The sequence below is a fragment of the Paracoccaceae bacterium genome (genome assembly GCA_012103375.1).
Lineage (GTDB): Bacteria > Pseudomonadota > Alphaproteobacteria > Rhodobacterales > Rhodobacteraceae > WLWX01.
Genome location: WLWX01000001.1, coordinates 897,518 through 954,669, shown reverse-complemented (window position 1 = coordinate 954,669; position 57,152 = coordinate 897,518). Strand labels below are relative to the sequence as shown.

Annotated in this window: 54 protein-coding genes, 1 tRNA gene and 4 pseudogenes (2 of these 59 running past the window's edge); 23 read left to right on the top strand and 36 right to left on the bottom strand. The window is 61.4% G+C overall.

Translation table 11 applies throughout. The features are described from left to right. Positions 1–116, top strand: partial view of an integrase gene (locus GKR99_05020; protein ID NKB26942.1) — the 3' portion only. Its footprint begins 22 nt before the window's first position; 116 of the gene's 138 nt are visible here — the last part of the coding sequence; its start codon lies off the left edge, out of view; it ends in the stop codon at positions 114–116. A 142-nt stretch (positions 117–258) separates the two neighbouring features. Here the strand turns inward: GKR99_05020 and GKR99_05015 are convergent, their stop codons facing one another. The 7 genes from GKR99_05015 to sdhC all read right to left on the bottom strand — a co-directional run bounded on the left by GKR99_05015 (position 259) and on the right by sdhC (position 9,629). Beyond that, the gene (locus GKR99_05015) at positions 259–2,580 is read right to left on the bottom strand and encodes a mechanosensitive ion channel (protein NKB26941.1); all 2,322 of its coding nucleotides are present in this window, start codon (positions 2,578–2,580) and stop codon (positions 259–261) included. 276 nt (positions 2,581–2,856) lie between these two features. Then, a complete protein-coding gene (locus GKR99_05010) occupies positions 2,857–4,242 on the bottom strand; it encodes an IS1182 family transposase (GenBank protein ID NKB26940.1) in 1,386 nt (461 codons plus the stop codon). Between the two features lie 374 nt (positions 4,243–4,616). Beyond that, positions 4,617–6,002 (bottom strand): IS1182 family transposase, encoded by a 1,386-nt coding sequence (locus GKR99_05005; protein NKB26939.1) that lies wholly within the window; start codon positions 6,000–6,002, stop codon positions 4,617–4,619. A 403-nt stretch (positions 6,003–6,405) separates the two neighbouring features. Next, positions 6,406–6,681 carry a hypothetical protein gene (locus tag GKR99_05000; GenBank protein ID NKB26938.1) on the bottom strand — a complete coding sequence of 92 codons (276 nt, stop codon included), beginning with the start codon at positions 6,679–6,681 and terminating at the stop codon, positions 6,406–6,408. Positions 6,682–7,048: 367 nt separating this feature from the next. Next, positions 7,049–8,854, bottom strand: a complete 1,806-nt coding sequence (locus GKR99_04995) for a succinate dehydrogenase flavoprotein subunit (protein ID NKB26937.1) — start codon at positions 8,852–8,854, stop codon at positions 7,049–7,051. 9 nt (positions 8,855–8,863) lie between these two features. Further along, positions 8,864–9,235, bottom strand: coding sequence for a succinate dehydrogenase, hydrophobic membrane anchor protein (gene sdhD / locus GKR99_04990; GenBank protein ID NKB26936.1), 372 nt, complete (start codon positions 9,233–9,235; stop codon positions 8,864–8,866). A 10-nt stretch (positions 9,236–9,245) separates the two neighbouring features. Beyond that, complete coding sequence (gene sdhC, locus GKR99_04985; GenBank protein ID NKB26935.1) at positions 9,246–9,629, bottom strand: succinate dehydrogenase, cytochrome b556 subunit; 384 nt, start codon at positions 9,627–9,629, stop codon at positions 9,246–9,248. Between the two features lie 150 nt (positions 9,630–9,779). Here sdhC and GKR99_04980 point away from each other — a divergent pair, with 150 nt between their 5' ends. The 3 genes from GKR99_04980 (at position 9,780) to GKR99_04970 (ending at position 12,689) form a co-directional block, all read left to right on the top strand. After that, positions 9,780–10,322 (top strand): sigma-70 family RNA polymerase sigma factor, encoded by a 543-nt coding sequence (locus GKR99_04980; protein ID NKB26934.1) that lies wholly within the window; start codon positions 9,780–9,782, stop codon positions 10,320–10,322. A gap of 67 nt (positions 10,323–10,389) precedes the next feature. Then, positions 10,390–12,462 carry a DUF3520 domain-containing protein gene (locus tag GKR99_04975; GenBank protein ID NKB26933.1) on the top strand — a complete coding sequence of 691 codons (2,073 nt, stop codon included), beginning with the start codon at positions 10,390–10,392 and terminating at the stop codon, positions 12,460–12,462. 44 nt (positions 12,463–12,506) lie between these two features. Continuing rightward, complete coding sequence (locus GKR99_04970) at positions 12,507–12,689, top strand: hypothetical protein (protein ID NKB26932.1); 183 nt, start codon at positions 12,507–12,509, stop codon at positions 12,687–12,689. Between the two features lie 113 nt (positions 12,690–12,802). Here GKR99_04970 and GKR99_04965 read toward each other — a convergent pair whose 3' ends face one another. The 4 genes from GKR99_04965 to GKR99_04950 all read right to left on the bottom strand — a co-directional run bounded on the left by GKR99_04965 (position 12,803) and on the right by GKR99_04950 (position 16,874). Then, positions 12,803–13,273 (bottom strand): Hsp20 family protein, encoded by a 471-nt coding sequence (locus tag GKR99_04965; protein NKB26931.1) that lies wholly within the window; start codon positions 13,271–13,273, stop codon positions 12,803–12,805. 185 nt (positions 13,274–13,458) lie between these two features. Further along, on the bottom strand, positions 13,459–14,292 hold the full coding sequence (locus GKR99_04960) for a trypsin-like serine protease (protein NKB26930.1): 834 nt from the start codon (positions 14,290–14,292) through the stop codon (positions 13,459–13,461). A gap of 186 nt (positions 14,293–14,478) precedes the next feature. Further along, the gene (glcF, locus tag GKR99_04955) at positions 14,479–15,762 is read right to left on the bottom strand and encodes a glycolate oxidase subunit GlcF (protein ID NKB26929.1); all 1,284 of its coding nucleotides are present in this window, start codon (positions 15,760–15,762) and stop codon (positions 14,479–14,481) included. Then, a complete protein-coding gene (locus GKR99_04950) occupies positions 15,759–16,874 on the bottom strand; it encodes an FAD-binding protein (protein NKB26928.1) in 1,116 nt (371 codons plus the stop codon). Before GKR99_04950 ends, glcF begins: the two co-directional genes overlap by 4 nt. Positions 16,875–17,044: 170 nt before the next feature. On the opposite strand from GKR99_04950, the pseudogene GKR99_04945 reads away from it, so the two are divergent. Then, a pseudogene (locus GKR99_04945) lies at positions 17,045–18,003 on the top strand (IS630 family transposase). A gap of 217 nt (positions 18,004–18,220) precedes the next feature. Here the strand turns inward: GKR99_04945 and GKR99_04940 are convergent. Next, on the bottom strand, positions 18,221–18,664 hold the full coding sequence (locus GKR99_04940; protein ID NKB26927.1) for a hypothetical protein: 444 nt from the start codon (positions 18,662–18,664) through the stop codon (positions 18,221–18,223). A gap of 123 nt (positions 18,665–18,787) precedes the next feature. After that, positions 18,788–20,224, bottom strand: a complete 1,437-nt coding sequence (locus GKR99_04935; GenBank protein NKB26926.1) for an FAD-binding protein — start codon at positions 20,222–20,224, stop codon at positions 18,788–18,790. Positions 20,225–20,327: 103 nt separating this feature from the next. On the opposite strand from GKR99_04935, the gene GKR99_04930 reads away from it, so the two are divergent. Then, positions 20,328–20,684: a hypothetical protein gene (locus GKR99_04930; GenBank protein NKB26925.1), complete on the top strand. Its 357-nt coding sequence runs from the start codon at positions 20,328–20,330 to the stop codon at positions 20,682–20,684. A 160-nt stretch (positions 20,685–20,844) separates the two neighbouring features. Here the strand turns inward: GKR99_04930 and GKR99_04925 are convergent, their stop codons facing one another. The 4 genes from GKR99_04925 to GKR99_04910 form a co-directional block, all read right to left on the bottom strand. After that, positions 20,845–22,899: a hypothetical protein gene (locus GKR99_04925; protein ID NKB26924.1), complete on the bottom strand. Its 2,055-nt coding sequence runs from the start codon at positions 22,897–22,899 to the stop codon at positions 20,845–20,847. Next, entirely contained in the window at positions 22,896–25,667 is a 2,772-nt protein-coding gene (locus tag GKR99_04920; protein ID NKB26923.1) for a DUF4159 domain-containing protein, read from the bottom strand. Before GKR99_04920 ends, GKR99_04925 begins: the two co-directional genes overlap by 4 nt. 31 nt (positions 25,668–25,698) lie before the next feature. Next, a complete protein-coding gene (locus GKR99_04915; protein ID NKB26922.1) occupies positions 25,699–26,574 on the bottom strand; it encodes a DUF58 domain-containing protein in 876 nt (291 codons plus the stop codon). A 118-nt stretch (positions 26,575–26,692) separates the two neighbouring features. Beyond that, a complete protein-coding gene (locus tag GKR99_04910; GenBank protein ID NKB26921.1) occupies positions 26,693–27,712 on the bottom strand; it encodes an AAA domain-containing protein in 1,020 nt (339 codons plus the stop codon). 91 nt (positions 27,713–27,803) lie between these two features. Here GKR99_04910 and GKR99_04905 point away from each other — a divergent pair, with 91 nt between their 5' ends. Beyond that, entirely contained in the window at positions 27,804–28,379 is a 576-nt protein-coding gene (locus GKR99_04905; protein ID NKB26920.1) for a DUF1285 domain-containing protein, read from the top strand. A 106-nt stretch (positions 28,380–28,485) separates the two neighbouring features. On the opposite strand, the gene GKR99_04900 is transcribed toward GKR99_04905, so the two are convergent. The 5 genes from GKR99_04900 to GKR99_04880 form a co-directional block, all read right to left on the bottom strand. Beyond that, positions 28,486–29,871: an IS1182 family transposase gene (locus tag GKR99_04900; GenBank protein ID NKB26919.1), complete on the bottom strand. Its 1,386-nt coding sequence runs from the start codon at positions 29,869–29,871 to the stop codon at positions 28,486–28,488. 229 nt (positions 29,872–30,100) lie between these two features. Beyond that, positions 30,101–30,177: transfer RNA gene (locus tag GKR99_04895), tRNA-Arg, on the bottom strand. A 60-nt stretch (positions 30,178–30,237) separates the two neighbouring features. Next, entirely contained in the window at positions 30,238–31,638 is a 1,401-nt protein-coding gene (locus GKR99_04890) for a sensor histidine kinase (GenBank protein NKB26918.1), read from the bottom strand. Positions 31,639–31,656: 18 nt separating this feature from the next. Next, positions 31,657–33,078: a dihydrolipoamide dehydrogenase gene (locus GKR99_04885; protein NKB26917.1), complete on the bottom strand. Its 1,422-nt coding sequence runs from the start codon at positions 33,076–33,078 to the stop codon at positions 31,657–31,659. 2 nt (positions 33,079–33,080) lie between these two features. Next, entirely contained in the window at positions 33,081–33,815 is a 735-nt protein-coding gene (locus tag GKR99_04880; GenBank protein ID NKB26916.1) for a TVP38/TMEM64 family protein, read from the bottom strand. A 308-nt stretch (positions 33,816–34,123) separates the two neighbouring features. On the opposite strand from GKR99_04880, the gene rpmH reads away from it, so the two are divergent. The 5 genes from rpmH to ttcA are packed head-to-tail and all read left to right on the top strand — an operon-like array spanning position 34,124 to position 36,218. Then, positions 34,124–34,258: a 50S ribosomal protein L34 gene (gene rpmH / locus GKR99_04875; GenBank protein NKB26915.1), complete on the top strand. Its 135-nt coding sequence runs from the start codon at positions 34,124–34,126 to the stop codon at positions 34,256–34,258. Between the two features lie 18 nt (positions 34,259–34,276). Further along, on the top strand, positions 34,277–34,672 hold the full coding sequence (gene rnpA / locus GKR99_04870; protein ID NKB26914.1) for a ribonuclease P protein component: 396 nt from the start codon (positions 34,277–34,279) through the stop codon (positions 34,670–34,672). Beyond that, entirely contained in the window at positions 34,669–34,890 is a 222-nt protein-coding gene (gene yidD, locus GKR99_04865) for a membrane protein insertion efficiency factor YidD (GenBank protein ID NKB26913.1), read from the top strand. The genes rnpA and yidD overlap by 4 nt, the downstream gene beginning before the upstream one ends. 18 nt (positions 34,891–34,908) lie before the next feature. Next, a complete protein-coding gene (locus GKR99_04860) occupies positions 34,909–35,328 on the top strand; it encodes a GNAT family N-acetyltransferase (GenBank protein NKB26912.1) in 420 nt (139 codons plus the stop codon). A gap of 38 nt (positions 35,329–35,366) precedes the next feature. After that, on the top strand, positions 35,367–36,218 hold the full coding sequence (ttcA, locus tag GKR99_04855) for a tRNA 2-thiocytidine(32) synthetase TtcA (GenBank protein NKB26911.1): 852 nt from the start codon (positions 35,367–35,369) through the stop codon (positions 36,216–36,218). A 67-nt stretch (positions 36,219–36,285) separates the two neighbouring features. On the opposite strand, the gene GKR99_04850 is transcribed toward ttcA, so the two are convergent. Then, positions 36,286–37,240, bottom strand: a protein-coding gene (locus tag GKR99_04850) for an IS630 family transposase (protein NKB26910.1) whose coding sequence is annotated in 2 segments (ribosomal slippage) — positions 36,286–36,888 and positions 36,890–37,240 — 954 coding nt in all. Because the reading frame shifts where the segments join, the coding sequence is not laid out codon by codon here. A 131-nt stretch (positions 37,241–37,371) separates the two neighbouring features. On the opposite strand from GKR99_04850, the gene GKR99_04845 reads away from it, so the two are divergent. The 8 genes from GKR99_04845 to GKR99_04810 all read left to right on the top strand — a co-directional run bounded on the left by GKR99_04845 (position 37,372) and on the right by GKR99_04810 (position 45,224). Then, positions 37,372–39,000 carry an EAL domain-containing protein gene (locus tag GKR99_04845; protein ID NKB26909.1) on the top strand — a complete coding sequence of 543 codons (1,629 nt, stop codon included), beginning with the start codon at positions 37,372–37,374 and terminating at the stop codon, positions 38,998–39,000. A gap of 60 nt (positions 39,001–39,060) precedes the next feature. Then, on the top strand, positions 39,061–40,866 hold the full coding sequence (gene yidC / locus GKR99_04840) for a membrane protein insertase YidC (protein NKB26908.1): 1,806 nt from the start codon (positions 39,061–39,063) through the stop codon (positions 40,864–40,866). Next, entirely contained in the window at positions 40,863–41,606 is a 744-nt protein-coding gene (locus tag GKR99_04835; protein NKB26907.1) for an MOSC domain-containing protein, read from the top strand. Before yidC ends, GKR99_04835 begins: the two co-directional genes overlap by 4 nt. Continuing rightward, on the top strand, positions 41,603–42,253 hold the full coding sequence (locus GKR99_04830; protein ID NKB26906.1) for a YihA family ribosome biogenesis GTP-binding protein: 651 nt from the start codon (positions 41,603–41,605) through the stop codon (positions 42,251–42,253). The genes GKR99_04835 and GKR99_04830 overlap by 4 nt, the downstream gene beginning before the upstream one ends. 116 nt (positions 42,254–42,369) lie before the next feature. Continuing rightward, on the top strand, positions 42,370–43,236 hold the full coding sequence (gene argB, locus GKR99_04825; protein NKB26905.1) for an acetylglutamate kinase: 867 nt from the start codon (positions 42,370–42,372) through the stop codon (positions 43,234–43,236). Between the two features lie 49 nt (positions 43,237–43,285). Beyond that, the gene (locus GKR99_04820; protein ID NKB26904.1) at positions 43,286–44,077 is read left to right on the top strand and encodes a sterol desaturase family protein; all 792 of its coding nucleotides are present in this window, start codon (positions 43,286–43,288) and stop codon (positions 44,075–44,077) included. After that, positions 44,074–44,724 (top strand): ferredoxin, encoded by a 651-nt coding sequence (locus GKR99_04815; protein ID NKB26903.1) that lies wholly within the window; start codon positions 44,074–44,076, stop codon positions 44,722–44,724. The genes GKR99_04820 and GKR99_04815 overlap by 4 nt, the downstream gene beginning before the upstream one ends. Continuing rightward, positions 44,721–45,224: a histidine phosphatase family protein gene (locus GKR99_04810; protein ID NKB26902.1), complete on the top strand. Its 504-nt coding sequence runs from the start codon at positions 44,721–44,723 to the stop codon at positions 45,222–45,224. The genes GKR99_04815 and GKR99_04810 overlap by 4 nt, the downstream gene beginning before the upstream one ends. A gap of 63 nt (positions 45,225–45,287) precedes the next feature. Here the strand turns inward: GKR99_04810 and GKR99_04805 are convergent, their stop codons facing one another. The 3 genes and pseudogenes from GKR99_04805 to GKR99_04795 all read right to left on the bottom strand — a co-directional run bounded on the left by GKR99_04805 (position 45,288) and on the right by GKR99_04795 (position 47,929). After that, complete coding sequence (locus GKR99_04805; protein ID NKB26901.1) at positions 45,288–46,079, bottom strand: ATP-binding cassette domain-containing protein; 792 nt, start codon at positions 46,077–46,079, stop codon at positions 45,288–45,290. A gap of 16 nt (positions 46,080–46,095) precedes the next feature. Further along, positions 46,096–47,412: pseudogene (locus tag GKR99_04800) on the bottom strand (ABC transporter permease subunit). Between the two features lies 1 nt (position 47,413). Next, a pseudogene (locus GKR99_04795) lies at positions 47,414–47,929 on the bottom strand (ABC transporter permease subunit). A 75-nt stretch (positions 47,930–48,004) separates the two neighbouring features. Between GKR99_04795 and GKR99_04790 the strand changes: the two are divergent. Together GKR99_04790 and GKR99_04785 are read left to right on the top strand one after the other, a co-directional pair. Next, the gene (locus GKR99_04790) at positions 48,005–48,292 is read left to right on the top strand and encodes a transposase (protein NKB26900.1); all 288 of its coding nucleotides are present in this window, start codon (positions 48,005–48,007) and stop codon (positions 48,290–48,292) included. Further along, positions 48,238–49,134 carry an IS3 family transposase gene (locus GKR99_04785; protein NKB26899.1) on the top strand — a complete coding sequence of 299 codons (897 nt, stop codon included), beginning with the start codon at positions 48,238–48,240 and terminating at the stop codon, positions 49,132–49,134. The genes GKR99_04790 and GKR99_04785 overlap by 55 nt, the downstream gene beginning before the upstream one ends. A gap of 2 nt (positions 49,135–49,136) precedes the next feature. Here the strand turns inward: GKR99_04785 and GKR99_04780 are convergent. The 9 genes and pseudogenes from GKR99_04780 to GKR99_04740 all read right to left on the bottom strand — a co-directional run bounded on the left by GKR99_04780 (position 49,137) and on the right by GKR99_04740 (position 56,385). After that, positions 49,137–49,304 (bottom strand): annotated as a pseudogene (locus GKR99_04780) (amino acid ABC transporter permease). 402 nt (positions 49,305–49,706) lie between these two features. Beyond that, positions 49,707–50,726, bottom strand: coding sequence for a transporter substrate-binding domain-containing protein (locus GKR99_04775; GenBank protein ID NKB26898.1), 1,020 nt, complete (start codon positions 50,724–50,726; stop codon positions 49,707–49,709). A gap of 194 nt (positions 50,727–50,920) precedes the next feature. Further along, the gene (locus tag GKR99_04770) at positions 50,921–51,634 is read right to left on the bottom strand and encodes an ATPase (protein ID NKB26897.1); all 714 of its coding nucleotides are present in this window, start codon (positions 51,632–51,634) and stop codon (positions 50,921–50,923) included. After that, positions 51,631–52,287, bottom strand: coding sequence for an HAD-IA family hydrolase (locus GKR99_04765; GenBank protein NKB26896.1), 657 nt, complete (start codon positions 52,285–52,287; stop codon positions 51,631–51,633). The genes GKR99_04770 and GKR99_04765 overlap by 4 nt, the downstream gene beginning before the upstream one ends. Further along, a complete protein-coding gene (locus GKR99_04760) occupies positions 52,275–53,318 on the bottom strand; it encodes an RluA family pseudouridine synthase (GenBank protein ID NKB26895.1) in 1,044 nt (347 codons plus the stop codon). The genes GKR99_04765 and GKR99_04760 overlap by 13 nt, the downstream gene beginning before the upstream one ends. Then, on the bottom strand, positions 53,315–53,689 hold the full coding sequence (gene crcB, locus GKR99_04755; protein ID NKB26894.1) for a fluoride efflux transporter CrcB: 375 nt from the start codon (positions 53,687–53,689) through the stop codon (positions 53,315–53,317). Before crcB ends, GKR99_04760 begins: the two co-directional genes overlap by 4 nt. A gap of 31 nt (positions 53,690–53,720) precedes the next feature. Further along, positions 53,721–55,031 (bottom strand): AAA family ATPase, encoded by a 1,311-nt coding sequence (locus GKR99_04750; GenBank protein NKB26893.1) that lies wholly within the window; start codon positions 55,029–55,031, stop codon positions 53,721–53,723. Between the two features lie 91 nt (positions 55,032–55,122). Next, on the bottom strand, positions 55,123–55,710 hold the full coding sequence (locus GKR99_04745; GenBank protein ID NKB26892.1) for an N-acyl-L-homoserine lactone synthetase: 588 nt from the start codon (positions 55,708–55,710) through the stop codon (positions 55,123–55,125). A gap of 63 nt (positions 55,711–55,773) precedes the next feature. Beyond that, positions 55,774–56,385 (bottom strand): LuxR family transcriptional regulator, encoded by a 612-nt coding sequence (locus GKR99_04740; protein NKB26891.1) that lies wholly within the window; start codon positions 56,383–56,385, stop codon positions 55,774–55,776. A gap of 273 nt (positions 56,386–56,658) precedes the next feature. Between GKR99_04740 and GKR99_04735 the strand changes: the two genes are divergently transcribed. Continuing rightward, positions 56,659–56,841, top strand: coding sequence for a hypothetical protein (locus GKR99_04735; protein NKB26890.1), 183 nt, complete (start codon positions 56,659–56,661; stop codon positions 56,839–56,841). A gap of 75 nt (positions 56,842–56,916) precedes the next feature. Here GKR99_04735 and rplQ read toward each other — a convergent pair whose 3' ends face one another. Beyond that, on the bottom strand, positions 56,917–57,152 hold the 3' portion of the coding sequence (gene rplQ, locus GKR99_04730; GenBank protein ID NKB26889.1) for a 50S ribosomal protein L17. It continues 184 nt past the right edge of the window; only the last 236 of its 420 coding nucleotides appear in the window; its start codon lies off the right edge, out of view — the gene reads right to left on this strand; its stop codon occupies positions 56,917–56,919.

Below are 57,152 nucleotides of genomic sequence, written 5' to 3'. Positions count from 1 at the left end.
CTAATCTACGCGCGATTCAACTCCTGCTTGGGCATACAAAGATGGACGGCACTGTTCGCAATCTTGGCGTCGAACTGGAGGACGCGCTTGCTATTGCAGAAGCGATTGAAACCTAGAAACCGGGCCGTTCGCGAGGGCGGCCCAAACTTGCCGTTCGATCGCCGCTCAGATTGTCAATTTGGCTTCCCGAAACCGGGCATAAATTCACCGCGCTGCATTCTCATCGGCCTATGGAAATTTTCACATTCCTCTTTGCACTCATGTAGACCGCGATGCCGATTGCTCGCATTCTTTCCCGTCATTCTCTTCAGAAAGGAGCCTTATTGTGCGTGTTGGATAGGCAAATTCCACGTTCAGTTCACGTGCTAGATCTACGATATCGCCAATAAGCCGATGCCTGGCCGCGATATAATCATCGAACTCTGCAAGGTTGAAGTACCCCCATAGCTCTACGTTCAATGCCGATTCGCCAAAGGATCGCAACCCGACATAACCTGTCGTGTCGTCAGCGGCGGGTTGGTCAAGATACACCTTACGCAGTCGGGCCTTGAAAGCATCGAGCCGGTGACGGGATGTGTCGTAATGCAAGCTGATTTCGAGGCGGATCTTGCGCTTGCGTCGCTGCCCCCAATTCACGATCGACTTGTCTGTGAGCTGAGAATTCGGAATCACCAAAAGGGAATCGTCAAATGTTCGCATGCGCGTAGATCGCAGGCCGACATGCTCAACCGTGGCCATCCGGCTTTCGGTTTCGATCAGATCACCGCGATGAAAGGGCCGGTCACTCATCAGGATTGCGCCGCCGATCAGGTTGCTGACGGTATCGCGCGCCGCAAAAGCGAGTGCGATGCCGCCAACACCGAGGCCCGCAATGACGCCTTCGTATGGGATGCCAGTGATGTCCGCGATGGCGATGATCCCAGCAGCCACGGTGCCGATCTTCAACACGCCGGAAATTAACGAAACGGCGATTTCGTCCACAAAGCCGCTAGTACGCCCTGCGCGTCGCTGGAAATACCCTTCGGCCAGATCGATAGCGATATAAAAAATCCAGATAAGGGCCACTACAGTTGTCGCTACCAGCGCAAGTGTGGCCGCAGAGAGTATGGTCTCGGCTAAGCCCGACCATGTGAATACCAGAACTGGAAAACCAACTCCAACCAAAAGACCGAAGGGTTTTCCAACCCGCCTGGCAGCACCGATGCGCAAACCGCGTTCGGCACTTTGCAGGCTTCGGCTTAACAAGATGGACATCCCCTTTCCCATCAACCAGCCTAGGATCGCACTCAAGACGACGGACGCCGGAATGATTAGCCATTGCCAGAATTCCAGCGAACCATAGCGTACGAGGAGCGACGGGGCCCTTGTTCGGATCCGTTCACGCATTTCAAAAAAACTGGTGATGGGCTCGAATGCGGATATTCCAGCTGCCACCGGCAGACCCTGCATCTGGGCGTAGAGCTGGGGCGCGTTACGCAGGGTATCAGACGAGAATTTCCATTTTGCCTGCCCACCCTCGAGGTCTGTTACCTGCTCGATTACAATTGATCCTGCGGGATGACGATAGAAAACGTATGAACCTGCTCGGTTGGGATTGTTGGAAATCTCTTGCCAAGTCACATAGCCTGCCCGGTCGATAACCTGCTTGAGGTAGTCTGCAAGTAAAGGTGCCTCGAAGCTAAGAAGCCTCGGTGGCACAAATGACAAATCAAGCGCTTGCAAAGCGCGTTCACGTCCTCCGGTTCTCCATGTGCGCATGCCCATCAGGAAATCGCGCATGGCAGCACGCGGGCTGTTGGCTGTTGCCTCTCTTAGCTGCGAAAGTGTGTAAAAGCCAAACGACGAGATCATTTTGTTCAAATCCCCGCGCAAGTCTGACGCGGACGGGACGACAACAAACCACACATTCCCGACCCTGCGGAAGCGTATGGTATATTCGATGTTTGCCCCAGCCGGACCGATGGAGAAGTTTGCCGTTTCACCATCGACGTGCCCAGGGGCATCATAGATACGGAAGGTCGAAACATCGAGTATCGTCCACAACAAGCGCCGACGCCTCCGTTCGTCACGCACCCCAGAGGTCCCGCCACTATACAACAACAACGCTTCGGTTGCGTTAACTGCTGAAATATCGCCGTCGTAAACCGCTGCGTTCGCCAAAAAGACCAGCGATCGAAAGGCCGCGCGTGGCGTGTCGCGGGTGGCCAAATTCCCACTGGAGCCGACGGTGCCAGTCACCCTTTTGCCATTCCAGTACTCGCCATCAACAAATCTACCAGTAAAACTCTGCCCGTCCTGCGACAGGGCAAAGATAGTCGGTCCCTCGATGCCGTCCTGAAACCACGAACCATGGAGGATCCTGCCTTCGGTCCGCCCCTCTATTCGGCCTTCTCCTGGCTCATAAGTGCCAGTGACACGATCCCCATCTTGTTGCAGTTGCATCTGGGCTTCGCCGTCGCGCCAGTAGGTGTCCCAGTTGCCAGACCAGTCGCCCGCATCCTGAGCCCAAACGTGGCTAGAAAAAACTGCAAATAAGAACGTGCAAAGTATTCTGGCACGGATCACGGGCCACTTCCTCATGAGGATCACTGGAAGCAAGAATAAAGTGATCCGGGATTAAGTCCACGGCTTACCCGGTCCAGCGAAAATGACCTCTCGAGAGGGCCAGTTCTCTAGATCCTTCGAAGGGCGCAAAGCCGCGAGGCCATTCTCATCACAAAGAATGTCCGCTTCGTGGCCTCGTTAAAAAGATGTTGCAAGCGCAGCGAAGGTCTCCTTCCCGCCGATTCTGTGGAAAAACAACGTGTTGCGGGCGCAGAAAGTAGCGATTTGAACATAGCGCGAGCGCCTTTCTGATCAGGCTTTGCGCGTTTGCTGCGGTGCAGGAAAGATCTTTGCCAGTTTGCGAAGGTTTTGGGCAGTGGCGGCGAGCAGGAATTCGTCATTTGCGCCGCATGGTCCACGTAATCGGAGCCGTCCCAGGCCGAGAATGCGCTTGAGGTGGGCAAAGAGCATTTCGACCTTCTTCCGGAGCTTCACCGAGATCTTGTATTGCGGCGTTTTGGCGATTGCGCGGGCGATGTCGCGAGCGTCCTCATGTTCCTCGCGGGTGATCTTACGGGCGTCGGCATTCGGGCAGCACTTCGGCTTGGAAGGACAGGATTGGCAGGTGTGCTTCAGCGCTTGGTACTTGGCCACGCCCTTGCCGGTTGGGCCGCGATTGGGGTCGGAGTAGTTTCGGCGGAACTGCTTCAGAGCCTCGCCTTCCGGGCAGATGTATTGATTGTTCTCGGCATCCCATTCGAAGTCAGCTCGGGACCAGGTGCCATCGGTGCGCCCGGCTTTGTCGAAGACCGGGATGTGCGGTGCGATCTTTTCACCCACCAGCCATCCGAGCATGGGTCCCGATCCGTAGGCGGTGTCGGCGATCAGCCGTTCGGGATGAAGATCGAAGCGCTCTTTGGCCCGCTTCAGCATCGTCTTGGTTGACCCCACCTCGGCTTGACGGATCGACCGTGTCGCTTCCACGTCGACGATGACACCATGATCGGTATCGATGAGATAGTTGTCGGAGTAGGCAAAAAATGCGGGACCCTTACGCGCCGCCGTCCACTGGCTGGCTGGGTCGGAATAGGACGTGAACTTTGGCTCGACCGGTGTCGCTGCTCCGAATGCGGCCTCATCCAGAGTGTCGAGATACTCGCGGACCGCGCGGGGTGCAGCGTCTGCATCGATCCGCGCAATGTCCCATTCTTCCTTTGGCGCAGAGTACTGCTTGTTGGCATCCGCCTCGATCAAGCTGGCATCGACGGCCAGGCGCTGACCGCTGACGAGACCTTCGGCGATGCATCGCGCGACCGTGGTCTCGAAGAGATGGCGCAGCAGCTCACTCTCGCGGAACCGACCATGCCGGTTCTTTGAAAAGGTCGAGTGATCCGGCACCCGATCGGCCAGGTCGAGCCGACAAAACCACCTGTACGCGAGGTTCAAGTGTACCTCTTCACAGAGCCGCCGCTCGGACCGGATGCCGAAGCAGTAACCGACGATCAGCATCCGGATCAGCAGTTCAGGATCGATCGAAGGACGACCGGTGTGGCTGTAGAAATCGGCAAGATGGGCGCGGATGCTGCTCAGATCGACGAAACGATCAATCGATCGCAGCAGGTGATCTTGCGGGACATGGTCTTCCAGCGAGAACTCATAGAACAGCGCCGCCTGTGCTTCCTGCCTCGGTCCCATCATGGCTGATCCTCCCGCTTGTTGAGAGGATTGAATCAGCGCCATAGCCCTCGATCAAGCAGGAGTTTTTCAACAAAATTGCCGATGTGCTTGAAAAAAAACTCGAAAATCAGGAGCGTCGCGGTTTCTTGACGAAAACTTGAAGCGAATAGTCGGAAAGCTTTGACCACGAGAAGCGCATGGCTGCGCGTGAGCGCATGTAGGCGATTTGGGCCGACCCCCGCGCCAAAAATTTAGGATCGGGCTGCATGGAAAGAAAAATCATCGTTCAGGCCCTAAAACGGAGTTTTTCAACACAATCGGCCGATTCTGTGGAAAAACAACGTGTTGCGGGCGCAGAAAGTAGCGATTTGAACATAGCGCGAGCGCCTTTCTGATCAGGCTTTGCGCGTTTGCTGCGGTGCAGGAAAGATCTTTGCCAGTTTGCGAAGGTTTTGGGCAGTGGCGGCGAGCAGGAATTCGTCATTTGCGCCGCATGGTCCACGTAATCGGAGCCGTCCCAGGCCGAGAATGCGCTTGAGGTGGGCAAAGAGCATTTCGACCTTCTTCCGGAGCTTCACCGAGATCTTGTATTGCGGCGTTTTGGCGATTGCGCGGGCGATGTCGCGAGCGTCCTCATGTTCCTCACGGGTGATCTTACGGGCGTCGGCATTCGGGCAGCACTTCGGCTTGGAAGGACAGGATTGGCAGGTGTGCTTCAGCGCTTGGTACTTGGCCACGCCCTTGCCGGTTGGGCCGCGATTGGGGTCGGAGTAGTTTCGGCGGAACTGCTTCAGAGCCTCGCCTTCCGGGCAGATGTATTGATTGTTCTCGGCATCCCATTCGAAGTCAGCTCGGGACCAGGTGCCATCGGTGCGCCCGGCTTTGTCGAAGACCGGGATGTGCGGTGCGATCTTTTCACCCACCAGCCATCCGAGCATGGGTCCCGATCCGTAGGCGGTGTCGGCGATCAGCCGTTCGGGATGAAGATCGAAGCGCTCTTTGGCCCGCTTCAGCATCGTCTTGGTTGACCCCACCTCGGCTTGACGGATCGACCGTGTCGCTTCCACGTCGACGATGACACCATGATCGGTATCGATGAGATAGTTGTCGGAGTAGGCAAAAAATGCGGGACCCTTACGCGCCGCCGTCCACTGGCTGGCTGGGTCGGAATAGGACGTGAACTTTGGCTCGACCGGTGTCGCTGCTCCGAATGCGGCCTCATCCAGAGTGTCGAGATACTCGCGGACCGCGCGGGGTGCAGCGTCTGCATCGATCCGCGCAATGTCCCATTCTTCCTTTGGCGCAGAGTACTGCTTGTTGGCATCCGCCTCGATCAAGCTGGCATCGACGGCCAGGCGCTGACCGCTGACGAGACCTTCGGCGATGCATCGCGCGACCGTGGTCTCGAAGAGATGGCGCAGCAGCTCACTCTCGCGGAACCGACCATGCCGGTTCTTTGAAAAGGTCGAGTGATCCGGCACCCGATCGGCCAGGTCGAGCCGACAAAACCACCTGTACGCGAGGTTCAAGTGTACCTCTTCACAGAGCCGCCGCTCGGACCGGATGCCGAAGCAGTAACCGACGATCAGCATCCGGATCAGCAGTTCAGGATCGATCGAAGGACGACCGGTGTGGCTGTAGAAATCGGCAAGATGGGCGCGGATGCTGCTCAGATCGACGAAACGATCAATCGATCGCAGCAGGTGATCTTGCGGGACATGGTCTTCCAGCGAGAACTCATAGAACAGCGCCGCCTGTGCTTCCTGCCTCGGTCCCATCATGGCTGATCCTCCCGCTTGTTGAGAGGATTGAATCAGCGCCATAGCCCTCGATCAAGCAGGAGTTTTTCAACAAAATTGGCCTACCACGTCATGTTTCAGCACAAAATTTGGATCAATAGCGACGGATTTTGCCTGGCTCAGCATCAGGCTACGCCCGGTTTGACTACCTATTTCCAGATACCAATTGGGCTGTATCGATCGGTGCATGTCTGCCAGAAAATCAATATAATGACGGCCCCAAGCACGACGCAGACCTCTTTTTAGTGATGCCGCCACTCGGTCCAACTCCACTGGTTCCCGGGGTCAGAGCGAGACCCGACAATGAACTGAAGACCATAGTATGAAGGCCCCTGCAAGAAAAAGGGGGCATAACGACCAACCGGTTGAGCTGCAACGCTCACCACTAAAGCACCAGCGGTCGGATCGGGCCCTGCCCGGTTTTGTCAAATACACAGTTTTCATAAACCAGTTGCGGATCACGCCCTAAAATGAAGTCCGAAGTAATGCCGATTTCCACACCAGTGTGGAAGCCCCTGTTGCCGCCGCCAATCTCGATCTTGCCTGTCGGGCCGGTTGCCGCGCGCGCACGCTCGGTGCATTGCTTGGCGGCCAATTCAGGTGACACCGGCCCACAAGCGGTAAGCGACGCAAACAGCAAAATGCCGGTAAGACCCGACAGCCGCGCGACCGCAGTTTGTGATGCCCCGGTCTGGGATACAAGGTGTCTTGCGTGACGCATTTCAACTCCTCCTTGGATGCGGGGCCGGCTTAAGAAGCAGGTTGCGATCCACCATTACACCAGTTTCCATGGACCGCCCAGAAGATCAGTTTGCCAGTTCTTGGCAATTCAGCCGTATGTCTGGCCGGGTGGAGGTCGAAATCGCAACCCATGACGGACATCCGGGCAGGCAGGTGGCGGCTTCTGATCTTGCGCCGAAGGCGCGGAACTGGCCCTGCCCAAGTATCAATAACCCGCAAGCGCATCGAGAATTTTCGGCGACGCGGCGATCTCTGCTTCGTTGGCAGATCGTCCGAACCGACCCCTGTCAATACACCCGCGCTTTAGGAGCGATTTTCTTCATGTCTATACCACCGTCGCGCTCATCGGTCAGCGGGTCCAGATGCACCGGGCGATAGGTCAGAGCCACGTTGCTGCCGTCGACGGTTGCCAGCGTGTGTTTGCGCCAGTTGTCATCGTCACGGTCCGGATAATCTTCATGCGCGTGGGCGCCGCGGCTTTCCTTCCTGGCTTCGGCGCTGACCACGGTGGCCAGTGCACTGGGCAGCAGGTTGGTCAGTTCCAGCGTTTCCATCAGGTCGCTGTTCCAGACCAGGCTGCGGTCGGTGACATGCAGGTCGTCTTCGCGACCCGCGATATCGGTCATCGCTTTGACGCCTTCGGCCAGCGTCTTGTCGGTGCGGAACACCGCCGCATCCGCCTGCATCGCGGCCTGCATTTCATCACGCAGGTTCGCCGTCGGCACTGCGCCGCCGGCATTGCGCAGCGCGTCGAACCGCGACAGTCCGGCGTCTATGCTTGCCTTGTTCGGCGTCGGTACGGCGCTGGCGGCGTCCACAACCTCACCCGCCTTGATTGCCGCCGCGCGGCCAAAGACCACCAGGTCGATCAGGCTGTTCGAGCCGAGGCGATTTGCCCCGTGCACGCTTGCACAACCAGCCTCACCCACGGCCATCAGGCCCGGCGCAATGGCATCCGGGTCACCCTCGGTCGGGTTCAGAACCTCGCCCCAGTAGTTCGTCGGGATGCCACCCATATTATAGTGCACGGTCGGAATGACCGGGATCGGTTGCTTTGTCAGATCCACGCCCGCGAAAATCCGCGCGCTTTCGCTGATCCCCGGCAGGCGTAGCGCCAGGGTTTCCGGCGGCAGATGCGACAGATTCAGATGGATGTGATCCTTTTTGTCGCCGATGCCGCGCCCTTCGCGGATTTCCATCGTCATGCAACGGCTGACCACATCCCGACTGGCCAGATCCTTGTAGGTCGGGGCATAGCGTTCCATGAACCGCTCACCTTCCGAGTTCGTCAGATATCCGCCCTCGCCCCGCGCGCCTTCGGTGATCAGTACCCCGGCGCCATAAATCCCGGTTGGGTGGAACTGCACGAATTCCATATCCTGAAGCGGCAGCCCAGCGCGCGCGACCATGCCGCCACCATCGCCAGTGCAACTGTGGGCCGAGGTCGCGCTGAAATAGGCACGACCATAGCCGCCGGTTGCCAGAACCGTCATTTTGGCGGCAAAGACATGCAGCGTGCCGTCGTCCAGCTTCCAGCACAGCACACCCTGGCAGACGCCGTCATCGGACATGATCAGGTCGATGGCGAAATATTCGACGAAGAATTCCGCCTTCTGCTTCAGGCTTTGACCATAAAGCGTATGCAGAATCGCGTGCCCTGTCCGATCCGCAGCCGCACAGGTTCGCTGCACCGGGGGGCCTTCGCCGAATTCGGTCGTGTGACCGCCGAAGGGGCGCTGATAGATGTTGCCCTCTTCAGTGCGCGAAAACGGGACGCCGTAGTGTTCCAGCTCGTAAACCGCCTTGGGCGCCTCACGCGCCAGATACTCCATCGCGTCAGTATCGCCCAACCAGTCTGACCCTTTGACGGTGTCATACATGTGCCACTGCCAATGGTCCGGCCCCATATTCGACAGGCTGGCCGCAATGCCGCCCTGCGCGGCGACGGTGTGGCTGCGCGTCGGGAAGACCTTGGTTACGCATGCGGTGCGCAGCCCCTGTTCGGCCATGCCCAGTGTTGCGCGCAAACCGGCGCCACCGGCCCCCACAACCACCACGTCATATTCGTGGGTTTCATAGTCGTATTCCGCCATACCGGTCCCCTAAAGCGCCAGCCGGATCAGGGCATAAACCCCGGCCGCCATCGCTGCGTAACTGATGAAAGTGACGGCCAGGATCGCGATGTGCTTGGCCAACCCATGCACGTAATCTTCGATCAGCACCTGCGCGCCACCCTTGAAGTGATGAAACCCGACGATCAGCGTTAGCCCGGCGATCAGTGCGGGAACGGGGCGCGCGTAGTAGGCGACGACAGCCTCATACGGCTGGCCGAGCACTGCGCCGAAGGTGAAGAGGAACAGCGGGATCAGGATCAGAAGCGCCACGGAACTGACCGTCATCGACCAGAAATGCGCCGTGCCGGTCCTGGCCGATCCCAACCCCTCGGCCCGTTTTCTATCCGTCAGAAATGCCATTCCAGCCCCCTTACAGCACGATGATCGTCAAAAGCGTCAGGACCAGCGACCCGCCGATCATGACATAGCCCATCGCATAGGCGCTTTTCAGGTCCAGCCCGCGCCCGGTGTCCCAGATCAGATGCCTGAGCCCCCCCAGCAAATGATACCAGATCGCCCAAAGCGACAGCACCATGACCAGATCGCCGAACCAGGACCGCATGAACCCGTCCGCCACCGCGAAGGCCCCCGGCCCCGTCGCCGCTGCCAACAGCCACCAGACGATCATCAGCGCCGCCACCAGCAGCGCGTTCCCGGTCAGCCGCACGAATATCGACGTCATCGAGGTCATCTGCGGGCGATAGATCGCCAGATGCGGGCTGAGCGGGCGATTGCCCCGGTTCACGTCGGCCATGGGTGGCTCCCTGAATTGCGCCACTTAAGGTAATAGCCCTTTTCACGGCGGTGTCACGGGGGTGGCGGCGCTAACATCGCCGCTGCGAAGTTTTTTCGCCGCCGCCCCAAGGATTGACGCGCCGCGCGCGTCGAACCAAACGTGATGCGCATGACAGTGAGCGATGAAGGCCTGGCCCGTGCGGCGGCTGGCGGAGACAGGGCGGCGTTTGCCAGCCTGCTTGACCGCCACTATGACCGCCTGTTCGCCTTCGCCTTCCGCAGCCTGGGCAACCGGGCCGAGGCTGAGGATCTGACGCAGGACATCTGCCTGGCCCTGCCGCGCAAGCTGGGCGGGTTTCGCGGCGAGTCGCGATTTACCACCTGGCTCTACCGCGTCGCAGTCAACGCCGCCCATGACCGCCGCCGCCGCGCCGCGACCCACGCCAAGGCCGCCAGCGGCTGGGGAGAAGTGGAACTGGCCCGCCGGGCCGAGGCGGAGGAGGCCGCCGAGGCGCAGGACTGGCTGGCCACGGCCATGGCCAGTTTGCCCGACGATCTGCGCGACACGCTGGCGCTGACGATGGACGACGGGCTCACCCACGCCGAGGCGGCAGACGCGCTTGGCATCTCCGAGGGCACCGTCAGCTGGCGGCTGTCTGAAGTGCGAAAACACCTGCGCGCCTTGCGCGAAACCGAAGAGGCTGGCCCATGACCCTGCCTGTCTTCTTTTCACAAATACTCAAATCCAAACCGCGCCCCATGCGCGAAGGATGCCGAACATGACCGACGACCTCGACGATCTGAAACGCGCGCTTGCCGCCGCCACACCGCCGCCCGACCCGGCTCGGCGCGGCGAAATCCTGCGCGCCGCACAGGAAAATTTCGACGCCGCCCAAGGATCGCGCCCACAGCCGCGTCCCATGTCCGATCGCCCATGGTGGGCGAGCATCGGACAAGGAGCGTCAACCATGCTGAACACCCTCACCTCTCGCGGTGGCCTCGCCGCCACCACGGCGCTGGTCGCTGTTGGATTTCTGATCGTGACCCCGCAGACACGGGATTTGCTGACGCCGGGCGGTGGCGGGGACATCGTGCTGCGCGACCAACCTCTTGCAGTGCCCACGGACACCGCGACCCTCGAACGCCGCGATCTGCGTACGGAAACGGTTCTGGCCGATGCTGTCGAGATGGAAGAAGCAGCCCCCGAACCTGTGCTGGAAACCATTGCGTTTGACGATGCCGACCTTGCGGCTGCCGCACCGGCAAGGCCGACCGTCAGCGTCAAGCAAGCCCCGAATACAATTATTGCCGGGCGCAGCCGTGTGGCGAATGAAGCTGCGGAATCACTGGCTTTACCGCAGGCCATGGACGGGTCCGTTGCAGGCTATGCCGCGGACAATGCGACTGGACTGGTCATTGAAAAGGACGTAATTGCCCTGCAGCCCGAAACGGACACCGAGGTTTTCGCCAACGAGGCGGCGAACCCGGTGAAATCGGTCACCACCGAACCTGTCTCGACCTTCTCGGTCGATGTGGACACGGCCAGCTGGTCTGTGGTGCGGTCATCCCTGACATCTGGCCGCCTGCCCCCGGCAGAGGCCGTGCGGATAGAGGAGATGGTGAACTATTTCCCTTACGATTACGCAGCCCCGGACGGCGGCGCGGCCCCGTTTCAGCCAACCGTTTCGGTCAGCGCAACGCCGTGGAACCCCGACACCCAGCTGATGCGCATCGGCCTGCAAGGCGAACTCCCCGCACTGGCGGATCGCCCGCCGCTGAACCTGGTGTTCCTGATCGACACCTCCGGGTCGATGCAGGACGCCGACAAGCTGCCGCTGTTGAAGCAGAGCTTTCGCCTGATGCTGGCCGAGTTGCGCCCCGAAGATCAGGTCGCCATCGTCACCTATGCCGGGTCCGCCGGGCAGGTGCTGGCCCCGACCGCTGCGGGGGATCGCAGCACCATTCTGACCGCGCTGGATCGACTTGAGGCAGGCGGGTCGACCGCCGGACAGGCTGGGTTGCAGCAGGCCTATCAGGTGGCTGAAGCCATGGCCGAGGATGGCGAGGTGTCGCGCATCATTCTGGCGACGGACGGTGATTTCAATGTCGGGCTGAATGATCCGGAAGCGCTGAAAACCTTCATCGCCGACAAGCGTGACTCCGGCACCTACCTGTCCGTCCTCGGCTTCGGGCGCGGCAATCTGGATGACGCGACGATGCAGGCGCTGGCGCAGAACGGCAACGGGCAGGCCACCTATATCGGCACGCTGTCCGAGGCGCGAAAAGTGCTGGTCGACCAGCTGACCGGGGCGCTGTTCCCGATTGCAGGCGACGTGAAGGTGCAGGTCGAATTCAACCCAGCAACTGTCGCCGAATACCGGCTGATCGGGTACGAAACCCGCGCGCTCAGGCGTGAGGATTTCAACAACGATGCCGTGGACGCGGGTGAGATTGGAGCCGGTCATCAGGTCACCGCGCTTTACGAGGTGACGCCGGTTGGCAGCCCCGCGATCCTGAACGATCCGCTGCGCTATGGCTCCACCGAGGTCACCACGACCGGATCAGACAGCGAGCTGGCGTTCTTGCGCCTGCGCTGGAAAGAACCGGGTGCGGCGACCAGTCGGTTGATTGAAGCGCCGATCCCGGTTGGCACCCAGGCGCCCGACACCGACATGGTCTTTGCCGCCGCGATTGCGGGGTTCGGCCAGTTGCTGCGCGGGTCAGATTACATCGGCGACTGGTCCTATGCGGATGCCATCGCCCTGGCGACCGAGGGGCGCGGCGCGGACGACTTCGGCTACCGGGCCGAGGCGATCACGCTGATGCGGCTGGCCGAGAGTCTGACCCGTTAGGCCAGACAGCATATTCGCCGAGTACCCCTATGAAGGCGTGTTCGGTGAAAGACCTTCGCTGCAATAGAAAAAGGCGCGCCCCTTTCGGGACGCGCCTCGTTTCAGCTGATTGTGTTGAAAAACTCCGAAATCAGAGCGTCGCGGATTTCTTGCGAAAACCTATGAAGCGAAATAGTCGGAAAGCTTTGACCACGAGACAGCGCATGGCTGCGCGTGAGCGCATGTAGGCGATTTGGGCCGACCCCCGCGCCAAAAATTTAGGATCGGGCTGCATGGAAAGAAAAATCATCGTTCAGGCCCTAAAACGGAGTTTTTCAACACAATCAGCTCAAAAGCGGCCTCAGGCGGCTTTTTTCTTCTTCTCGACAACCTTCGCCTCGACCGTCTTGCCTTTGGCAATCTGGATCGTGCGCGGCTTCAGCGCCTCGGGCACTTCGCGCACCAGGTCGATGTTCAGCATGCCGTTAACATAAGACGCGCCGGACACCTTGACGTGGTCGGCCAGGTGGAAGCGGCGTTCAAACGCGCGGGTGGCGATGCCACGGTGCAGAAAGTTGCGCCCCGCGTCATCTTCGGCCCGTTTGGCCGACACGATCAGGTTGCTTTCGCGCACTTCCACGTTCAGGTCGTCTTCGCCAAAGCCAGCGGCAGCGATCGAGATACGCCAGCCATCCTCGGCGGTTTTTTCAATGTTGTAGGGGGGATAGGTCTGCCCGCCACTTGGTTCGGTCAGCACCCGGTCCATCAGGTCGGCCATCTGGTCGAAACCAACGGTGGCACGGTACAGGGGTGTCAGGTCAAAACTACGCATATCAGGTCATCCTTTGCATAAGCGATAACGATGTCAGCCCTCCGATTATCGGACGGGCAGGTGAAGCGCCGAACCCTGTTAAGGCATCCGACATCAGCGATATGGGCATTCCCACGACCCCGTTCAAGGGGCGTGGGGGAGGGTGATTTATTGCGTAATATCAGCGATCTAGCGTTGATCAACGATCACGGGCGCAAAAATTTCGCACCGGTATTGCGTTGTTCGCCGACCGACAACCGGCGCACTTTGGGAAGCGATCCTGCCGTCGTGGTGCCCGGACCGGGCTGTGCGGCAAGCAAAGTCCGCATCTCGGCCAGTGGTTTTTGCAGCGACGTACCCAGCGACACGGTCTTGCCCTTCAGATCCGCCTTGGCCGAGATCACCGAAACGATCCGCGCGACCCCCTGATCCATCACAAAGACCGGCGCCCCCGAGGTTCCGAAATTGGCATCACACGACAGAACCAGCGCCCCGGACTGACGGGCCAGCACATGGCAAAGCTGTTGCAGGCTTGGGTTATCGGCGCGATCCACAGCATAAGACACCACCGCAACCTCGGCCCCTTTGCGCGGACGCTTTGCAATATCAAACGGCGTGACCGAGACATTTTCGACCGGATGATCCAGTTCCAGCAAGGCCAGATCGTTGGCGACGCGATGCACCTTGTCAGGCCCGCCATAGTCGAAATCGGGATGCACGACGCTGCTGCGCACACCGCGATAGGCCGATGCCCGCCCGCTGCGCCAACCAGCGCGAAACTGAACCTCGTCATTGGCGACCCGCGCCAGGGTCTTGGGATTGAACAGGCAATGCCCCGCCGTCAGCACCAGATTGGGCGCAATCAGCGCACCGGTGCAGAAACTGCGCCCGGCCACGTCGATGCGGCCGACGGCCTCCCAGCCTTTCGAATCATTCCCGGTGACCAGTTTGGAAAGCGCGGTCGGGTCATTTGCCAACGCCGGAGCGCCCAAAAACAGGGCGGACGTCAAAGTCAGAAGGAAAGCGCGCATCATGATCAGCCCCGATTGTTCACGCATTCGAAACTATTTCAATCCGGCGGCAAGGATTTGACAGGATTGTGGCAGGGCTGAGGTTTTGCAGTCCCAGTGCTCAGTTCGCGCGTTGGAGCGGCTGTTGAGTGGGGGCCAGCCCCCACGCCCCCGGAGTATTTGTGAAAAGAAGACAGGCAATGATGACGTCTCGGCCTATGGCTGACTCACCAGTGCCGCTGGCTTGGGGCCTCCTGTCGCCCAATCCAGCAATTCGACGGTATGGACCACGGGCAAGCCCGTCCCGCCGCCGATCTGCATCATGCAACCGATGTTTCCCGCAGCGATCACTTCGGGCGCTGTTGCTTCCAGCGTCTGCACTTTTCGCGTCTTTAACTGGCCCGAGATCTCGGGCTGCATCAGATTATAGGTTCCGGCTGAGCCGCAGCAGAGGTGACTGTCGGCAGGCTCTACCACCTCGAACCCTGCTGTGCGCAGAAGGTCTTTGGGCAGGGTCTTGATTTGCTGGCCATGTTGCAGCGAACAGGCCGCGTGATAGGCGACGCGCAGGCCATTGCCCGGCCCGTCAGGCAGGCCCAGCTTTGCCACTACCTCGGTCACGTCCATCGCTATGTCCGAGGACCATTTGGCCGCCTCAGCCTCGGGCGTGTTGCGGAACATGTGGCCGTAGTCTTTGACCGTCGTGCCACAGCCCGAGGTGTTGATGACGATGGCATCCAGCGCACCCTCGCCCCACCAGGCGGCGATGTTGGCGCGGGCGAACCGGTGACTTTCATCGACCCGGCCCATGTGGTGCACCAGCGCGCCGCAACACCCCTGCCCGCGCGCGACGATGACCTCGGCCCCCAACCGCGTCAGCAGGCGGATCGTGGCGTCGTTGATATCGGTGTTAAGCGCCTTCTGTGCGCAACCTGTCATCAGCGCGACGCGCATCTTGCGGTCCCCGACTGCCGGGAAGGTCTGCGGATCGTCGTTGCGCGACACTGGCGGTACGGTTTTCGGCGCCATCGCCACCATTGCACGAAGCCGCGCGTCAGGCAGCCAGCGGCGAAACGGGCGCGCCATTTTCGCCCCCAGCAGGGCCATCCGGAACCGGCGGGGATAGGGCAAAACGCGGGCCAACAGCCCACGCAGCAAGCGCTCGCCCATCGGGCGGCGATAGGTCGCCTCGATATGCGCGCGGGCGTGATCGACCAGATGCATGTAGTGCACGCCTGACGGGCAGGTCGTCATGCAGGCCAGACAGCTGAGGCAGCGGTCGATATGCTTGACGGTTTTCTCATCCGCCGGGCGACCGGCCTCCAGCATATCTTTGATCAGATAGATGCGCCCGCGTGGGCTGTCCAATTCATCCCCCAGCACCTGATAGGTCGGGCAGGTCGCGGTGCAGAATCCGCAATGGACACAGGCCCGCAGAATATCGTTGCTGCGCGCGATGTCGGGGTCGGCAAGCTGGGCGTCGCTGAATTCTGTCTTCATCCCATCACCCCCGGATTCAGGATGCCGCGCGGGTCGAATTTCGCGCGAAGCCCGGCGGAAATCGCGGCCAGGGGGGCGGGCTCTGGCTGGAACATACCAAGCCGCGCGCGCGTTGCCGCATCGGCGCGCAGCAGCGTCGCATGTCCACAGATACCGCCAAGCATGGTGCGCACATCCGAACCCGGCGCAACACCCACCCAGATCAGCCCGCCACCCCAGTCGAGCAGTGTCTTGCTGGCCGGAACCCGGCGCACAACCTCGGGTGCGTCGCTTGGTTTGACGCTGATCCGCCAGACATCCTCGGACCCATCCACAAACAATGCGGCATCGCGAACATCGGCCCAGATCGCCGGGTCCGGGTCGGTATCGATCTGCGCCCCCTGCCCCAGAAAGGCGGCCAGCTTGTTGGCACGTTCTGTAACTGAGGCAGCCGACCCTTCAACCCGGATCAGCGTTTCGGGCATCGCCCCCGGCAGATGCGCCGCCCCAGTGACGGCCCACGGGGACCCCAGCGCCTGGGACATCGTGGTAACGGCCCCGCCAACGCCCTGCCCGGCGATCCGCACAACGGCGGTGGCAGCAGCACCCGACAGAACCTTCAACGCAACCTCGCTCAGCACACCCAGCGTGCCATGGCTGCCGCACATCAGCTTGACCAGATCATAGCCGGTGACATTCTTCATCACCCGGCCACCGTTCTTGATCACTGTCCCGGCCCCATCAACAAACCGCACCCCCAGCAGATGATCGCGACACGCGCCGGTCTGAATCCGGCGCGGGCCCGAAGCGTTGGTGGCCACCACGCCGCCGATTGTTGCGTCACCGCTGCCACCCTCGGCCACCCCGGGCTGCAATCGCCGCATGTCGGGTGGTTCAAAAGCAAGCTGCTGACCATGCTCGGCCAGCGCCGCCTGTACCTCGGCCAGCGGCGTTCCGGCACCCGCCACCAGCGTCAGCGCGCCGGGTTCATAAAGGCGAATGCCGCTCAGCCCGCAGCTCGACAAATGCGCCCCGTTCCCGGAAGGCGCACGGGTCCCGCCGCCGACAATCGTCAGCGGACCGGGCGCATCACGCACAGCCTGAGACAGCTCGGCTTCTGTTTCAGGTCTCATACAGCGCAACTTTGTCTTGGGAATTATCCAGGGGCGTCCAAGCGACACCCTGCCGGAATTCCTACGTCAACGGGCACAGCCGCACAATAAAGCGTTTCGGCTTGAACCTGAATCGCGAGGGATTCCCTTGAGACCTGATCTGTGATTCATCCTGTTTGGGAGGATGGATCATGTCAGCACCTTTGCCATCTGCGCTTCGGATACGGTTTCAGAGATACATTGAAGAAGGGTTGAGCGGGCGCGCGGCGGCGTTGCGGTTGAAGCTGTCGCCTGCCACAGGCGCGCGGTGGGCGCGTCAGGTGAGGATGAAGGGTCATGCGGAACCTGCCCGGCAGGGACCGCCGCGCGGCAAGGGAAAGCTGGCTCCGCATCGGGAATTCTTTGAGGAGTTGATCGCACAAGACCCTGACATCACGCTCTTTGAGTTGCGTAATGCGCTGGCCGATGCAGAGGGTGTGCGGGTGCATCACTCCTCCATCGCCAACCTTCTGTCCCGGCTCGGCTTCACGTACAAAAAAAGTCGCTGGTCGCAACCGAGCGCCGCCGCGCCAAGGTAAGGCAGCAACGGGCCGACTGGTTCAGATACCGCTCGCCAGCCATTGCGACCTTTCCTGAGCGCGTTGTCTTTATTGACGAAACCGCAGTGAAGACAAACCTCACGCGCCTACGCGGCAGAGCCAAGCGCGGTAAGCGCCTGACGATGGATGCGCTCTTCGGAAGCTGGGGAACCCAAACCTTGATCGCGGGCCTGACCCAAGGCGCGCTGATCGCACCTTGGGTCATCAAGGGAGCGATAGATGGCCCCGCCTTCGCGGCCTACATCCGCGAAGTGCTGGTCCCCGAGATCAACCCCGGCACTGTCGTCATTCTCGACAACCTGGCAACCCACCGGAATAAGGAGGCGACGCAGGCTTTACGCAATCACGGCTGCTGGTTCCTTTACCTGCCACCGTACTCGCCCGACCTGAATCCCATCGAGCAGGCCTTCTCTAAACTGAAAGCCCATTTGCGACGGATCGGGGCCAGGTCCTTTACCCAGGTCTTCGAAGCAATCGGAGCAATCTGCGATCTCTACGACCCAGTAGAATGCTGGAACTACTTTAAGGCCGCCGGATATGTCTCAGGTTAATGTCGAAACGCTTTAGGTCGGCGCCCAGGCCCAATGCGCACTATGGCTGTTGCAATGACTTCCGCCTGACGCAGGCTTTTTTGGGTTGCCGTCGCATGCGCGCAACATGGTTTTACCTGCGTTGCCCCAGCGTTTTGCTCAATACGACTGGATACGCGCAGTTTGCGATGTCGGTTCGTCTGACTTGTTCATTGCTCGCCGATCGCATTTTGAACGCTTATTTCGTAATGATTCTCGCGTGGCATTTTACAGATTCAGGAATTCCGAGCTCGGTAATTGGTATCACTCTGTGCTCGATTGCCCATCCAGGCGGCAGGATCTGTTTCGTGGTGTACTGGCCAGATTTACCAATTTCCGGAACGCGCCATTTATACGTTGTCCCTCTGGGCATTAAATGACGGCCAGTGGTTGATATTGAAATATGATTGCTACGGTTATCGTATTGAGGGGAACCCCGGACCTCGCATTTCAAAGCGAAGGGTACGACAATGGGCCTTACGGGTTTCGGCGACTGGACGACGGCGCGGCCTTCGTTATTGCTGGTTTTGCCGATCGATGGGCCCGTGTTGGCCGCTTCGGCGGTGGTGGTGCCGAACGCCGAGAAAATCATTGTCGCAGCGAAAGCTGCGCCGGTGAGAGATTTGATGGAAAGTGCAGCCATTATTCTGTCCCCCTTTGGTTTCGTCGACCGACCGACCATTCGGTGCGATCTGCCTGTTTGTCGGCGGAGGGAGCGAATGGGTTCAAACAAGGTCGGGCGCGAAACGCGGCGGAGTGGTGTTCGTCAGGTCGCCTCGCGGTGCCCACGGCTGATCGTCAACGGAAACACCTTGGCCGGGTTCAACAACCACGCGGGATCGAACACGTCTTTCACGGCCATCTGCGCCTCAAGATCGTCGTCGGAGTACTGCACCCGCATCAGTTCCCGCTTTTCGATCCCGACGCCGTGCTCTCCGGTCAGGCAGCCGCCCACCTCAACGCAAAGTTTCAGGATCTCAGCGCCCAGCGCTTCACAGATCTGCAAATCGCCGTCCTTGTTGGCGTCAAACAGGATCAGCGGATGCATGTTCCCATCGCCCGCATGGAAAACATTGGCGACGTCGAGGCCGTATTCTTCCGACATCTCGCCGATCCGCCGCAACACCTGTGGCAGCGCGCTGACCGGGATTGTCCCGTCCAGACACATGTAATCATTGATCTGCCCCATCGCCCCGAACGCCGCCTTGCGCCCCAGCCAGATGCGTGCGCTTTCCTCGGGCGAGCGGCTTTCGCGCAATTCGACCGGGTCATGCTGTCGGGCGATCCCGGTGATGACGCCTAGTTGCTCGGCAATCTCGGCCTCAGACCCCTCAACCTCGACGATCAGCATCGCCGCACAATCGGGATAGCCTGCGCCCGAGAATTCGTCGGTCGCGCGGATGCAGGGGCGGTCCATAAACTCGATTGCGACGGGCAGGACGCCCGCCTTGATGATGTCAGAGACACAAGCCCCGGCAACCTCGTCACTGTCAAAACCGATCAGCACAGGGCGGGCACCTTCGGGTTTTGCGAGGATGCGCAGCGTCGCCTCGGTCACCACGCCCAACTGTCCTTCGCTGCCGCAGATCACGCCCAGCAGATCCAGCCCCGGCGCGTCCAGATGCGCGCCGCCAACCTCGACCACGGTGCCGTCCATCAGAACCATCGTCACACCAAGCAGGTTGTTTGTGGTGACGCCGTATTTCAGGCAATGCGCGCCACCCAAATTCATCGCGATGTTGCCCGCAATCGCGCAGACCAGTTGCGAGGACGGATCGGGGGCATAGAAGAAACCCTGATCCTCGACCGCGCCCGACACGCTGAGGTTGGTGCGCCCCGACTGCACCCGGATCACGCGGTTGTCATAGTCGGTTTCCAGCACCGCATTCAGCCGGGCGACGCCCAGAATCACACTGTCAGCCGTCGGCAGCGCCCCACCGGCCAGCGAGGTGCCCGACCCGCGCGGCACCACCGGCACGCCCATCTGGTGACAGATCTTCAACGCGGCGGACACCTGCGCCGTCGACGCAGGCAGCACCACCGCCAGCGGCGGGCATTTATAGGCGACCAGCCCGTCGCACTCATAAGCGCGGGTCTGCATCGGATCGTGAATCACCGCCCCTTCGGGAAGAACCGCCTGCAAGCGGGCCACAACGTCGGCCTTTCGCGCGATGATCGCGGCATCCGGGGCAGGCATATCCATCGGCGTGAAACCTTGTTTCTAGCGGGTCGCAAAACCCTAGCCCCACGGGACTGTGACAACAAGCGGGGGCGACGCGGACGCCCGGATCGGGCAGACTGAGGGGATGAAACAGTTGATATCCGCCACCGCCGCGATTTTCGTGTCTGCAACCGCCCTTGCTGATCCTGCCGTCATCGAAGGCGCAACTGCGATGAAATCCGGGGATAGCTGGTCGATCTCGGTCACGCTGTCCCATGGCGATACCGGCTGGGAAGACTACGCCGATGGCTGGCGCGTTCTGGGCCCGGACGGGGCCGAGCTTGGCCAGCGCGTATTGGCGCATCCGCATGTGAATGAACAGCCCTTCACGCGCAGCCAGTCGGGCATCGTGATTCCGGCGGACCTGGATCATGTGATGATCGAAGCGCGCACCCTGACCGAAGGCTGGGGCGGCACGCAGTTTCGGCTGGAGTTGCGGTAGAACGTCCTCCGCTTGATCTGCAACGGTGTCTGACGGCGAGCGCCGGTCTTTAGAAGCGTATACGCCTTTGGCGTGACGGGCCATCGCATGCCCGTCTTAAAGATTATTTCGCCAGAAGCCGCAGCATTCCCAAAGCAGCATTGCGCAATGCGCCCGCCCCCTATTTGCGGCCCTCACGCAGCCATGCGCCGATCATCAGCAGTGCGGCCAGTGCCAGGAACAGCCAGGCAGACACCAAAGGGATCACTCGCACGTCCAGCGTCCGGTATGCGCCGCGCGGTGTGACGCCGATCCAGCCGCGTCCGACCGCCGGGCGGCCCGGGCGAACCGTGCGCACATCAGGCGCGCCCGCTTCCAGAATCAATGCCCCGCCCCCGGCCGCGGCCAGAACGGGTTCAAGGCGATCCGCGCGCGCAATCGTCTGTTCGAACTCTCGCGGGGCGGCGGGGCCAAGGGCGATCACGGCCTCAACATCGCCTTCCTGCAACCGAAACAGTCCGATTTGCGGTGCCTCCCAAACCGCCGTCCAGGTGCCGGGGCCGGATTGTTCCAGCGTCACCGACGCGGTCGCGCCGTCCGGGCCGGTCACTTCTACTGGACCAACGTCATCGCCAAGCGTCCGGCGGGTGATTGTCATCGTCTGGCCTTCGGCGGCAACGGCCAGCGTCTCCTCTTCAAGCTCCGGCTCTTTCATCATCCAATGCGCGAGGCGGCGCAACAGCTCCAGCTGAGGTCCGCCCCCCTCATACCCGCGCGACCAGAGCCATGCGTGATCCGAGGCCATAAGCGCCACGCGCCCCTCACCCACGCGGTCCAGCAGCAGAAGCGGGCGGTCGTCGATGCCGCGCATCACGACCTGCCCGCCGCGTGCGTTGATATCGATCTGGCGGAACCAGCGTCCCCAGGTCGGATCATCGCCACCGCCGTCCAGCCCTTCGGTCACCGGGTGACGCTGGCCAAGATCGGACAGGCGCGGCAGAAAGCCTTCTTCCAGAACCCGGCCTGTCGGCTCTGCCGGAAAGACATCCCCCAATGGCGATCGCCAAATCGATTCGGCCCCCGCAAAATCCGGCCCCGCCGCGATCAAAACCGCACCGCCTTCTTCAACGTAATTGCGCACATTGTCGAGGTAGAGCTGCGGCAGGATCCCGCGCCGCTTGTAGCGGTCGAAAATGATCAGATCGAATTCGTCGATCTTGTCGAGGAACAGCTCTCGCGTTGGAAAGGCGATCAGCGACAGCTCGTCCACCGGCACGCCGTCCTGTTTTTCCGGCGGGCGCAGAATGGTGAAATGCACAAGATCGACCGAGCTGTCGGATTTCAGCAGATTGCGCCAGGTCCGCTCACCCGGATGCGGCTGGCCGCTGACCAGCAGCACCCGCAGACGGTCGCGCACGCCGTTGATCTGGACGACGGCGGAATTGTTTCGGTCGGTCAACTCGCCCTCGGCCTCGGGCACCGTAAACTGGATCACGTTCAGACCGCCGTGGGGCAGCGTCACCGGCAGTTCCAGATTGCGCCCCACCGGCACGACAAAGCGTTCCGGGTCACCACCATCGACCGAGATCAGCAACTCGGCCTCTGTGCCCAACCCATCCGGCACCGCGCCCTGATCGTCGATCCGAAGCGTCAGCGTCACCGGTTCGCCCAATATCGCGAAGGCGGGCGCGTTCGAGACCTGCAGGCGCCGGTCCCAATCTGTTGCGCGCCCCGTCAGTAAAAGATGCAGTGGCGCGGGCATTGTGGGCGCCGCCCCGATATCATGGAGTTGCCCATCGCTGAGCAGGATCGCCCCGGCCAGCCGGGCGCGCGGTTCTTCGGCCATCGCCTCGGCCAGTCGGCTCATCAGCAGTGTGCCGCCATCTCCTTCGGCATCGCCCAGTTGGACGATCCGCAACTCGGTATTGTCCAGGCGCGCAATCTCGGCCTCGATCCGCGCGACGGCATCTGCGACCTGATCCGGGCGGTCCGCGATGGCCTGACTGGCGGTTTCATCGACGACAAGGATGACGATATCGCTTAACGCCTCGCGATCTTCGCGCTGCCAAGACGGGTTCGCCAAAGCGGCCAGCAGGACCAGCCCGGCCAGCCCGCGCAGCCACCATCCCGGCAACCCGCGCCCGATCGCAAGCAGCACCATCGCGCCAACCAGCAGCGCTGCCGCCCAGACCATCGGCCAGGCCAGCAAGGGCGCGAAGATCACCGAATTGCTCATTGTCCCAACCGATCCAGCAGGGCCGGCACATGGACCTGATCGCTTTTGTAATTGCCGGTCAGCACATGCATCAGCAGATTGACCCCGAAACGATACGCAACCTCGCGCTGGCGTTCACCGGCAAAACCACGACCCACCGGAAACATCGCCGATCCATTGGCGCTGACGGCCCAGGCGGCGGCCCAGTCATTGCCGCCGATCACAACGGGTGTGACATTGTCGTTGAGGTTGCGAAACGGCATCCCCTCAACCTGTTCAGCGTCCGGCGGGGCGGCTTCGACCCAGACATCGCGGCTGGCGTGACGGCCAGGGAAATCCTGCAACAGATAGAAGGTGCGGGTCAGAACGTGGTCTGCTGGAATCGGCTCCAACGGTGGAATATCAAGCGGACGCGCCAGTGCCTGAAGTTTGCGCCCATTGGCCGACGCCGCACCGAATCCGGCGACATCCGCATCGCGCGTATCAAACAGGATCATCCCGCCCGAACGGAGGTAGGCGTTCAGCTTGCCATAAGCCTCGGCACTTGGTGTCGGCTGGTCGGGGCTGATTGGCCAGTAGAGGAAGGGAAAAAACGCAATCTCGTCAGTTTCCAGGTTCACGCCAATCGGTTCAGCCGGTTCAATAGACGTGCGCCGCCAAAGAACATCGGACAACCCCTGCATTCCGGCGCGGCCGGTGTCGTCCAACCGGGTGTCCCCGGTCAGGACATGGGCCAGGACGACGTCGCCGGTCGCACTCAGCGCGAAGTCTTCCGCGCCCGATTGCGCCTGCCCGTCATCGGCCATGCCAAGGGCCAGAACGCCCGCCAAAAGCATCGCGGCGGCGCGCCCGGCGCGGGGCCGCGTCAGCCGACCCGCCAACCATAGTGAGGCGATGACGTCCAGCGCCAGCAGTGCCAGCGCCGCGGCCAGCAACGCGCCTTTCAGCGGCGTTTCGCGCAGCACCTCAAGCCCTTCGACGACGATCCGCGCGGGCCAACTGGTTGTGGCCAACGCAGTCTCGGCGCCGATCACGTTCAGGGCGATCCTGCGGTCATCCCCGGCGTATAGCCCCGGTGGCAAATCCGGCCCCGGCTGCCCTTCGGCCAGAATTTCGCCCGCGACCCCGCTTAGGTTTCCGGCGTCCAGCACCTCTCCGAATCCGTCAAGCACGCTGTCGGCAACCCAGGTCGTCCCGGCCAGATCATTGGCACTCGGGACGTTGGGGCGGGTCGAGACGGCCAGGCGTTCCAGCATCGCCACGAACAGCCCCGACAGTGGCAGCGTCGACCATTCCGCATTGGCGGTGACATGGAACAGCACCACCTGCCCCCGCCCGATCCGTTTGCGTGTCACAAGCGGTGTTCCGTCCGCCAGCGAGGCGATCACCCGGTCCGCCAGCGTTGGGTCTGGCTGCGCCATCACCTGGGCCGAGACGGTGACATCACCGGGCAAGGGAAGCCCGAAGAAAGGTGAGCCTTCGGCAAACGTTCGTAACGCCTTGGGTTCACCCCAGGACATCGCCCCCCCGACAGTACGCCCGCCCGAACGCAGGCGCACCGGCATCAGCGCATCCTCCTCGGCCCGGCTGATATCGGACGCGGCGACGCGCGGCCCGGCAAAGCGCAGCAGCATGCCGCCCTGATCGACCCAGTCGACCAGTGGATCGGGATCCGCAACCGTGGCCACATCGGCCAGCACGATCACATCCGGGTTGGCGAGCAGGATTTCCTCCATCATGCCGTCAATCAGATCGGCGGTCGGGATCAAGGCCTGTTCCAGGTAGTGTGTGGGCGAGAGCAGCTCCAACCCCTCACGATCCTGCCGCCCGGCGATCAGCGCGACTTCGCGGCGGCGCAGGGCGTCATCCGTCAGGCTGATCGCCCCGGCCGAGCGGACGCCGGACAGTTCAAACCGGGTGATCCGGTTGCGCAGTTCGGGGGGCAGCGACAGGGCAACCTCAGCCTCGGTCGCGCCCTCTTCAAAGGCCAATGTCGCCTGTGCCAATGCGCGTTCCGTGCCACCGGGGTCGCGGCCATGGGCGGTCACGGTCACCTCGCTGGCCGGGCCGGGGGCGGCGCGGGTGGCCGCGGTCACGACGAGGCCATCTTCAAACCGCGCCGGGCGCAGACCCAGCAGTGGGCGCGGGCTTTCGAAAACGGTCACTGGGCCGCGATCTTCCAGCGAGGATAGCAGATCGTCGCGCCAGTCAGCATCCAGCCCGTCGGATATCCACAGGGTTTCAAACCGTGTTTCGCCCCAACCGTCCGCCCAATCGGTCAGCGTTTCGCCATCCGGCGCCCAAGGCTGCGGGCGCAGCCCGGCCAGACGTGTTCCCCAGACATCCGCGCCCTGAAAATTCAGCGCGCCCGTCGGCGGATCGCTGAGCAGCGCAATCGCCACTGTGCGGCCATCGCGCGCCGCCTCGGCCAGCGCCGCCTCGATCCGGTCGACGCGGCGCGGCCAGTCGCGAGCATCCGCCCAACTGCCATCGGCAAGGATCAGCAGCGGTCCGTCGCCCGGCACGCGATCCTGCGGGTTCAGAACCGGACCGGCAAATCCGATGATCACAGGGGCAACCGCCAGCATCCGCAACAACAGCAACCACCAGGGCGTCTTGTCAGCCTCGTTATCCTCATCCTGCAAGCCCAGCAGCAGGGCAACACCGGGGAAGCGCCGCCGGATTGGTGCGGGCGGCACGGCGCGCAGCAAAAGCCAAAGGATCGGCAGGACGATCAGGCCCAGCAACAGCCAGGGCGCGGTGAAGCCGAGGGTGCCGAGCGTCAGCATGACAAGCCATCGAATATCAGGAGCGATCCAATCATGCCCTGCGCTCCGTCGCGTGGAACAGCCACAGCAACGCCGCGTTCGCGCTGCTGTCTGTCAGGTGGCAATGATACTGCCAGCCCGTCGCACGGGCCAGATCGCGCAGCGCTGCCTTACGCGCCGCAAGCCGGTCCAGATAGCGACTGCGCAGGTCGCCCGCCTTTTGCGTTTCGTGGCTGAGGCTGCCACCGACGCTTTCGAAGATCGTGCGACCATCAAACGGAAACGCTTCCTCAACCGGGTCCAGCACCTGTACCAGCGCGCCGTGCACGCCGCGATCCGCCGCGCGGGTCAGGGCCGCTTCGACCGGGGCCAGGTCGCCCATGAAATCCGACAGGAACACCGCGCGGCTGTGGGGCAGCATGCCGCGCACATTCGGCGCGCCATAATCGGCGGCGTCCTCGTCTTCGGCCAGCGCGGTCGCGACGCGCAATAACTGTACCTCGCCACTGCGCGGCGGCGTGTTCATCGCGGTCAGGCCGATTCGTTCCCCCCCGCGCACCAGCAGCACAGCCAATGCCAGCGCCAGAAGCCGCGCCCGATCCGCCTTTTCCGGCAGGTCATTGTCCGAGGCGAACCGCATCGAGGCGGACCCATCGACCCAGAACAGCACGGACTGCGCCGCCTGCCATTCCTTTTCGCGCACGAAATGCGCGTCCGACCGGGCCGAGCGTCGCCAGTCGATGCTGCGCGCCTCATCCCCCGGCTGGGCCGGGCGGAATTGCCAAAATTCGTCGCCCATGCCTGCGCGCCGCCGTCCGTGTTCGCCCAACAACAGGCCCGATGCCAGATGTTCCGCCGCCGCCAGCAGCGGAGGCAGAGGCCCGGCCAGCGCCTCGGCCCGGCTGCGCAGGTCGGCGACAGCGCTCATCCCAGAGCCTTCCGTCCGGTCGCTGGTTTGGTACAATAAGTATTTGCAAAAAGAAGACAGAGGGGCGCAAGACTTTGCCCTGTCTCTTTTTCACAAATACTCATTTCCGACGCCTGCCTCACGCGGCCACCTCGACCTTGGTGGCGCGTTCAGTCACCTCACCGATAACATGGGACAATTCCTGACCGCGCGCACGCGCCGCGAAGGTCAGGGCCATCCGGTGGGACAGGACCGGCGCGGCCATTGCGGCCACGTCATCGGCAGAGGGCACCAGCCGCCCGTCCAGCAAGGCGCGGGCGCGCACGGTCAGCATCAGCGCCTGCGCAGCGCGGGGCCCCGGGCCCCAGCCGACGCCGTCGCGCACAACCTCGGGCGCGTCGGGTTCTTCGGGGCGGCAAGCGCGCACCAGGTCGAGGATGGTTTCCACCACCGCCTCACCCACCGGCATCCGGCGCACCAGAGTCTGCGCGGCCATCAGGGATGCGGTGTCGAAGACCTGGTCTGACTGCGCCTCATCCGTGCCGGTGGTGGCCATCAGGATGTCACGTTCCGCGTCGCGCGCAGGGTACGGCACGTCGATCTGAACGAGGAAGCGGTCCAACTGCGCCTCAGGCAGCGGATAGGTGCCTTCCTGTTCGATCGGGTTCTGGGTGGCCAGCACATGAAACGGCGCGGGCAGCGGGTGCGGCTGACCGGCGATGGTCACGCTGCGTTCCTGCATCGCCTGCAACAGGGCGGACTGGGTGCGGGGGCTGGCGCGGTTAATCTCATCCGCCATCAGAAGCTGGCAGAACACCGGGCCCTCGATGAAGCGGAACGCCCGGCTGCCGTCGTCGCCGGTTTCCAGAACTTCCGACCCAAGAATATCCGCCGGCATCAGATCCGGCGTGAACTGCACCCGCGCCCCGTTAAGGCCCATGACCGTGCTGAGCGTTTCCACCAGCCGCGTCTTGCCCAGGCCCGGCAGGCCGATCAGCAGCCCGTGACCGCCGCACAACAAGGTCGACAACACCAGATCAACCACCCGGTCCTGCCCGATGAACCGCCGCGCGACCGAAGCACGGGCCGCCGCCAGCTTGTCACCAAGCGCTTCGATTTCCTGGACCAGTTCGGCAGTGTTTTCGGGGCTCTCGACCATGACATCTCTCCGCGGGTGACTATACTTGGTTGGGCGACATTAGACTGGAACTTAAGGCGCTGCACAAATGGCAAAAGAAAAAGGCGGTGAAATGGCATCACAAAAGGGTGTAACGCCAAGCGCAGAGGGGTTGGCCGACGCTGCCAGGGCCGCCGGAACGCGCGGATTACCGCCAGTGCATCTGTGGAACCCTGATTTTTGCGGCGACCTGGACATGCGAATTGCGCGTGACGGGACGTGGTTCTACCTCGGTACGCCGATCGGGCGGGCGGAACTGGTGCGGCTGTTCTCGACCATCCTGAAGTTGGAGGGCGGCAAATATTACCTGGTCACTCCGGTCGAAAAGGTCGGAATCACCGTCGACGACGCACCCTTCGTGGCGGTGGATTTTGAACGGCGTGGCGACGATCTGGTATTCGAAACCAATGTCGGGGATTACGCGGTCGCCGGGCCGGAGAACCCGATCCGCGTGGTGCGTGACCCAGAAACGGGAGAGCCTGCCCCCTACGTCCACATCCGCGCCGGGCTGGAGGCGCTGATTGATCGCAAGAGCTTCTATCGGCTGGTCGAGATTGGAGAGCATGCAGACCATGAAGGCGCGCGCTGGTTCGGGTTGCGGTCCAGCGGGGCGTTCTTTCCCGTGATACCGTCGGACGAATTGGTTTGAGGCGACGGGTGGCGCCAATCGGAAGCTTTTGGCCGATTCTGTGGAAAAACAACGTGTTGCGGGCGCAGAAAGTAGCGATTTGAACATAGCGCGAGCGCCTTTCTGATCAGGCTTTGCGCGTTTGCTGCGGTGCAGGAAAGATCTTTGCCAGTTTGCGAAGGTTTTGGGCAGTGGCGGCGAGCAGGAATTCGTCATTTGCGCCGCATGGTCCACGTAATCGGAGCCGTCCCAGGCCGAGAATGCGCTTGAGGTGGGCAAAGAGCATTTCGACCTTCTTCCGGAGCTTCACCGAGATCTTGTATTGCGGCGTTTTGGCGATTGCGCGGGCGATGTCGCGAGCGTCCTCATGTTCCTCACGGGTGATCTTACGGGCGTCGGCATTCGGGCAGCACTTCGGCTTGGAAGGACAGGATTGGCAGGTGTGCTTCAGCGCTTGGTACTTGGCCACGCCCTTGCCGGTTGGGCCGCGATTGGGGTCGGAGTAGTTTCGGCGGAACTGCTTCAGAGCCTCGCCTTCCGGGCAGATGTATTGATTGTTCTCGGCATCCCATTCGAAGTCAGCTCGGGACCAGGTGCCATCGGTGCGCCCGGCTTTGTCGAAGACCGGGATGTGCGGTGCGATCTTTTCACCCACCAGCCATCCGAGCATGGGTCCCGATCCGTAGGCGGTGTCGGCGATCAGCCGTTCGGGATGAAGATCGAAGCGCTCTTTGGCCCGCTTCAGCATCGTCTTGGTTGACCCCACCTCGGCTTGACGGATCGACCGTGTCGCTTCCACGTCGACGATGACACCATGATCGGTATCGATGAGATAGTTGTCGGAGTAGGCAAAAAATGCGGGACCCTTACGCGCCGCCGTCCACTGGCTGGCTGGGTCGGAATAGGACGTGAACTTTGGCTCGACCGGTGTCGCTGCTCCGAATGCGGCCTCATCCAGAGTGTCGAGATACTCGCGGACCGCGCGGGGTGCAGCGTCTGCATCGATCCGCGCAATGTCCCATTCTTCCTTTGGCGCAGAGTACTGCTTGTTGGCATCCGCCTCGATCAAGCTGGCATCGACGGCCAGGCGCTGACCGCTGACGAGACCTTCGGCGATGCATCGCGCGACCGTGGTCTCGAAGAGATGGCGCAGCAGCTCACTCTCGCGGAACCGACCATGCCGGTTCTTTGAAAAGGTCGAGTGATCCGGCACCCGATCGGCCAGGTCGAGCCGACAAAACCACCTGTACGCGAGGTTCAAGTGTACCTCTTCACAGAGCCGCCGCTCGGACCGGATGCCGAAGCAGTAACCGACGATCAGCATCCGGATCAGCAGTTCAGGATCGATCGAAGGACGACCGGTGTGGCTGTAGAAATCGGCAAGATGGGCGCGGATGCTGCTCAGATCGACGAAACGATCAATCGATCGCAGCAGGTGATCTTGCGGGACATGGTCTTCCAGCGAGAACTCATAGAACAGCGCCGCCTGTGCTTCCTGCCTCGGTCCCATCATGGCTGATCCTCCCGCTTGTTGAGAGGATTGAATCAGCGCCATAGCCCTCGATCAAGCAGGAGTTTTTCAACAAAATTAGCCGACTCATGACCCTTATATCGAAAGCGGATCGATCTACGACGATTTTGCAGTTTCTCAATTCTGGACCTGCTCTGGGGGAATTTTTGGGGGAAGAAGGCAGACATTTTCTGGAAATATGTATAAATAACAGCATCTTAGTGGAATTGAATGGCGCGCTGGGGAGGATTCGAACCCCCGACCCCTTGATTCGTAGTCAAGTACTCTATCCAACTGAGCTACCAGCGCGCGAGTGGGGTTGATCTAGCGATGGTGCGGCGCGGTTGCAAGGCCGATTTGGGTGCAAAATCACTCGGCCGCGGCGTCCAGCATGACCACCGACTTGGGCAGGCGAATGCGGAAGACCGTGCCGTCGGGGCCGGTGCGTTCCAATTCAAGTGCGCCGCCGTGGCCGCGGATCAGTTCGGCGGCGATGGCCAGACCAAGGCCGCTACCGCCTTTGCGGGCGTTGCCCTGAAACGCCGTGAACAGATGCTCCTGCGCCTTGGGGGGCAGGCCGGGGCCGGTGTCGGCAACGGTCACGGTCCATTCGGTTTCGGATTCTGCGCCGACGACGCTGATCTCTCCGGGGCGGCCACCGGCGACGATGGCCTGACGGGCGTTGCGCACCAGGTTCGAGATGACACGGTACAGCTGTTCGCCATCGGCGCGTACGCTCATGCCCGCAGGCAGGTCGTGGCAGAAGGTGACCTCGGCGTCGCGGGCCGACAGGCGTTCGCTGTCGAACACATCCGACACGATGGTATCGACCGGCACGATATCCAGGCGCGGCGCGGGTTCTTCGGCGCGCCCGAAGGCCAGCGTGCTTTCACACAGGTTCACCGCCCGACTGATCGAGCCGAGCAGCTTCGGGACCGTCTTGGCCACCGCCGGATCCTGCGACAGCTCCATCCGGTCGGCAAACAGCTGCGCCGTGGTCAGGATGTTGCGCAGATCATGGCTGACCTTCGCAACGGCGGACCCGAGTGAGGCGAGGCGTTCCTTCTGCTTAAGCGCCCCGGTCAGTTGCGTCTGCATGGATTGCAGCGCGGTTTCCGCATCCAGCAATTCGCGCACGCCTGCCGACGGCTGGATGATGCGGCGCGCGTCTTCCGGTGCAGAGGCATAGGATGACATCGCGTCGACCACGCCCTTGATCGGTTTGACCAGAAACCAGCGCACGGCCAGGAACAGCAGCAGCGCCGTGATGATCGAGATCACCGCCGACAGCAGCAGGATGTTGATGCCATAGTCGATGATCGCGGTCCGCATCGGGCCGTTGGCCATGGTGACCTCGATCAACTGCCCGGCGTCCTGTACCGGGCTACCGACGACGCGGATCACCCGATCCCCCGGCGACATCAGGCAGACAATCGCGTCGCGAATCAGCGTCCAGGCACCAGGGTCGCGCAGATCATAGGTCGCCATCACCGGCGACGGGATGTCCGAGGACAGCATCAGCTGGCGCACCTCGTCGCGACGCAGAACGACGTTGTAGACCCCGGCATTCTGCAGCAACTCGGCCTCCAGCTTTTCCTCGATCATGTCGTTGGCCAGCAGCGCGAGTGAGGCGATCTGCGCCCGTTCCAGCCGCAACAGCAGATAGTCTTCGCGAAAGCGCGCGACCGAGGGCACGAAGATCAGCACCTCGGCCAGCATTACGAAGACCGTGGTCAGGATCAGGAAGCGACCAGAGAGCGAGTTCAGCATCATGGCCCCTGATATAGGCTATGGCAGGAATTTTTGCACGGTCCGAACGACCCATTTCACTTTGGGATTGTCGAACAGCCGGGGTGAGAAATAGGCCCCTGCCGCGCGCTTGTTGATCTCTCCCAATGTGGGATAGGGGGCGACCATCGCGGCGACCTGGCTCATCTTCATTTTGTTGGCAATCGCCAGTGCCCAGACGCCGATCAATTCGCCCGCCTGCGCCCCGGCAATCGAGGCACCGACGGGGCGGCCTTTGACGACCATCACCTTGATCAGCCCGGTGGTTTTGCCTTCGGCAATGGCGCGGTCGTTTTCGTCATAGGGGAAGCGGACGACCTCCAACATGTTGCCGTGTTGGTCTTGTGCCTCGGCTTCGGTCAGGCCGATCTGGGCGAGTTCGGGGTCGGTGTAGGTGACCCATGGGATGTGGTCGGTGCGCTGCTTGCTGGGCAACCCGAACAGGGCCGAACGGATGACGATACCTGCGTGATACCCTGCGACATGGGTGAATTGCAGCCCGCCCGCCGCGTCGCCAACGGCATAGACCTTGCGATTGGAGACCGAGCGCAGCGAGGCATCAACCTTCACCGCCCGGTCGTGGTCGACGTTCGCTTTGCCGAGATCCAGCTTGTCGAGGTTCACTTTGCGGCCCACCGCCATCAACAGATGAGAGCCCTTGAAGATCGTGCCATCCTTGGTTTCGACAGTGATGTCGCCCTCGGTCCCGCTGACTTTGGCGGCCTGCTGGCCCTCGTGGATCTCCATCCCTTCGGCGCGCATCTTGTCCAGGATGATCGCGGCCAGTTCCTGGTCATCCTTGCCCATGGCCTTCAGACCCTCGATCACCGTGACCTTGCTGCCTAGGCGCAGATGCGCCTGCGCCATTTCGATACCGATGGGGCCGCCGCCGATGATCAGCAGATGCTCGGGGCGTTCCTTCAGGTCGAATATGTTCTCATTGGTGTAATGCGGCGTGGCCTCGATCCCCGGAATTGGCGGCACGAAGGGGCCGGATCCGGTGGCGATGACGAAGCGGCGCGCCTCGATCACGTTTGATCCTGCCTGGACCTGCGTGGGCGAGATGAACGCCCCGTATTCGCGGATGACGTGGACGCCAAGCCCTTCGAACCGTTCCTGGCTGTCGACCGGGGCGATGGTTTCGATCACGCGGTGGACATGGTCCTTGGCGGCGGCATAGCTGACTTCGGGCATCACGGGGGTCACGCCGAAGGGCTTGCCGGTCTGCATGGCGTGGGCGTGTTTGCCCGCCGCGATCAGCGCTTTGGAGGGAACGCAGCCATAGTTCAGGCAATCGCCACCCATCTTGTGGCCTTCGATCAGGACCACTTTGGCCCCCATCTGGACCGCACCGGCCGCGATGGACAGGCCGCCCGACCCTGCGCCAATGATGCAAATATCTGTCTTGATCGTCTTGGTCATCGTCACAGGCCTTTCTTGCCGCGCACGGCTTTCAGCAGGATCGGCAGGGCGGCAAGTGCCGACAGGCCCAGGATCGGGAACAGAATCTGAGGTTCGAAGATAATGCCAAGGTTCGGAGTTTCGCCGCGTGCAAAGACCTCACCCAGCCCGGCACCGACAGAGGTATAGACAACGCCGCCCGGAATAATGCCAAGGAAGGTCGAAATCACGAAGCGGCGCAGCGGCACCTCGAGGAACGAGGGCACGAGATTTGCGATGAAGAACGGCACCGCGGGCACCAGACGGATCAGGAACAGCATCGACCACTGATTCTCGTCAATGCCGTCCTTGATCGATTTCACGATCCCGTCCGACCCTTCGAGTTTCGCGCCAAGGCGTTCCCCGAAGCCCCAGCGGGCGGCCTGAAAGATGCAGGTCGCGCCGATGGTGGCGGCGGCGACATTGAAAAGCGCTCCGGGGAAGGTGGCGAACAGGAACCCTCCGGTAAGGGTGGCGATGGTTGCGCCGGGAAGCGAGAAGGCGACGATCACGATATAGGCGGCCATGAAGGCCAGCACCGTCATCAGATAGTTATTGTCGCGAAACGCGATCAGCGCCTCTCGGTTATCCGCAAGTGTCTGGAAAGACAGGTAGTCTCTCAGCGTGAAGGCGCCAATTACGGCGACAATCGCGATGGCAATCAGCGGCAATCGCCGGGTCCAGCCGTTGGTGGATGTGGTTTCGGTCATATCGCTCATCGCCTTTGATCCCTGGTTCCGCATTCGTAAGCTTGGGGCGAACATGCGGTCAAACTTGCGCCACCGATAGGCTGATCACGCCGCGTTGATCGGCGGTGACCGCAAAGCGGTTTGTTGTGACAGGAACGCCGGAACCTGAAACATTGCGGCGCGATTTGTTGCAGGAATCGGGTTTGCGAAATACGTGGCCGATTCCGCGCCGGGCGCGTTGACAGCATCCGCGCCTACCACTAGAGAGCGGGCTTGGAATTAAGTCCGGCGCGCCGCTGAGCGATCAGAGGCCCCGACGATAGTACGGAGACGATGCGATGAAGCGCACATTTCAGCCCTCGAACCTGGTCCGCTCGCGCCGCCACGGGTTCCGCGCCCGCATGGCGACCAAGGCTGGCCGCAAGATCCTGAACGCGCGCCGCGCCAAGGGCCGCAAGAAGCTGAGCGCGTAAAGCGCTCACCCCCCGGATATGACCGAGGCATCACCGGCCCCGCCCAGCGATCCCGCAGGCGGGGTTGTTCGCGTTGCGCAGGTGCTGAGCAAACGCGCCGATTTCCTGAAAGCTGCGCGTGCGCGGCGCGCGGGAACCGCCTCTTACACTTTGCAAGCGCGTAAACGACACCCGGATGAAGCTGATCCCGCCCTGATCCGCGTCGGATTCACCTGTTCAAAGAAGGTCGGCAACGCCGTCGCCCGCAACCGCGCCAAGCGCCGTCTGCGCGAGGTTGCGCGGATGGTCCTGCCAACCGGCGGGCAGCCGGGCTGGGATTACGTGCTGATCGGGCGGCCAGATGTGACCGCCAATCATCCCTTCGACGCGATGCAGGACGACATGCGCGCCGCATTGTCAAAGGTTCACCGATGAGTCCGCTTGCCCACGCCCTCAGCTGGTTGGTCAAAGCGTACCGGCTGACCCTGTCGCCCTGGCTGGGAAATTCCTGTCGGTTCGACCCGACCTGTTCGGCCTATGCGCTGGAGGCGCTAAAGCGCCACGGCGGCCTCAAGGGCGGTTGGCTGGCGGCGCGACGGATCGGGCGCTGCCATCCCTGGGGCGGGTCCGGCGTGGATGATGTGCCGGATTAAGCAGCGGAGGGGGCCCGTTTGACTTATATTATCCATCAAATCACGCCACAGAATCTGGACCTGCTCAGCACTGTTGCGGTTGACGTGTTCGACCGTCAGATCAACGCTGATCTTCTGCGCAACTATGCCTCGGCCGCCAATGCGCTGATGTTTGTGGCAACGATTGACGCCGCGCTCGTCGGGCAGATCCGCGCACATATTATCCTGCACCCGGATCAGCCGAGCGAATTGTATATCGAGAACCTCGGCGTGACCCCGGCCCACCAAAGGCGCGGACTTGCGCGTGCGCTGATCACCGCGCTGCTGGACCTGGCGCGCAGCCGTGGCATCAGCGATGTTTATGTGGCAACCGAACCGGACAACAAGATCGCACAGGCGGTATATGTGGCAATGGGTTGGCAGGCGTCCTCAGCCACCTTCTTCAGCGGAAAATGCTGAGGCTTTTCTATCGCGGTTGGCGCGCCTAAAAGGGCAGAATGCTCGACGATCCTGAAATCCACGCCCTGTTCCATGGCGCACCGAAGACGACCGAGTTCCGCAAGCTTCGCAAGCGGCTGGTACGTTACGTACGTGAGGCGATTGACGCCTATGGCATGGTCGACCCGAATGGCCCAAGGGCGCGCTGGCTGGTGTGCCTGTCGGGCGGCAAGGACAGTTACACGCTGCTTGCCGTTCTGCACGAGTTGCAATGGCGCGGATTACTGCCCGTCGATCTGCTGGCCTGCAATCTGGATCAGGGACAGCCGGGGTTTCCGGCCACCGTGCTGCCCGAATTCCTGGAACGGATGGGCGTGCCGCACCGGATCGAGTATCAAGACACCTACTCCATCGTTATGGACAAGGTGCCCGAGGGTCGAACATTTTGCACGCTGTGTTCGCGGCTGAGGCGTGGCAACCTGTACCGTATCGCGCGCGAGGAAGGCTGCGACGCCGTGGTTCTGGGCCATCACCGCGACGACATTCTGGAAACCTTCTTCATGAATCTGTTCCATGGTGGCCGGCTGGCCACCATGCCGCCCAAACTAGTGAACGAGGAAGGCGACCTGTTTCTTTATCGCCCGCTGGCCCATGTGTCCGAGGCGGATTGCAGCGCCTTCGCAGCCGCGATGAATTATCCGATCATCCCCTGCGACCTCTGCGGCAGTCAGGACGGGCTGCAACGTCAGCAGGTCAAGGCGATCCTGGACCAGTGGGAGGCCCGCAGCCCGGGGCGCCGGCAGGTCATGTTCCGCGCGCTTACGAATGCGCGGCCTTCGCATTTGCTGGATGCCAAGCTGTTTGACTTTGCTGGTTTGGCGTTGGGCGCAAAACCGGGTGAATTTGACTAAAATTGCATTGATTTGGCGCGACGCCATTAACCTGTTCAACGCAACACATCCCTAGAGCATGGTCCATTTAATCTGCAACATATCCGGCAGCCTTGAAGAGGTTTCTGCATTCTTCTGGTGGAAAGAGGTCGCAGGTTTGTGCGACGGATTGGAACAGCGCGTCGAAGGTACGTGCTTTCAGCCGTCGCAGATGTGCTTTGAGCTTGGCGTATGCCATTTCGATAGGGTTCAGGTCGGGGCTGTAGGGCGGCAGGAAGAGGAGCCAGCTTCCCTGCGCTTTCAGGATGGCCTGTGCCTTTGCGGATTTGTGGGACGACAGGTTGTCAGCGATCACGACGTCACCTGGCTGCAAGGTCGGAACCAATTGGGTTTCAATGTATATGTCGAAGGCGGCGCGGTTCATGGGGCCGTCCAGAACCCAGGGTGCGCTGAGTTCATCCATCCGCAGCCCGGCGATGAAGGTTTGCGTGCGCCAGTGGCCGAAGGGCGCGTCCGCCTCAAGCCGAGTCCCCCGGAGGGATCGGCCCCGCAGGCGTGTCATCTTGGTGGTGACGGCGGTTTCGTCGATAAACACCAGCCTATGCGGCTCACGGCGCATCCTCGGCATCCGACGCCGCCACTCGTATCGCGCGGCGCGAACCCGTTTGCGCAGCCTTTCCGTTGCGATCAGCTATTTTTTTATATGTGAACCCAAGGCGATGAAGCAAGTGACGCGAGAGCATCGCCGGTGTGGCGATTAGGTCATGCTCCTGCTTCAACGCTTCGGCCAGCTCCGGCATGGTGATGTCCGGTTCAGCTTGCACGCGTAATTTCAACCACTCGGACGCCGCGTCCAACTTGCTGCGTCGAGGCCGTCCTTGAGGCGCAGCTTTCACGCCGCCGGTTCGCCTTTTGCGCTGCATGATCCGCACCGCGCTCGCGACCGATATCCGCAAACGCCGGGCCGCCTCATGGCAGGAAAGTCCTTCATCTACCAGCGCGACGACGCGCTCTCGAATGTCCAAAGACAGTGATTTCCCCATGATCCACCTCCACATTCGGTGAATCACAAAATCAGACCTCTGGGAATCCCATCGATTCAGATTTCAAGGACGGCGCTCTAGCGTTCATCACAGCCCCGGCCATTCTGCTTGGGGCTGAAAGGGTGGACCCCATGCGATCAAAACTGCGCCACACACGCAACGTTGTTCAGGCCGCAAGTCGGACTATTCTGGCTGGTCCGCAAGCTCTGGCATTCGTTCCTGCGCTGACATTGGCCGGATTCTGGCTGGGTGGTGAAGGACTGCTTGTTTTGCTGGCCCTCCTTCTACCGGCGAGTTTCGCCCTGGTGCGTCAGTCGCGCGCCCCGATCAGCTGGGATGACATGCCGCGCGATGGTCTGACCGGCCTGCCGCTGCGCCAATCTGCGCTCGAACGGCTGGACAGGTTTCTGCAAAACGGAACGCAGTTGGACCTTTCGACGGCCTGCATGGCGCTGCGTATGGATAGGTTCGAAGACCTGGGCGGCAAACACGCGCAGGCCTTTCGCGACACTGTGCTGATGCGCGTGGCTGAGCGTTTGAAGGCTGCGGTGCGCGGTAAGAATCTGCTGACACGGCTGGAAGGACCGAATTTCGCCGTCGTGCTGGACCCGATTCCCGGCGCGGATCTTGAGACGCTGATACAACTTTCCGCCCGCATTCAGGGCGAGATCGCCAATCCGATCGTGGTTGAAGGTGTGCGCGTCTATGCCACCGTTTCGATCGGCTTTTGCCAGCTGCGCCATGCTCCGGATCAAACCGGTGAAGCAGTGATGACCGCCGCCGGGCACGCGCTTGGCGATGCCGCAATCAGCGGCCCCGGCGCAATCCGCGCCTATACTCAGGAAATTCACCGCGCTACGGTTGAGCGCACCAGCCTGACGGCCGAGGTTGAGCATGCATTGGCCAACGGCGAAATCTGCGCCTGGTTTCAGCCGCAAGTGTCGACGGATACCGGCCAACTGACCGGGTTTGAAGCGCTGGCCCGATGGAACCATCCGAATCGCGGCATCGTTCCGCCCGCGGACTTCCTGAGCGTTATCGAAGATGGCGGCCTAAGCGAACGCCTGGGCGAGGTGGTGCTGTACAACGCCTGCGCCGCGCTGCGCGAATGGGACAAGGCCGGGATCACCGTGCCCCGTTGTGGGGTGAATTTCTCTCCGTCCGAGCTGCGGAACCCGCGGCTGGTGGACAAAATCAAGTGGGAGCTTGACCGCTTTGACCTTGAACCGACGCGCCTTGGGATCGAAATTCTTGAAACCGTGATGTCGCAGGAATCGATTGACGCCATTTCCCGCAACATATGGGCGCTTCAGGAACTTGGCTGCTTGATCGAATTGGATGATTTCGGCACCGGCAGCGCCTCGATCGCCAATATCCGCCGTTTTGCCGTAGGCCGTATCAAGATTGACAGGTCGTTCATCACCCATCTGGACACGGATCGCGAGCAACAGAACATGGTGGCCGCAATTCTGACAATGGCAGAGCGGCTGGATCTTGAAACGCTGGGGGAAGGTGTGGAGACCGCTGGCGAGCATGCGATGCTGGCACAACTCGGCTGCGGCCACGTTCAGGGCTTTTCGATTGGACGCCCGATGCCGATCGCAGACACATTCGCCTGGTATGAGCGTCACAAATCCAAAGTGGCGCAAGCGCCGCAACTGGCAAAGCCCACAACAAAGCCACGTTCTGCAAACCGCGCCGACAGTGCCGCATCCGCGAAGTCCAATCTGCCACAGGGGCGTCCCGGTAAAACGGCTTGACCTTTAGGCCCCTGACGGGTTGAACCTGCCTGATCCGAGAAAGCGACAGGTGGCGGCCCGATGGACGACCAGAACAAGAATCTGATACTGGCAACGGCGCTAAGCTTTGCCGTCATCGTGCTATGGTTTGTCCTGTTCCCGCCGCCCGAGCCTGAGGCGGTGCCTCAGGACGCTGAAACAGCACAATCCACGGCCACGACCCCCAGCGCCGCACCCGCAACGCCCGGCGCAACCGCCGGCGCCGATGCTGCCGTCACTGTTGCCGCCGAGGCTGAAGGCACCCGCCTTCCGATCGCCACCGAACGCCTGGCCGGGTCAATCCTGACCACCGGCGGGCGGATCGACGATCTGACCCTCAGCGGTTATCGCGAAGAACTGGAACTTGACGCGGAAACCGTTCGCCTGTTCTCGCCCGTCGGGCAACCCAACGCCTATTATGCGTTGCACGGCTGGTCACCTGCAGGCGACCTTCCGTTTGACGCGGTCCCAAGCGCTGACACGCAGTGGAGCGTGATCGAGGGCGCCTCGCTGGGTGTGGGAACGCCTGTGACACTGGGCTGGGACAATGGTCAGGGCCAGCGCTATACCAAGCAGATCGCCGTTGATGAAAACTATATGTTCACCATCACTCAGACGGTCGAAAACACCGGGGCCGCCCCGGTGCGCATGGCCCCATACGGGGTTCTGGCCCGCCACGGCGAACCGCAGGACCTGTCCGGTTTCTTCATCATCCATGAGGGCCTCGTCCAGATGTCGGATGGTGAGCTGAACGAGACCAATTACGACAAGATGCCCGACTTCGACTTCGTCGAACGCGAAGGCGCGCGGGCCGAGGTGACGCAGGTCGCCGAAAACGGCTGGATCGGGTTCACCGATCACTACTGGATGTCGACGCTGATCCCGTCGCCCGGCACCCCGTTCAAATCGGTCGCAAAATACGACGCACGCTCGGACGTCTACCAGACGGAAACCGTCGCCCCGACCCTGACCGTAGCGCCGGGCGAAACGGCCCAGGTCGTTACGCAGTTGTTTGCGGGCGCCAAAGAATGGGAGATGATTCGGAACTACGAAAAAAGCGGTATCGACGGGTTCCTCGACAGCATCGACTGGGGCTGGTTCTTCTTCCTGACCAAACCGATCTTCGCAATGCTGCACTGGATCAACGGCATCATCGGAAACATGGGCTGGTCGATCATTGTGCTGACCCTGGTGATCAAGGCGATCCTGTTCCCGCTGGCCTATAAATCCTACGTCTCGATGGCAAAGATGAAAGAGCTTCAGCCCGAGATGGAAAAGCTGAAGGAAAGCGCCGGCGACGATCGCCAGAAAATGCAAAAAGGCATGATGGAGCTGTACAAGAAGAACAAGGTGAACCCGGCATCCGGTTGCCTGCCAATCCTGATGCAGATCCCGATCTTCTTTTCGCTCTATAAGGTGATCTTCGTGACGATCGAACTGCGGCATGCGCCGTGGCTGGGTTGGATCAATGACCTCAGCGCGCCTGACCCCAGCTCGATCCTGAACCTGTTTGGTCTGCTGCCCTGGAGCACGCCCGAGGTCGGTTCGATCTTCTTCATATTCTCGCTTGGCGTCTTGCCGATCCTGTTGGGCATTTCGATGTGGCTGCAGCAGAAACTGAATCCGTCGCCCTCGGACCCGACGCAGAAGATGATCTTTGCCTGGATGCCCTGGGTGTTCATGTTCATGCTGGGCTCTTTCGCCAGCGGGCTGGTTATCTATTGGATTGCCAACAACACGATCACCTTCACCCAGCAATATGCGATCATGCGCAGCCAGGGCTATAAGCCTGACCTTTGGGGCAACATCGCCAGCGGCTTCAAGCGCAAAGCCAAGGAAGACAGCTGATGGCGACTGTCGCCCATATCTGGCGACACCCGATCAAGTCGCACGGACACGAATCGATCGCAGCCGTGACGCTAAGCCCCGGGCAAACGATGCCCTGGGATCGCCACTGGGCGGTGGCGCATGAAGCGGCCAAAACCTCCGGCGGGGAATGGGCACATTGCGTGAATTTCTCGCGCGGGGCCAAGGCGCCCGGACAGATGGCCATTTCGGCATCCCTGGATGAGGCGACCGCCCGCGTTACACTGACCCACCCGGATCGCGACCCACTGGAGTTTGCGCCCGACGACAACCCACCGGAATTCTTCGATTGGGTGCGCCTGTTGATGCCCGATGACCGCGCAGCCTCGGCCAGAATTGTCAAAGGCCCGCGCGGCATGACGGACAGCAAACTCGCCTCGCTCAGCATATTGAACCTGGCCACGCATCGCGCTGTCGAAACGCAACTGGGCAGATCGCTGGAAAAACGCCGGTGGCGTGGCAACATCTGGCTGGACGGACCGGACGCCTGGGAAGAATTCGACTGGATCGGTCGAAAGATCCGCATCGGAACGGCCGAGCTTGACGTGCGCGAACGCATCAAGCGATGCGTTGCCACGACGGCCAACCCCAATACCGGAAAACGCGATGCGGACACGCTGGGCGCGTTGCAATCGGGCTGGGGCCATCAGGATCTGGGTATCCACGCTGTCGTCACGAAGGGCGGCGACCTGCGGCTTGGTGATACGGCCGAAGTACTGTGACCACCCTGCCCTTCCCCATCGCCGCACCGTCCGAGGATGCGCTGGCCGCCGGGGATCGCCTGTTCCGCCAACCTACCGATTTCGTCAAGGGCGTGGTGGCCATGGACGGCCTGCCGCCCGATGACCGGATCGAGGTTTGTTTTGCCGGACGTTCGAACGTTGGGAAATCCACCCTGATCAATGCGCTGACCGGCCGGCGCGCGCTGGCGCGCACCTCGAACACGCCCGGGCGCACGCAGGAAATCAACTTCTTCACCGCCGCCGACAGTCACTATCTGGTCGATCTGCCCGGATACGGCTTTGCCAAAGCGCCCCTGAAAGAGGTTGAGCGCTGGCAGCGCTTGCTGAAAAAATACCTTTCCGGGCGCGCCAGCCTGCGCCGCGCTTTCGTGCTGATCGACGCGCGCCACGGCGTGAAAGCAGTGGACGCCGATATCCTGAAACTGCTCGACACATCGGCCGTGGCCTTCCAGACGGTGCTGACCAAGGTCGACAAGCTGAAAAAGGGCGAATTGGACAAGGTGCTGGCGCAGGTGCGCGCCGCGCTGCAAAAGCACCCCGCAGCCTTCCCCGAGATCATCGTCACATCCTCGGATCAGGGTACCGGCATCGACAGCTTGCGCGCGATCATTGCCACGCTCGACTGACTTGTCATCTCAACCGGTTGAAAACACCGCCGCCGGAGGCCAGTTTTTCGAGCGATATTTCCTCACCCGCTTCGTGCTTGAGCGCCCGGCCCCTTGCGCGTACCAAGGCAGATGACATGAAACCGCAGGACGCCATGAAACGCGATTGGATCGCCACCGCCAGCACCCTCAGCCAGGCTCTGCCCTATTTGCAGCGCTATGACGGGGCAACTGTGGTTATCAAGCTGGGCGGCCATGCGATGGGCGACGCGGCGGCGATGGAGGCATTTGCGCGTGACGTGGTCCTGATGAGCCAGGTTGGCGTGAAGCCGGTCATCGTCCACGGCGGCGGACCGATGATCAACCAGATGCTGGGCAAGCTGGGCGTCGAAAGCCAGTTCGTCGGCGGCAAACGTGTCAGCGACGAAGCCACCGTCGAAGTCGTCGAAATGGTGCTGTCGGGTCGCGTCAACAAGGGGATCGTGCAGGCCATCAACAACCAGGGCGGGCGCGCGATTGGCCTGTCCGGCAAGGACGCGAACCTGATGGTCTGTGATCCTGCGGACGCAGCACTCGGATTTGTCGGCGAACCTGCCGAGGTTGACGCCAGCGTTCTGCGCCAGATTGCCGAACAGGGCATGATCCCGGTCATCGCGCCGCTGGGCGCCGGGCGAAATGGCGAGACGTTCAACGTTAACGGCGACACGGCGGCTGGCGCGATTGCGGCGGCGCTGAAGGCGGATCGCCTGCTGTTGCTGACAGATGTGTCGGGCGTGAAGAACGCCGATGGCGAGGTTGTGACCGAAATGACGCCCGATCAGATCCGCGCAATGACGGCAGATGGCACCATTGCAGGCGGCATGATCCCGAAAACCGAGACCGCGCTGGCCGCCATTGACGGCGGTGTACGCGCGGTGGTGATCCTCGACGGGCGGGCACCGAACGCCTGCCTGCTGGAATTGTTCACCGATCACGGTGCCGGATCGCTAATCCGCGCCGACTGAGGGCGCGAACAGGCTTGCGCCAGACGTTCGGCCCGCGCAGGCTGCGAGGATGGACGACACCGATACCCTGCGACTGGGCGCCTTTGCGGCAATCTTCGCGATATTCGCCACGCTGGAAGCGATGGCACCGCGCCGCCCGCGCAACCAGCCGCGTCCGAAACGATGGACAACAAACCTGGCAATCCTGGCGATTGATGCGGTGCCCCTGCGCGTCATGGCAATCGTCGTGCCATTGCTTGCCGTCGGGGCGGCGATGGATGCGGCCGCGCGCGGCGTCGGGCTGTTCAACATCCTCGGATGGCCCGGATGGGTCGAGTTTGTCTTGGCAGTGCTGCTGCTGGATCTGGCCATCTGGGCGCAACATCTGGTAACCCACAAGGTGCCGGTCCTGTGGCGATTGCACCGGGTGCATCACGCAGATCGCGATATGGACGTAACCACCGCGATCCGGTTTCACCCGGTCGAGATTGCGCTGTCGATGGCCCTGAAGATCACGCTGGTCTATGCGCTTGGGCCCGCCGCCTGGGCGGTTGTGGTGTTCGAGGTGTTGTTGAACGGCACCGCGATCTTCACCCACGCCAATCTGGCGTTGCCCAAACCCATCGACCGGGTCCTGCGGACTGTGCTGGTGACGCCCGATATGCACCGGGTGCATCATTCCGACAAACGCGTCGAACATGACAGCAACTATGGTTTTGCACTGTCGCTTTGGGATCGTCTGTTCCGCACCTACCGCGCGCAGCCAATGGATGGGCATGACGCAATGACTATCGGCCTTAGATGGCAGGATGATCAACCGGCGCGCCTGGGCTGGTCATTGTGGTTGCCGTTTCGCAGATGAGCGTTTTGCAGATCATTTCGCAGGCCGCGAAGGCGAAAAACCTCGCCATCTTCGGCCATTGCGAAGTTGCGCCCGGTGACGGGCTGGACGATGCGCGCGCACTGGTCCTACTTGGCCCCGCCGAACCGGGGTTCTGGGCGCATGTGACCAACACGCCAGAATTTCTGGACGGCGCGCCCGACCCGCTGGACCGTTGGTCCGCCCGGGTCATCGGGGCGATTGCTGCCGGGGTTGGTGGTCGCGCGATCATGCCCTCTGGCGGGGCACCCTGGTATCCGTTCATTCAATGGGCCATGCGCAGCGGGCGGGCCTGGCCCTCGCCCGTGACGCTGTTGGTTCATGACCATGCGGGTCTGATGGTCAGCTATCGCGGTGCAATTGCCCTGCCGGAAACACTGGCGAACGAACCAGAGGTTGTGCCGCCCTGTCAAACCTGCACCGGCCAGCCCTGCCGAACCGCCTGCCCGGTCAATGCGCTGTCGGCTGAGGGCTATGATATTGCGGCCTGTCATGCTTATCTCGACACCGAAGCGGGTCAGGATTGCATGACGCGCGGTTGCGCGGTGCGCCGGGCCTGTCCGGTCAGCCAGAGGTATGGCCGCCAAGAAACGCAATCTGCCTGGCATATGAGGAAATTTCACCGATGACACGCACCCTGATCCTGACCCGGCACGCGAAATCCTCGTGGGACAACCCCGGGCTGGATGACCATGACCGGCCGCTGAACGCGCGCGGGCAACGGGCAGCAGCGGCCATAGGCAACTGGCTGAACAGTCGCGGCTATGTTCCGGATGCTGTGGTGTCTTCGACCGCGCAGCGCACGCGCCAGACCTGGGACGGGATCGCGCCCGCGTTTGCCACTCCGCCACAGCCCGACTGGCAGGCGGAGCTGTATCACGCCGATGCGGAAAGGATGCTGGATGTTCTGCGCCGGGCCGAGGGCAACACCGTCCTGATGATCGGGCATAATCCCGGCATCGCCAACTTTGCGCAGAACCTGCTGGCCGACCCGCCAAGCATGCCCGGTTTCATGCGCTATCCGTCAGGCGCGACAACCGTGATCCGGTTTCAGAACGACGCCTGGGCCGGCACAGGATTCGGGGCCGGGCAGTTCATTGATTTCGTGAAACCGCGCGATCTGGAATAAGGTGCAGGCGCGAAAACGCCCGGCGCAGATCACCTGCACCGGGCGGTTGAGCGTTTGCAGTTCTCAGTGACCCAGAATCTGGCTCAGGAATAGCTGTGTGCGCTCGGACTTCGGGTTGTTGAAGAACTCTTCCGGTTCGTTCTGCTCAACAATCTGGCCCGCGTCCATGAAGATCACCCGGTTCGCCACCTGACGGGCAAAGCCCATTTCGTGGGTGACGCAGATCATTTTCATGCCTTCGGCGGCCAGCTCGATCATCGTGTCGAGCACTTCCTTGATCATCTCGGGGTCCAGGGCCGAGGTTGGTTCGTCAAACAGCATGATCCGGGGCTTCATGCACAAAGACCGCGCGATGGCGACGCGCTGCTGCTGACCACCCGAAAGCTGGCCGGGATACTTGCCCGCCTGTTCGGGGATTTTCACCTTCTCAAGGAAATGCATCGCCGTTTCTTCAGCTTCCTTTTTGGGCGTTTTACGCACCCAGATCGGCGCCAGCGTGCAGTTTTCCAGGATCGTCAGATGCGGAAACAGGTTGAAATGCTGAAAGCACATCCCAACCTCGGACCGGACCTTGTCGATGTTCTTGAGGTCGCTGGTCAGTTCCGTTCCGTCAACGATGATCTGCCCCTGCTGGTGTTCCTCCAGCCGGTTGATGCAGCGGATCAGCGTCGATTTGCCGGACCCGGACGGGCCACAAACCACGATCCGTTCGCCCCTGTTCACCGTCAGATCAATGTCGCGCAGCACGTGAAAGGTGCCGTACCACTTGTTCATATTGGTGATCTGGATCGCGACCTCGTCGCTGACCTGCATTTTCGAGCGGTCGATGGTCTCAGCAGTTGCTGTGTCGGCCATTGTTGCGACCTCCTTATCAGTTGGTGGTCTTGAGCTTGCGCTCAAGATACATGGAATAGCGCGACATCGAGAAGCAGAAGATAAAGAATATCACTGCGATGAAGCCGTAAAGCTCCCAGACGATGCCGTTCCAGTTGGTGTCAGACCGGATACCCTGGGACAAGCCCAGTGGATCCAGAAGGCCGATGATCGACACCAGCGTGGTATCCTTGAACACGCCGATGAAGGTTGAAACGATACCGGGGATCGAGATTTTCAGCGCCTGGGGCATGATGATCAGGCGCTGCGCCTGCCAGTAATCAAGGCCAAGGCTGTCGGCGCCTTCGTATTGGCCCCGTGGCAGTGCGGCAAGGCCACCGCGGATCACCTCGGCCATATAGGCGGCGGCGAACAGGGTGACCATGATCAGAACCCGCAGGATGATATCAAAGCTGGTGCCCGGCGGCAGGAAGATATTCAACAGGGTCGAGGCCACGAACAACAAGGTGATCAGCGGCACGCCCCGGATAAACTCGATAAAGCCGACGCAGATCGCCTTGACGATCAGCAGGTCCTACTGCCGCCCAAGCGCCAGCAGAATGCCCAGCGGCAATGACAGACCGATGGCCACCACGCCGATGGTGATCGACAGCATGAAGCCGCCGAAGTCCCGGCTGGCGACCGGTTCGATTCCGATGGGGATGATCCCGGCCAAACCAGTTGCAACCGAACCGCTGAGGAGAAACCACCACAACACCGCCAGCACGACGGCCGATACCAATGCCCCCAGCGACCCCATAACCGGCGCCAGAAAGCGGTTCGCGAAGAACATGATGACAAAGCCAAGCCCAATGCAGATCGGCACCCAGATCGACCCGCCCCACAAAAGCCAGGGCATCAGGAATGGAATGGCTGCGGTGACATACAGCAGCTTGCGCGGTGCGCCGCTGAACAGGACGGGCGCAAGCGCGACTCCGGTCAGCACGAAGGTCAGGATCGGGCGCCAGTAAAGCTCGGACGGGTAGAAGCCGAACAGCAATTGCAGCCAGCGTTCACGGATCACCCCCCAGCAGGCCCCGGCAAAGTGGCCGGTCTTGCCCTGCTCGGCCAGAATTTCGCGACACTGGGTCAACGATCCGGCATTCCAGGTGGGTGAGATGATCCAGGGCAGGATCGCTGCAAACAACCAGTAGATCAGGTACAGCGACACCAGCGTCAGCAAGCTGTTGGACCAGCCGTTGAACAGGTTGGTTCGCGCCCAGCCTACGGGTCCCGCCGCGGTTATCGGCGGCTCCCGCTCATCCAACATCGTCTCACGTACGAACTGGACCGTATCGGAATCTGTGATGCTCATCCTACCGCTCCACCAGTTTGACGCTGTTGTTGTACCAGTTCATCACCGCAGAAATGCTGAGAGAGATGGTCAGGTAGACCAGCATCAGAAGCAGCAGCGTCTCAAGCTCGCGCCCCGTCTGGTTCAGCGTGATGCCCCCCAGCGTGCCGGTGATGTCCATATAACCCACCGCGATCGCCAGGGACGAGTTCTTGGTCAGGTTCAGATAGTTTGAGATCAGCGGCGGGATAATGACCCGCAGCGCCTGCGGCAGGATCACCAGGTTCATCGTGCGGTTCGGGCGCAACCCCAGGGCGAAGGCCGCTTCGGACTGGCCTTTGGAAATCGCCATGATACCGGCGCGCACAATCTCGGCGATGAAGGCCGCCGTATAGAGGCTGAGCGCCAGCCACAGCGCGATCAGCGAGTTGCGCATATGCGTGCCACCCGCGAAGTTGAACCCCTTCAGCGCCGGATAGCCAAGGTGGAAGCCCAGCGCAAACAACAAGGCAATGACCGGACCAAACATCAGCGCAAGACGGACATGCCAGGTGGGCGTGTCCTTCCCCCCTAAAACTGGGCCACTACATTGGTCTTGAGAGGGGAATATGTAATGGCACGGAAACGGCATTCGGACGAAGATGTATTGAAGCTGCTGCGTGAGATTGAGCTGAAGCTGACGGGAGGAAGTGACGTTGCATCGGCGTGTCGTAGCGTCGGCATCAGCGATGCGACATATTACAACTGGCGGAAACGGTTTGGTGGTATGGGACGGTCGCAGTTGTCGGAGATGCGCAGCCTGGAAAAGGAGAATGGGCGTCTCAAGAAGATCGTCGCTGAGCTTGAATTGGACAAGCTGATCCTCAAAGAAAGCCTGAACTACTTAAAGCCCAGGGCCTGACGACTGGGGAGCTCCGTCAGGCCGTTATTCATACGCGCCAAAAGCTCGCGACCTCGGAGCGGAGGACCTGCCGGGTCGTCGGTCTGGCGCGAAGCTCTCTGCAATATCGACCCGCGCCAAAAGACGATGATGCTCTACGGCTCGCTTTGATCCGCCTGGCCAAGCAATATGGGCGCTACGGCTATCGTAAAGTTTCGGAACTCCTGCGCATCGAGGGCTGGCGGGTCAATCATAAGAAGGTTGAGCGTCTCTGGCAGGAAGAAGGACTGCAACTCCCGCAGCGGCACAGGAAGCGCAGACGGCTTTATCACAAGGACAGCTCGATCATTCGCCTCAGGCCGACGCATCCGAACCACATCTGGAGCATCGACTTCGTTCACGACAAGCTCAGCAATGGCCGGAGCTACAAGATGCTGACCGTTCTGGATGAGTACACCCGGCAGGCCCTGGCCGTGGAAGTTCGCAGCAGGATGGGCGCCGAAGATGTTCTGGAGGCGCTATATCCGCTGCTCCTCTGCCATGGCACGCCGGAGTATATCCGCTCCGACAACGGCCCAGAGTTCGTAGCCAAGGCGATGCAGGAGTGGTTGGTTCGCGTTGGTGTTCGACCAATTAGAATCTATCCGGGGTCCCCTTGGGAAAACGGATACAACGAGAGGTTCAACGGCACTCTCCGGCACGAGATCCTCAACGCTGAATGGTTCACAACAACGAAACAGGCACAGATCGTCATCAATCATTGGCTTAAGCAGTACAACCACACACGTCCGCACCAGGCTCTGAACATGCGACCACCAATGCCAGAAACTCTAATCAGAAATGGCCCAGAACTTGGGGGCTAGACAATGTCATAGCCCGCCGGTTCGTTCAGGAAGCCGAAGTCCGGCTCTTTCCCAAGATTGGCCAGGTTTTGCATGGTATTGCTGATCAGGAACGCGGCAAGCAACATGAAGCCGATCAGGGCAATTACCTGGATCGTCATCGAGCGGTAGCGCGTGTCGTAAATCAGCATCGACAGCCGGAAGGCCGTTTTCGGCGGATTGTGTTGAAAAACTCCGAAATCAGAGCGTCGCGGATTTCTTGCGAAAACCTATGAAGCGAAATAGTCGGAAAGCTTTGACCACGAGACAGCGCATGGCTGCGCGTGAGCGCATGTAGGCGATTTGGGCCGACCCCCGCGCCAAAAATTTAGGATCGGGCTGCATGGAAAGAAAAATCATCGTTCAGGCCCTAAAACGGAGTTTTTCAACACAATCGGCGGATCGGTCACCGTTGTCATTTTACAAATACCCCCGTTGGGTCCGGCGCGTCTTGATCCCGCGTGTTTGTCACGCGATGCGGCGCCCGAAATTTGTCTGGTCTGGCAGATGTGAAAAGGGCGCGGGGGATGCCCGCGCCCTTTCCTGACTGTCTTTTAGCGGAACGGCGGTGCGTAGAGCAGACCACCTTCGGTCCACTGCGCGTTCAGACCGCGCGCCAGACCGATTGGCGTGTTCTCACCGATGTTCTTTTCGAACACCTCGCCATAGTTGCCGGCAACGCCAATGGCGCGCTGTGCCCATTCGGCATCCAGACCCAGCATTTCGCCCAAGGTGCCTTCGGTGCCCAGAAGACGGTTGATTTCCGGGTTGTCACCGGCAGCCGCAGCCAGATCGCCCATATTGGCCGAGGTCACGCCATATTCCTCGGCAGCGACCAGCGCGTTCAGCGTCCAGCGAACCACGTCACCCCATTCGCTGTCACCGTGACGGACCAGCGGGCCCAGCGGCTCTTTCGAGATGATTTCGGGCAGGATCACCCACTCGCTGGCGTTCTCGAACGTTGCACGGCTTGCGGCCAGACCGGATGCGTCAGAGGTATAGACATCACAGGAACCGGCACCAAGCTGCTGCAGCGCTTCGGCGTTGGTTTCAATCGGAACCGGCTCATAGCTGATGTTGTTGACGCGGAAGAAATCCGCGAGGTTCAGTTCCGTGGTCGTACCGGTCTGAATGCAGATTGTTGCGCCATCCAGATCCTTGGCCGAGGTCACGCCCAGCTCTTTCGGTGCCAGAAAGCCCTGACCGTCGTAATAGTTCACGCCGACGAATTCGAACTTCAGGTCGACATCGCGGCTGAAAGTCCAGGTGGTGTTGCGCGCCAGCATGTCGATTTCGCCCGAGGCAAGCGCCGTGAAGCGGGTCTTGCCGGTGGTCGGAACAAATTCGATCGCCGAAGCGTCATTCAGAACGGCGGCTGCAACCGCGCGGCACATGGCCACGTCAAACCCCTGCCATTCACCGTTGGCATCGGGCATCGCAAAGCCGGCAACGCCGGTGGACACACCGCAGTTCAGCTTTCCGCGTTCCTTGACATCATCAAGTGTACCAGCGGCGGCACCTGCGGCAGCCAGACCGGCAACGGTCAAAGCGCCCAGAAAAGTTGATTTTTTCATGTTTACCTCTTCCTGATGGGACCACCTCTGCGGGTGGTGTTTTTTAGGCCCATAAAGGACCAGAATGGTTAATCTAACAGGATTTGATCCCTGCGTGGCGCGCAACATGCAGGACGAGGTTGGATTAGGTCAAGGCTCCCGCGCGCAGAATTGGGCCCAATCGGCCCTAATTTTGCGCCGAGCGCAGGAAAATTCTAATAACGTTGCGTAAGGTGAAAGAATGCAATCGCTTGCAAAAATCCTGTTCGGCGAATCGCTGCCTCGGCGTCGGCCAAATCATCGCGTCCCCACTGTTCAATCTGCCAGTCTTCATCGATTCGCCCGGCCTGCCATAGCGCTTCGGACGGCTGAACGCCGTGCAGGGTTGCCAGCCCGATGATCAGTGAACCGGTCAGACTGACAAGGTCATGCAGGGCGGTCAGTTCAAAGGGATCATAGGTCGCCACCGCATCGGCAAGCCGGCGCAGAGCTTCGGGCGGATGGTCAAGCGGCATGATGCCCGCGCCGACGCCCAGGCGCGCCCCGAACATCTGCGCAGCCCAGTCCAGCAGCGGGTCCCAGGCCGTGGCCTGTCGCGCCACAAGCTCTGCCGGGCCTTCGGCGCGATGGCTCAGCAAGTCGGTTTCCCCATAGGCCGCGATCATGGCTGCAACTTCGGCACGTTGCGGCGCGACCTTGTCGATGGCAGCATTGGCGGCGCGGGTCACGGGCATTGTCAGGGGATTGATCAGACCGTCCTGCGCCGCCCATTCGGCCGCAATGGCCTCGGCCATGGGGCGGGTCGGCAGTGTCAGGGCCGCCTTTGCGGGGGTGCGCACGCAACGCGTGTCGAGGTGGACGGTCCAGCCATCGCCGACTTCGACCACAGAGGTGTCTTTCCAGAAACGTTTGGCGGCCCAATCGCTCATCCAGCAGCCTCGACCAGAAAACCTTGTAGAAGATCGCCGAAATCATCCGCGATCCGACCCGCCCCGCAGTCGCGCAGGCTGGATACCGGGTGGTATCCCCAGCTGACCCCGATCGTCGCCACCCCGGCGGCGCGACCCATCTGGATGTCGAAGGTGGTGTCGCCGATCATCACGGTGTCTTCGGGGCCGACCCCGGCATCCTCCATCGCCGTCAGAACCATCGAGGGGTGGGGTTTGGACGGATGCGTGTCAGCGCATTGCAGCGTGACGAAATGCGCCTCCAGCCCGTGATGCGCGACCATGTGATCCAATCCGCGCCGGGATTTTCCCGTGGCCGTGCCCAGCAGATGACCGGCCCCATGCAGCCGGTCCAGCGCGTCGCGCGCCCCGGGGTACAGCGGTGCCGGGTCCACAGCACTGGCCCGCGCACTGGCGAACGAGGCTTTGTATGCATCGCTTAACGCATCGGCATTCGCATCAGGCGCCAACCGGGCCATGGCCTGCGGCAACGACAGGCCGATGATGGACAGGACCGCCGCACGGTCCGGCGCTGCCAGCCCCTGATCCGCGAAGGCCGCCGCCATGGCCGCCTGAATATGCGCCTGACTGTCGATCAGGGTGCCATCGACATCAAACAGGATCAGGCGGGCCATTCCGCGTCCTCATCAAACGGGTCGGGGGGGACGTCGGCGGCGCGCCAGTCCATCACCTCCCATGTGCGGGTCATGTGGTCGGGCAAGGGGGCCGTCAGGGTCAGCGCGGCGCCGGTGAAAGGATGCTTGAAGGTCAGGCTGCGGGCATGCAGGTGCAGTTTCTTGCTGAGCGCACCCCCCAGCCCCGCACCCCAGCCATCGCCCAGATTTTCCTGCCCGCTGCCGCCATACTTGCCGTCGCCCGCAATCGGGTGCCCGATCTCGGCCATATGGGCGCGCAGCTGGTGCGTGCGCCCGGTGATCGGCGACAGCGCCACCCAGGCAGCACGCTGACCCAGGTTGGCCAGTACCGCGAAATCGGTGGTTGCCCGTTTGGCATCGGGGGTCGAGGCGACCTCATCCGGGTGGACGCACAGCATCCGTTCACCTTTCGCGCCGGGCGCTTTCACCAACCCGTATTTGATCGTGCCCATCCGCGGATGCGGCACGCCCGCAACCGCGGCCCAATAGATCTTGCGGGTGTTGCGATGGCGGAATGCCTCGGCCAGTGATTTGGCGGCAGCGCGGCTGCGCGCCAGCAGCAGCACGCCCGAGGTATCCTTGTCCAGCTGATGCACCAGCTTGGGCGCATCCTCCAGCCCGAAACACAGCGCCTCGGCCATGCCGTCGATATGGCGGGTCTGGCCGCTGCCGCCTTGCGTCGCCAGCCCGGCGGGTTTGTTGAGTGCGATCAGGTGGTCGTCGCGATAGAGGACGCAATCACGGATCATCGCGGCATCCGCATCAGATACCTTGAATGTCCGGCGCGGTTTGGGCGCGGCGGTGTCCGGCAGCGGCGGTATGCGGACCACCTGCCCGACTGCCACACGGGTCGCGGCCTTCACCCGGCCACCGTCCACGCGAATTTCGCCCTTGCGGCACAGCTTTTCGATCCGTCCCTGCCCGACCTGCGGGAAATGGCGGCGGAACCAGCGGTCAAGACGCTGGTCGCCCTCATCCTTGCCGATGGTCAGGGTCTGGACACCGCTCATACCGCGCCCCTTGCGATCCAGAGGCCGAAGAACAGAGCAGCGATAGACACGACGACCGAGGCCGCGACATAGCCTGCTGCCGCGCCGATCTGCCCGCGTTCAAACAACGTCACCGCGTCCAGCGAAAAGGCCGAGAATGTGGTGAAGCCGCCTAGCAGGCCGATGGTCAGGAACGGCGCGAACCGCATGCCGCCCTTTTGCGCCAGAACCACGATCAGCACCCCCATCAGGAAAGAGCCGACAACGTTCACAATCAGCGTCCCCCAGGGAAACCCATGGCCGAACAGCCGCACGGCGCCGACCCCGGTCAGATACCGCGCGGACGCACCCAATGCGCCACCGGCGGCCACTTGTAGAAGCGTTGCAAACATGGGCTGCATGTCCCCCGCCGCGCCCCGGCTGTCAACAGCGAGTCTTTTTCGCCCGTTGCGCGACAAACCAGTCGAGGCGCTTTTTCAACTCACGCTCGAACCCGCGTTCGACGGGCTGGTAATAGACGCCGCGCTTCATGCCATCGGGGAAATAATTCTGCCCGGAAAACGCGCCCTCGGCATCATGGTCATAGGCGTAACCCTCTCCGTAGCCCTGTTCCTTCATCAGCCCGGTGGGCGCGTTCAGGATGTGCTTGGGCGGCGGTTCGGATCCGGTACTGGCCGCCGCGCGGCGCGCATTCTTATAGGCCGCATAACCCGCGTTCGATTTCGGGGCGAGGGCGAGGTAGATCACCGCCTGCGCCAGAGCCAACTCTCCCTCGGGCGACCCGAGGCGTTCATAGGTCTGCCAGCCATCCAGACAGACTTGTTGCGCGTGACTGTCCGCCAGACCGATGTCCTCGACCGCCATGCGGGTGATGCGCCGCGCCAGATAGCGCGGGTCTTCGCCGCCTTCCAGCATCCGGGCGAACCAGTAAAGCGCGGCATCAGGGTCGGACCCGCGCACCGATTTATGAAGGGCGCTGATCAGGTTGTAATGCGCATCACCCGACTTGTCGTATTGCGCGGCACGTTTTTGCAGCCGCTTCGTCAATGCGGCGACGTCCAGCTTGCCGGTTGCCTTCCAGGCGATCACCTGCTCGACCAGGTTCAGCAACGCCCGCCCATCGCCATCGGCCATTTCAAACAGCGCCTCGCGCGCAGGACCGTCAAGCGGCAGGGGCGCGCCTAGGTCTTTTTCGGCCCGCTGCGCCAGCAATTCCATATGTGCCAGCGTCAGCCGTTCCAGAACCAGCACCGTGGCCCGGCTCATCAAGGCGGCGTTTAACTCGAAGCTGGGGTTTTCCGTCGTGGCGCCGACCAGCAGAATGGTGCCGTCTTCCATATGCGGCAGGAAACCGTCCTGCTGCGCCTTGTTGAAACGGTGTATTTCGTCAACGAACAGTAGCGTGCCCTGCCCGTTGGTGCGCCGCATCCGGGCTGCCTCGAACACTTTTCGCAGCTCGGGCACGCCGGTGAAAATCGCACTGATCTGCACAAAGGCCAGATCCGTCTCATCCGCAAGCAATCGCGCGATGGTGGTTTTGCCGACACCCGGCGGGCCCCAGAAGATCAGCGACGACAGGCTGCCTGATGCCAGCATGGATCCCAAAGGCGCGTCATCAGCAAGGATATGATCCTGACCGATGACGTCGCTTAGTTTCTGAGGTCTGAGCCTGTCAGCCAACGGACGTGGAGCACCATTGGGGGAGTCGCCTGCGATGTCGAACAAATCGGCCATGCATAAGACATAGGTGCGGGCCACGCCCGTTGGAAGCAGGAAAGAGGGACCCCAGGCGCGGGGAACTGCCCCGGGGCCCCTTTCGGCTGGGTTAGTGAAGCTTGGTTGCCAGGTTGATATTCACACATACGCTGCGCGAGCCTTCGATATCCATCACCGGCCCACAGGGGCGGCAATCGATACCGGTGCGCCGCGCCAGACGTGGCGAGTGTTCCGGGATCATACCAAGCACAGTTGACGCGCCAAGTTCACGCGCCGACGAGACCATCTCGCCGATCAGCGCCATCTGTACGCGCAGTCGCAGCTTGCTCGGGACGTCTTGGGTGACGAACACTCGGCTGCTTTCCCAGACATGGGATGCCACTGGGGCAGTGTCCCACATCAGGTCCTTGGGGATCGTATCCAGCAATCCGCGCTGAGCGTCGCGGATCATATACGTATAGATACCGACCCTATTGGTTGTCGGGGTCAGACGGACACCGGCCAGAACACGACCAAATTCGTGCACGGCGATCCAGCGGCTGGCCGGGGTGTCATACTGATCGAATTCCATACCGTCGGCTTCTGGGAGATCCCAGTTCTTCCGACCGATAAAGGTATTATGGCGTGCCCGAAGCATGTTCGAAAACAATTCGCCATGTTTGTGCATATTGTTGAATGATAGAGTTGTGGTTTGCATATTAGCCCCCGCTAGTTTGCATGGTTACAAAAAAGTCGGAGGGGGATGGTGCAAGCTACTGTTTTACAAGAGGCGGAACTCCCGCGCTTTCCGCAACGCTTCGGCAGTGGTGCGCGCTCCCAAACGCGACCGTGCCGAACTGAGCCTTGCTTTCAACGCACTTTCGGAAATTCCTAGCTTTGCCGCGGCCGCTGTGTGCCGGTCCCCCTCGGCGAGCAGACGCAAAGCTTCGACCTGAGCGCCCGTCAATTCCGACGGAGGCTCGGCGGCGACATGTAAACGTGTCACCAGGTCCGCTGCCTTGGCTATCTCCTCGTCACTGAACTCTCGGTCATCGCGCGCAATGCCGACGATGGTACGTGACGTGATCGGCCCGAAGGAGAACACTGCACCATACGTAAGCCCGTAGTCACGGGCCTGTCCAATGATGTTGAAAGGGTCAGGAAGCTTGATCGCGCTCCACCGAGTAGCACCTTTGACCCCTAGTCCCCAGAAAACCAGAGGATCGCGCAAGGCATATGCATTTTCGGTGTAGAGTTTGATCCAATCCGAACAGTAGGTCTGAACAAAGACCAGCGGTGCCGCAAAACGAATATGAAGCCCGGCCGAGAACCCTTTCGGGGACATCGCGCCCAGCTCCTCGAAGAGAACGTTAAGCTCCCTCGATTTTGTCATGCCATCATTGGACCCCCCGCCGTCGGCGGATGTCGTCTTGAATTGGCTTTCGTCGTAATGCCACATACCAGTTCTACGAGGCGGCAAAGTCCTACCAGACGCAACAACTTGTCACGCATTGGCGAAATCGAACATCACCGTGTCGCTACCATTCCCTTTCGTTTACGTCAGCGTAACCACCCAGTTGGCCGCTGACATACCTATTTAGACAGGTTGCTTTCGTGCGTTTCAACCTTAAATTGCGGGTTACGGGTTGAAGGCGCGGGGGCTGACGTGACGGAAATCAAAGAAAAAAACACAGTTTTGCCAGAGACTCTGGCAGGCGATTCTGGTGCCGACCTCCTTAATTTTATGGTCCTGAGCAGTCGTGAAAGCCAGAATGAGGCGGAAACGACGCAATCTTTTCTGGTTTCGCTATCGCTGAAAAATATCAACTCGGAACGCCGCGCGAACTGACGATTCGTAAACAAACGGCCGGCGAAACGCCGACCGTTTCCAAAATTCTACATAATCCGATGGGGATTAACGCGTTTAGGTTTCCGATTCGGCCTCGGACTCAACCCTGGCGCGATCTGCGGCGCCTTTGGCGTCTACGTTGCGATCCACCAGTTCGACAATGGCCATCGGGGCCATGTCGCCATAGCGGAACCCGGCCTTCAGAACCCGGACATAGCCGCCCTGGCGTTCCTTGTAGCGCGGCCCCAGAACCTCGAACAATTTGGCGACGTGCATGTCCTGCTTCAGCCGCGAAGCGGCCTGACGGCGGG

Coding starts and splice junctions, on each gene's coding strand:
- GKR99_05015 (NKB26941.1), bottom strand. CDS start 2,580: ATGAGGAAGTGGCCCGTGATCCGTGCCAGAATACTTTGCACGTTCTTA.
- GKR99_05010 (NKB26940.1), bottom strand. CDS start 4,242: ATGATGGGACCGAGGCAGGAAGCACAGGCGGCGCTGTTCTATGAGTTC.
- GKR99_05005 (NKB26939.1), bottom strand. CDS start 6,002: ATGATGGGACCGAGGCAGGAAGCACAGGCGGCGCTGTTCTATGAGTTC.
- GKR99_04995 (NKB26937.1), bottom strand. CDS start 8,854: ATGGCGGAATACGACTATGAAACCCACGAATATGACGTGGTGGTTGTG.
- sdhD (NKB26936.1), bottom strand. CDS start 9,235: ATGGCATTTCTGACGGATAGAAAACGGGCCGAGGGGTTGGGATCGGCC.
- sdhC (NKB26935.1), bottom strand. CDS start 9,629: ATGGCCGACGTGAACCGGGGCAATCGCCCGCTCAGCCCGCATCTGGCG.
- GKR99_04980 (NKB26934.1), top strand. CDS start 9,780: ATGACAGTGAGCGATGAAGGCCTGGCCCGTGCGGCGGCTGGCGGAGAC.
- GKR99_04975 (NKB26933.1), top strand. CDS start 10,390: ATGACCGACGACCTCGACGATCTGAAACGCGCGCTTGCCGCCGCCACA.
- GKR99_04965 (NKB26931.1), bottom strand. CDS start 13,273: ATGCGTAGTTTTGACCTGACACCCCTGTACCGTGCCACCGTTGGTTTC.
- glcF (NKB26929.1), bottom strand. CDS start 15,762: ATGAAGACAGAATTCAGCGACGCCCAGCTTGCCGACCCCGACATCGCG.
- GKR99_04950 (NKB26928.1), bottom strand. CDS start 16,874: ATGAGACCTGAAACAGAAGCCGAGCTGTCTCAGGCTGTGCGTGATGCG.
- GKR99_04940 (NKB26927.1), bottom strand. CDS start 18,664: ATGGCTGCACTTTCCATCAAATCTCTCACCGGCGCAGCTTTCGCTGCG.
- GKR99_04935 (NKB26926.1), bottom strand. CDS start 20,224: ATGGATATGCCTGCCCCGGATGCCGCGATCATCGCGCGAAAGGCCGAC.
- GKR99_04930 (NKB26925.1), top strand. CDS start 20,328: ATGAAACAGTTGATATCCGCCACCGCCGCGATTTTCGTGTCTGCAACC.
- GKR99_04925 (NKB26924.1), bottom strand. CDS start 22,899: ATGAGCAATTCGGTGATCTTCGCGCCCTTGCTGGCCTGGCCGATGGTC.
- GKR99_04920 (NKB26923.1), bottom strand. CDS start 25,667: ATGCTGACGCTCGGCACCCTCGGCTTCACCGCGCCCTGGCTGTTGCTG.
- GKR99_04915 (NKB26922.1), bottom strand. CDS start 26,574: ATGAGCGCTGTCGCCGACCTGCGCAGCCGGGCCGAGGCGCTGGCCGGG.
- GKR99_04910 (NKB26921.1), bottom strand. CDS start 27,712: ATGGTCGAGAGCCCCGAAAACACTGCCGAACTGGTCCAGGAAATCGAA.
- GKR99_04905 (NKB26920.1), top strand. CDS start 27,804: ATGGCATCACAAAAGGGTGTAACGCCAAGCGCAGAGGGGTTGGCCGAC.
- GKR99_04900 (NKB26919.1), bottom strand. CDS start 29,871: ATGATGGGACCGAGGCAGGAAGCACAGGCGGCGCTGTTCTATGAGTTC.
- GKR99_04890 (NKB26918.1), bottom strand. CDS start 31,638: ATGCTGAACTCGCTCTCTGGTCGCTTCCTGATCCTGACCACGGTCTTC.
- GKR99_04885 (NKB26917.1), bottom strand. CDS start 33,078: ATGACCAAGACGATCAAGACAGATATTTGCATCATTGGCGCAGGGTCG.
- GKR99_04880 (NKB26916.1), bottom strand. CDS start 33,815: ATGAGCGATATGACCGAAACCACATCCACCAACGGCTGGACCCGGCGA.
- rpmH (NKB26915.1), top strand. CDS start 34,124: ATGAAGCGCACATTTCAGCCCTCGAACCTGGTCCGCTCGCGCCGCCAC.
- rnpA (NKB26914.1), top strand. CDS start 34,277: ATGACCGAGGCATCACCGGCCCCGCCCAGCGATCCCGCAGGCGGGGTT.
- yidD (NKB26913.1), top strand. CDS start 34,669: ATGAGTCCGCTTGCCCACGCCCTCAGCTGGTTGGTCAAAGCGTACCGG.
- ttcA (NKB26911.1), top strand. CDS start 35,367: ATGCTCGACGATCCTGAAATCCACGCCCTGTTCCATGGCGCACCGAAG.
- GKR99_04845 (NKB26909.1), top strand. CDS start 37,372: ATGCGATCAAAACTGCGCCACACACGCAACGTTGTTCAGGCCGCAAGT.
- yidC (NKB26908.1), top strand. CDS start 39,061: ATGGACGACCAGAACAAGAATCTGATACTGGCAACGGCGCTAAGCTTT.
- argB (NKB26905.1), top strand. CDS start 42,370: ATGAAACCGCAGGACGCCATGAAACGCGATTGGATCGCCACCGCCAGC.
- GKR99_04820 (NKB26904.1), top strand. CDS start 43,286: ATGGACGACACCGATACCCTGCGACTGGGCGCCTTTGCGGCAATCTTC.
- GKR99_04815 (NKB26903.1), top strand. CDS start 44,074: ATGAGCGTTTTGCAGATCATTTCGCAGGCCGCGAAGGCGAAAAACCTC.
- GKR99_04810 (NKB26902.1), top strand. CDS start 44,721: ATGACACGCACCCTGATCCTGACCCGGCACGCGAAATCCTCGTGGGAC.
- GKR99_04805 (NKB26901.1), bottom strand. CDS start 46,079: ATGGCCGACACAGCAACTGCTGAGACCATCGACCGCTCGAAAATGCAG.
- GKR99_04790 (NKB26900.1), top strand. CDS start 48,005: ATGGCACGGAAACGGCATTCGGACGAAGATGTATTGAAGCTGCTGCGT.
- GKR99_04775 (NKB26898.1), bottom strand. CDS start 50,726: ATGAAAAAATCAACTTTTCTGGGCGCTTTGACCGTTGCCGGTCTGGCT.
- GKR99_04770 (NKB26897.1), bottom strand. CDS start 51,634: ATGAGCGATTGGGCCGCCAAACGTTTCTGGAAAGACACCTCTGTGGTC.
- GKR99_04765 (NKB26896.1), bottom strand. CDS start 52,287: ATGGCCCGCCTGATCCTGTTTGATGTCGATGGCACCCTGATCGACAGT.
- GKR99_04760 (NKB26895.1), bottom strand. CDS start 53,318: ATGAGCGGTGTCCAGACCCTGACCATCGGCAAGGATGAGGGCGACCAG.
- crcB (NKB26894.1), bottom strand. CDS start 53,689: ATGTTTGCAACGCTTCTACAAGTGGCCGCCGGTGGCGCATTGGGTGCG.
- GKR99_04750 (NKB26893.1), bottom strand. CDS start 55,031: ATGGCCGATTTGTTCGACATCGCAGGCGACTCCCCCAATGGTGCTCCA.
- GKR99_04745 (NKB26892.1), bottom strand. CDS start 55,710: ATGCAAACCACAACTCTATCATTCAACAATATGCACAAACATGGCGAA.
- GKR99_04740 (NKB26891.1), bottom strand. CDS start 56,385: ATGACAAAATCGAGGGAGCTTAACGTTCTCTTCGAGGAGCTGGGCGCG.